Genomic DNA, 57,671 nt, shown 5'->3' with positions numbered 1-57,671 from the left:
CCACCGGCGAAGGGCAAATCGTCAGAGACGGTTGCTTCACCGAGCCGTGTAAGGTTCTTGCGAAGGCGTTGCAGGAAATGGCTGCCGCTTTCATCCGGCAACACGGCCAGTTGCTCCAGCGGCCAGGCGCTGAGCAGGTCAAAACGCCCACGTTCGGCACTCGGCCGGCCGCTGTCGAGCAGCACGGCACCAGGGGCATGACGAATCGCCGTGAAGTACTCGGCAGGGTTGGCGCGATAGGGCAGCGGGTGTACAGAACAGGTCAACATGGGCGGGGCAGATCAGCCAACGAGGCGGGGGAGCGATTGTAGTCCTCTGCAGGATTTGCTCCTAGAGGGGATGTCGGGGATTGGCAGGTTGAGAGCAGCTGCGCAAGACCTGTGGCGAGGGGGCTTGCCCCCGTTGGGTTGCGCAGCGACCCCACGTCATTCTCCCCCGGTGTATCAGATAACCCGCATTAGCCGGTTTTACGACTGCTGCGCAGCCGAACGGGGGCAAGCCTCCTCGCCACAGGTCAGCCCTCAACCGCCGGAATATGCCCAAACAATTCCTGAACGAACGCCACACGTTCCTGCGCCGTTTCGGTGATCCCGCGCGCCTTCAGCTCTTCGAGTCGCGCCTCGACCGCGTGGGTACGCAACGTCAGTCCGCAATCGTTGGCGATCTGAATGTTCAACCCAGGCCGGGCATTGAGCTCAAGAATCAGCGGCCCTTTCTCCTGGTCAAGCACCATGTCGACACCGATGTAGCCCAGCCCGCACAGCTCATAACAGCCGGCGGCCAGTTTCATGAAGCCGTCCCAGTAGGGCAGTTGCACGCCGTCTACCGCGTTGGTGGTGTCCGGGTGTTTGTTGATGATGTTGTTCAGCCAGGTGCCGCGCAATGTCAGGCCGGTGGCCAGGTCGACACCGACGCCGATGGCGCCCTGGTGCAGGTTGGCCTTGCCGCCGGACTGTCGGGTCGGCAGGCGCAGCATGGCCATCACCGGATAGCCCATCAGCACGATGATGCGGATGTCCGGCACACCTTCATAGCTGATGCTTTTGAAGATCTGGTCCGGGGTCACGCGGTATTCGATCAGTGCACGGTCGCGGTGCCCGCCCAGGGAGTACAGGCCGGTGAGGATGCTCGAGATATGGTGCTCGAGTTCCTCATGGGCGATGATTTTGCCGGACACTGTGCGATAGCGCCCCTCGAACCGGTCGGCAACCACAATGATGCCGTCGCCGCCGGCGCCCTGGGCCGGTTTGATCACGAAGTCGGTGCGCCCGCCGATGATCTCCTTGAGGTTATCGATTTCCTTCTCGGTGGAGATCACGCCGTACAGCTCCGGCACGTGGATGCCGGCGGCGATGGCGCGCTCCTTGGTGATGATCTTGTCATCGACGATCGGGTACAGGCTGCGCTTGTTGTACTTGAGCACGTAGTCGGCGTTACGCCGATTGATCCCCATGATGCCCCGGGCCTCCAGGGCTTTCCAGGTCTTCCAGAGACCGAACATCAGGCGTCAGCCTCCTTCAGGAAAGCCTTGAAACGCACCAGCTCGGTCAGGCGGTAGCCGCGATAGCGACCCATGGCCAGCATGAAACCCACCAGGATCAGCAGGACCGCCGGGAAGGTGAACACGAAGTACACCAGCTCCGGCACGCTCATGATCAGGTGCGCCAGGGAGGCGGCGAACAGCGTGCCGATCGCTACTTTCATGGCATGGCCGCCGCCGCGCTCTTCCCAGGTGATCGACAGGCGTTCGATGGTCATGGTCAGAATCACCATCGGGAACAGCGCCACCGACAACCCGCGCTCCAGGCCGAGTTTGTGGCTGAACAGACTGATGGCTGCGATCAGCACCACCACGAAGGTCAGCACCACCGACAATCTCGGCAGCATTTGCAGTTTCAAGTGTTCAAGGTAGGAGCGCAGCGACAGCCCCAGCGCCGTGATGATGGTAAATAGCACGATGCCGAAGCCGAGTTGGGTTTCCCGGAAGGCGAGGGCGATCAGCACCGGGGTAAAGGTGCCGAGTGTCTGGATGCCGATCAGGTTGCGCAGGATCAGGATCACGAGCACGCCGATCGGGATCATCACCATGATCATGAAGGTCTGCTGGGTTTCCAGCGGCAGGCCGTACAGCGAGTAATCGAGGAAATTGGCGTCGGAGTTCTCGTCGGTCAGCTTGGCCAGGCGAATGGCGTTCATTTCGCTGTTGTTCAGGCTGAAGGTGACGTTGGCTTTCTTGCCGCCATCGACGGTGATCAGGTTTTCATCGCCGGTCCACCACAGCAAGCGGTCGGTGGGCAGTCCCTGTTCGCCGGTTTCCGGGTTGAAGTACAGCCAGTCGGTGCCGTTGAAGCTGCGCAGCCAGAGTTCAGGCGTTTGCGGCTGATCGGCCACCAGGCGGATGGTATGGACCTTTTCCACCGGCACGTGGGCGATGGACAGAACCAGCTCGACGATTTTGGCTTTGTTCGCGGTGGACGGATCGCCGGCCAGCAGCAGTTTCACGTTGTCGTCGTTGAGGTTGTTGACACGCTTGATGGCTTCGCCGATGAAAGTTTCGACGTCAGCCGAATGCTGGCGGATCGGTGCGAGCAAGGCTTCGGCGGCGATTTTTTCCGGACCTTCGACGGCGATGCTGTCGCGGAAGGTCGCCCCTTTGACCTTGGATTTTTCGCCGGTGTAGCGCTTGGTCAGCACCAGGCGGTAATAAAGGGTCTGGTTGCCCTTGGCCCGACGCGCCGACCAGGTGACCTTGCGGTTGCCGTCGACACGGTTCACTGCCACACCGTAGTTATTGGAAATGAAACTCTCGTTAAGGCTCACGTAGTCGCGGCTCAGCGGCGGCACGAACATCTGGATCTTGATCGGGTCTTTGGCGTTGGCGACGAACTCGACCTTGGCGTCGATGTTCCACAAGTCATCGGTGGCGTCTTCAGTCACCGGAATACCGAGCACGAAAATCTGATAGGCCGTAACTGAAATGCCCAGCACCACCAGGATGGCGATCAGCAATTTCAGATGGAGGGTAAGAGAGCGCATTGGAATTACTCTGCGGTATGTGCGTCGGTGGCGCAGGCAGGTTTGCCAGCAGCGTATTTAAGACTTGGATCGACCAGCGCATCGAAACGCTTGAGTGCCTCGGAGCCGATCAAGAGCGGGTATTGGAAGGCACTGCGGTCAGTCAGGTTCACTTCAATACTGCGTAAAGCCGACCCCATGCAGATATCCAGCTCGATGACCGGACGGGCGGTGTACTTCTTGCCTTCTTCCGGGTCGTAGTCGCCGGCCCGGCGCTTGATCTTGCTGACACGGGCCAGCGGTCGTTCAATCGGGTGCGAATGCGCGGCGTCGATGGCCAGATAGAAGCGCACCCAGGATTCGCCATTGCGTTTGAACCGTTTGATGTCGCGGGCGCTCAGCGAGGCGGTTTTCGCCCCGGTGTCGAGTTTGGCAGCAACTTCCAGGTTGATGCCATCCAGCGACGCGTACTCATTGAGGCCGTACACAGTCTTTTCCCCTGCCGCGGCAAAACCTGACAGGCCAAGAAGACAAAGAAATGTGGTGAAGAGCTTGAGTCTCATAAATCCTGATGCGCAGCGGTCCGTTCTTCAATTCAAGGCCCTGGCATTGCTGCACAAGCTCCCTCGTATGCCTATCCTTTTTTTATGACAGGCAATGCAGATGACAAGCAAATGCGGGCGGCATTCTAGCACGGTGGTTTTACGGCGCCAGCGCTGGCGGACGGCTGTAACCGGGGGTGCTGCTTCTTTATGGTGCAAGCGGTTATTAGACGATTGTCGACAATGTCTATTTATCCTTTGACGTAACCGGCCTTATTCGCTAATTTTTGCGACATTGCTTTTAAAGGTGTCGACAATATGCTGGATCAACTCGATCCCCCGGTCACGGTTCAGGACGACTCGGAAACACTTTCCGAAAACGTCTTCCGACGCATTCAGGCGGCCATCGTCAAGGGTGAGATCGCCCCGGGCAGCAAGATCTCCGAGCCGGAGCTGGCGCGCACCTACGGCATCAGCCGCGGGCCGTTGCGTGAGGCGATCCACCGACTGGAAGGCCAACGCCTGCTGGTTCGCGTGCCGCACGTCGGGGCGCGGGTGGTGTCGTTGAGTCACGCCGAATTGCTGGAACTCTACGAAATCCGCGAATCCCTGGAAGGCATGGCGTGCCGTCTGGCGGCTGAACGCATGACCGTTGAAGAAATCGACGAACTGCGCCGGGTGCTGGAAACCCACGAGCGCGATGCGGCGTTTCAGGCAGGCGTCGGCTATTACCAGCAGGAAGGCGATTTCGACTTTCATTACCGGATCATCCAGGGCAGCGGCAACCGCACCCTGACCCAGATGCTCTGCGGCGAGCTCTATCAACTGGTGCGCATGTACCGCATCCAGTTTTCCACCACGCCCAATCGGCCACGCCAGGCGTTTGCCGAGCACCACCGAATTCTCGATGCCATCGCCGACCGTGACGGTGAGCTGGCCGAGTTGTTGATGCGCCGTCACATCGGCGCCTCCAAACGCAATATCGCCCGTCACTACCAGGACGGCGCTAACCCGACAGCCACTGAACGAGGTGAGTCATGAGTTCCAACAAGAGCACTCCAGGCCAGCGTTTCCGCGATGCGGTCGCCAGCGAGCATCCGCTGCAAGTGGTCGGCACGATCAACGCCAACCACGCGCTGCTGGCCAAGCGCGCCGGTTTCAAGGCTATCTACCTGTCGGGGGGCGGGGTGGCTGCCGGCTCCCTCGGCGTGCCGGACCTGGGCATTACCGGCCTGGATGACGTGCTGACCGATGTGCGCCGCATCACCGACGTTTGCGACCTGCCGCTGCTGGTGGACGTGGACACCGGTTTCGGTTCCTCGGCGTTCAACGTCGCCCGTACCGTCAAGTCGATGATCAAGTTCGGCGCGGCGGCAATTCACATCGAAGACCAAGTCGGCGCCAAGCGTTGCGGTCATCGTCCTAATAAAGAGATCGTCTCGCAGCAGGAAATGGTCGACCGCATCAAAGCGGCCGTCGATGCGCGCACCGACGATAGCTTCGTGATCATGGCCCGCACCGACGCCTTGGCGGTGGAAGGTCTGGAGTCTGCACTGGATCGCGCCGCTGCGTGCATCGAGGCCGGCGCCGACATGATCTTTCCGGAAGCCATCACTGAGCTTGAGATGTACAAATTGTTCGCCAGCCGCGTGAAAGCGCCGATCCTGGCCAACATCACCGAATTCGGCGCGACACCGCTGTACACCACTGAGCAACTCGCCGGTGCCGATGTGTCGCTGGTGCTGTACCCGCTGTCGGCGTTCCGCGCGATGAACAAGGCTGCCGAAAACGTCTACACCGCGATCCGCCGCGACGGCACGCAACAGAACGTCATCGACACCATGCAGACGCGCATGGAGCTTTACGATCGCATCGATTACCACACGTTCGAGCAGAAGCTCGATGCGTTGTTTGCGGCGAAGAAGTAAGGCGCAATCCCACACAACTTGCCGATTCCCTAACAAATTCAAGATTGGAGACAGCAATGGCCGAAGCAAAAGTACTCAGTGGCGCCGGGCTCCGTGGCCAGGTTGCCGGGCAAACCGCACTGTCCACCGTGGGCCAGTCGGGCGCCGGCCTGACCTATCGCGGTTACGACGTGCGCGAACTGGCGGCGGACGCACAGTTCGAAGAAGTGGCTTACCTGCTGCTGTACGGCGAACTGCCGACCCAGTTACAACTGGCCGGCTATACCGAGAAACTAAGCAAGCTGCGCGACCTGCCGCAAGCGCTGAAAGAAGTGCTGGAGCGCATCCCTGCCGACGCCCATCCGATGGATGTGATGCGCACCGGTTGCTCGTTCCTGGGCAACATCGAGCCGGAGAAGGATTTCTCCGAGCAGCACGACAAAACCGACCGCCTGCTGGCCGCGTTTCCGGCGATCATGTGCTACTGGTATCGCTTCAGCCACGACGGCAAGCGCATCAACTGCGTGACCGACGAAGCCTGCATCGGCGGCCATTTCCTGCACCTGTTGCACGACAAGAAGCCGAGCGAGTTGCACGTCAAGGTGATGAACGTTTCGCTGATCCTCTACGCGGAACACGAATTCAACGCCTCGACCTTCACCGCCCGGGTGTGTGCCTCGACGCTGTCGGATCTGTATTCCTGCATTACAGCCGCCATCGGTTCCCTGCGCGGCCCGCTGCACGGCGGGGCCAACGAAGCGGCGATGGAAATGATCGAGCGCTTCAGCTCGCCGGAAGAGGCGGTCGAGGGCACCCTCGGCATGCTGGCACGCAAGGACAAGATCATGGGCTTCGGCCACGCGATCTATAAGGACAACGATCCGCGCAATGAGGTGATCAAGGGCTGGTCGAAAAAACTCGCCGACGAAGTGGGCGACACGGTGTTGTTCCCGGTTTCAGAAGCCATCGACGCAACCATGTGGGAACAGAAGAAACTGTTCCCGAACGCCGATTTCTACCACGCCTCGACGTACCACTTCATGGGCATCCCGACCAAGTTGTTCACACCGATCTTCGTCTGCTCACGCCTGACCGGCTGGGCGGCGCATGTGTTCGAACAACGTGCCAACAACCGCATCATCCGCCCGAGCGCCGAGTACGTCGGCGTCGAACAGCGCAAGTTCGTGCCAATCGAACAACGCTGACCGGGGAGGGCGCCGGTACTGGTTACTGAAGGAACCGGGAACCCTGCAGGTCGGGGTTCAGCCCGGTGCCAGGCGCCTACCTATTGAAATTACCGTGACCGAGTCCTGACGATGAATACTGAATTCCGCAAACCGCTGCCCGGCAGCTCTCTGGATTATTTCGACGTCCGTGCGGCGGTCGATGCCATTGCACCCGGCGCCTACGACACCCTGCCGTACACCTCCCGCGTGCTGGCGGAAAACCTCGTGCGTCGCTGCGACCCGGCCACGCTCACCGATTCCCTGAAGCAACTGATCGAGCGCAAACGCGACCTCGACTTCCCGTGGTTTCCGGCCCGCGTGGTGTGCCACGACATTCTCGGCCAGACCGCCCTGGTGGACCTTGCCGGCTTGCGCGATGCCATCGCCCTGCAAGGCGGCGACCCAGCGCAAGTGAACCCGGTGGTGCCAACGCAATTGATCGTCGATCACTCGCTGGCCGTCGAGTCCGGCGGCTTCGATCCCAAGGCGTTCGAAAAGAACCGCGCCATCGAAGACCGTCGCAACGAAGACCGTTTCCACTTCATCAACTGGACCAAGAAAGCCTTCAAGAACGTCGACGTGATCCCGCCAGGCAACGGGATCATGCACCAGATCAACCTGGAGAAAATGTCGCCGGTGATCCAGGTGCGCGACGGCGTGGCTTTCCCCGATACCTGCGTCGGCACCGACAGTCATACCCCGCACGTTGATGCGCTGGGCGTGATCGCCATTGGCGTTGGTGGTCTGGAAGCGGAAAGCGTGATGCTCGGTCGCGCCTCGTGGATGCGTCTGCCGGAAAGCGTTGGCGTCGAACTCACCGGCAAGCTGCAACCGGGCATCACCGCCACCGACATGGTGCTGGCGCTGACCGAATACCTGCGCAAACAAAAAGTCGTTGGCGCATGGCTGGAGTTCTTTGGTGAAGGCGCGTCAAACCTCACCCTTGGCGACCGCGCGACCATTTCCAACATGGCCCCGGAATACGGCGCCACTGCGGCAATGTTCTACATCGACCAGCAGACCATTGACTACCTGAAACTCACCGGCCGTGAAGACGAGCAAGTGCAACTGGTCGAGAACTACGCCAAACAGACCGGCCTGTGGGCCGATAGCCTCAAAGGCGCGCAATACGAGCGCGGGTTGAGCTTCGATCTGTCCTCGGTGGTGCGCAACATGGCCGGCCCGAGCAACCCGCATGCGCGTGTTGCGACCTCGGATCTGGCTGCCAAAGGCATCTCCGGCCAGTGGGAAGATGTGCCCGGCCAGATGCCGGACGGCGCGGTGATCATCGCTGCCATCACCAGTTGCACCAACACCAGCAACCCGCGCAACGTCATTGCCGCCGGCCTGCTGGCGCGCAATGCCAACAAGCTTGGGCTGACCCGCAAGCCATGGGTCAAGTCGTCCTTGGCACCCGGTTCGAAAACCGTGGCGCTGTATCTGGATGAAGCCGGCCTGACCAAAGAGCTGGAGCAACTCGGTTTCGGCGTCGTGGCCTTCGCCTGCACCACCTGCAATGGCATGTCCGGCGCGCTGGATCCGGTGATCCAGCAAGAGATCATCGACCGCGACCTGTACGCCACCGCCGTACTCTCCGGCAACCGCAACTTCGACGGGCGGATTCACCCGTACGCCAAGCAGGCGTTCCTCGCATCGCCGCCATTGGTGGTGGCTTATGCCATCGCCGGCACCATCCGTTTCGACATCGAAAAAGATTTACTGGGCGTGGTCGATGGCAAGGAAATCCGCCTGAAAGACATCTGGCCGAGCGACGAAGAAATCGACGCGGTGGTCAAGGCCTCGGTCAAGCCGGAGCAGTTCCGCCAAGTGTACATTCCGATGTTCGCCATCCACGAAGATACCGGCCCGAAAGTCACGCCGCTGTACGACTGGCGCGAGATGAGCACCTACATCCGTCGTCCGCCGTACTGGGAAGGCGCGCTGGCCGGCGCGCGTCCGCTCAAGGGCATGCGCCCGCTGGCGGTGCTGCCGGACAACATCACCACCGATCACCTGTCGCCTTCGAACGCGATCATGCTCGACAGCGCGGCGGGTGAGTACCTGGCGAAAATGGGCCTGCCGGAAGAGGACTTCAACTCCTACGCCACGCACCGCGGCGACCACTTGACCGCGCAGCGCGCAACCTTCGCCAACCCGAAACTGTTCAATGAAATGGTGCAGGAAAACGGCAAGGTCAAGCAGGGTTCTCTTGCTCGCGTGGAGCCGGAAGGCAAAGTGATGCGCATGTGGGAAGCCATCGAAACCTACATGGAGCGCAAACAGCCGCTGATCATCATTGCCGGTGCCGACTATGGCCAGGGTTCGTCCCGGGACTGGGCGGCCAAAGGCGTGCGTCTGGCGGGGGTGGAAGCGATTGCCGCCGAAGGTTTCGAGCGCATTCACCGCACCAACCTGGTGGGCATGGGCGTGTTGCCGCTGGAGTTCCTGCCGGGTACCAATCGTAAAACCTTAGGGATAGATGGCAGCGAAACCTATGACGTGATTGGCGATCGCACCCCGCGCGCGACGTTGACGCTGGTGATCAACCGCAAGAACGGTGAACGCGTCGAAGTGCCGGTGACCTGCCGCCTCGACACCGCCGAAGAAGTGTCGATCTACGAGGCCGGCGGCGTGTTGCAGCGTTTCGCTCAGGACTTCCTCGAAGAGTCGGCGGTTGCCGTTTAACACGACGAGCCGCGCGGGATTTCAAGTCCCGCGCTGGCCATACAGGATCAATATGGCTCACGCATCTCAGATAAAAATCCCTGCCACCTACATGCGCGGCGGCACCAGCAAAGGCGTGTTCTTCAGCCTCAAGGATTTGCCCGAAGCGGCGCAGATGCCAGGCACCGCCCGCGATGCCTTGTTGCTGCGCGTGATCGGCAGCCCCGATCCGTACGAGAAGCAAATCGACGGCATGGGCGGCGCGACGTCCAGCACCAGCAAAACCGTGATCCTGTCGAAAAGCATCAAGGCCGATCACGACGTCGATTACCTGTTCGGTCAGGTCGCCATCGACAAGCCCTTCGTCGACTGGAGCGGCAACTGCGGCAACCTGTCGGCGGCGGTCGGTTCGTTCGCCGTCAGCAATGGCCTGGTGGATGCCAGCCGCATTCCGCACAACGGTGTGGCGGTGGTGCGCGTGTGGCAGGCCAACATCGGCAAGACCATCATCGCTCATGTGCCGATCACCAATGGCGAGGTGCAGGAAACCGGTGATTTCGAACTCGACGGCGTGACCTTTCCGGCCGCCGAAGTGCAGCTCGAATTCATGGATCCGGCGGCGGAAGAAGAGGGCGGCGGTGGCTCGATGTTCCCCACCGGCAATCTGGTGGACGACCTTGAAGTGCCGGGCGTCGGCACGCTTAAGGCAACCCTGATCAACGCTGGTATCCCGACCATATTCATCAACGCCGAAGACATCGGCTACACCGGCACCGAGTTGCAGGGCGCGATCAACAGTGACCTGGAGGCGTTGGCAATGTTCGAAACCATCCGCGCTTACGGTGCGCTGCGCATGGGGCTGATTGAACACCTGGATGAAGCCGCCAAGCGCCAGCACACGCCGAAGGTCGCGTTCGTCGCCAAGCCGGCGGATTACATCGCGTCCAGCGGCAAGAAAATCGCAGCCACCGACATCGACCTGCTGGTGCGCGCGCTGTCCATGGGCAAGCTGCACCACGCCATGATGGGCACGGCCGCGGTGGCGATCGGCACGGCGGCAGCGATTTCCGGCACGCTGGTCAATCTGGCGGCGGGCGGCATCGAACGCAACGCCGTGCGCTTCGGTCATCCGTCCGGCACCTTGCGCGTGGGCGCCGAGGCCGCTCAGGTCAACGGTGAGTGGACGGTGAAAAAAGCCATCATGAGCCGCAGTGCGCGGGTGTTGATGGAAGGATATGTCCGTGTGCCGGGGGATTGTTTCTAACCTCAATCCAGGCATACACAAATCCCTGCGGGAGCGCTGCTCCCACAGGTGATGCATTTCCAAAACAAGAGTGTTGTACCGACTGAGACTACCCTGAACCGAGGTCCCATCAACGAACCACTTCAAGAGTGAATCGAACATGAGCGCCAACGTCGACCTGAACACCCGCCCCGACTACGACACGGTTCTGCAGGACATCGCCGACTACGTCCTCAATTTCAACATCCAGTCGCCCGAGGCGCTTGATACTGCCCGCAATTGCCTGATGGACACCCTTGGCTGCGGCTTACTGGCGCTGCGTTTCCCCGAATGCACCAAACACCTGGGCCCTATCGTCGAAGGCACTGTCGTTCCCTGCGGCGCCCGCGTGCCCGGCACCAGCTATCGTCTCGACCCGGTCAAGGCCGCTTGGGACATCGGTTGCATCGTCCGCTGGCTCGATTACAACGACACCTGGCTCGCCGCCGAATGGGGCCATCCGTCCGATAACCTCGGCGGTATTCTCGCGGTGGCCGACCACCTGTCGCAAAAGCGCCTGGCCAATGGCGACGCCCCGTTGACCATTCGCGCTGTGCTGGAAGCCATGATCATGGCGCACGAGATTCAAGGCGTGATCGCCCTGGAAAATTCGTTCAACCGCGTCGGTCTCGATCACGTGATTCTGGTGAAAGTCGCCTCGACCGCCGTCACTGCCAAACTCATGGGCGCCAATCGCGAGCAACTGCTGTCGGCATTGTCCCATGCCTTTGCCGACGGCCAGGCGCTGCGCACTTACCGGCATGCGCCGAACGCCGGATCGCGTAAATCCTGGGCGGCCGGAGATGCGACCAGTCGGGGCGTGCGTCTGGCGGACATTGCGATGCGTGGTGAGATGGGCATCCCCGGCGTACTGACCGCCAAGCAATGGGGTTTCTACGATGTACTGTTCAGCCACACCAACAACGACCTGGGGCTCAAGCCTGAAGGCAAGCGCGCTTTCAGTTTTTCCCGGCCGTTCGGCAGCTATGTGATGGAAAACGTGCTGTTCAAGATCAGCTTTCCCGCCGAGTTCCACGCGCAAACGGCCTGCGAAGCAGCCGTCACCCTGCATCCATTGGTCAGGAATCGCCTGCATGAAATCGACAGGATCGTTATCACCACCCACGAATCGGCGATCCGCATCATCTCCAAGGTCGGCCCGCTGGCCAACGCCGCGGACCGCGATCACTGCCTCCAGTACATGACCGCCGTGCCTCTGGTATTCGGCAATCTGGTAGCTGAGCAGTACGAAGACGACTTCCACGCCGCGCACCCGATTATCGATGTGCTACGCGACAAGATGGTCATTGTCGAAGACCCGTGTTTCACCCGCGAATACCTGGAACCGGACAAACGCTCCATCGCCAATGCGCTGCAGGTGTTCTTCAAGGATGGTTCCAGCACCGATAACGTGGTGGTGGAGTACCCGATTGGTCATCGCCGGCGCCGTGCTGATGGCATTCCGTTGCTGGAAGAAAAATTCAAGGCCAATCTGGCAACACGTTTCACTGCTCAGCGAAGCGCCGGGATCCTTGCGCTGTGCAAGGACCCGGCAGCACTTGAGGCGACGCCGGTGAACCGGTTTGTGGATTTGTTTGTGATCTAGCTGGCCGCGTTATCGTTCTTCGCGGGCAAGCCTGGCTCCTACAGGTCACGTGATTCACACCGAACCCTGTAGGAGCAAGGCTTGCCCGCGAAGGCGGTGGAGCAGGCGCCGGGAAGCTACTTGAACCGCCGCTCCACACCTTTTTCCACCAGAATCTTCGCCGAAATCTCTTCCACGGAGAAATGCGTTGAATTGATGTGGGGAATGTTCTCGCGTCGGAACAGATTCTCCACCTCGCGCACTTCGAATTCGCACTGCGCGTAGCTCGAATAGCGGCTGTTGGGCTTGCGTTCGTTGCGGATTGCGGTGAGGCGGTCCGGATCGATGGTCAGGCCGAACAGCTTGTGCTGGTGGGCGCGCAGGGCGGTCGGCAGTTGCAGACGCTCCATGTCGTCTTCGGTCAGCGGATAGTTGGCTGCGCGGATGCCGAATTGCATGGCCATGTACAAACACGTCGGTGTTTTGCCGCATCGCGACACGCCTACTAGTATCAGGTCAGCTTTGTCGTAATAGTGCGTGCGGGCGCCATCGTCATTGTCGAGGGCGAAGTTCACCGCCTCGATGCGCTCCATGTAATTGGAGTTATGGCCGATGGAGTGGGATTTGCCGACGGTGTAGGAAGAATGCTCGGTCAGCTCCTGTTCAAGGGGCGCCAGGAAGGTCGAGAAAATGTCGATCATGAAACCATTCGACGTTGCGAGAATCTCACGAATGTCCTGATTGACAATGGTGTCGAAAATAATCGGACGAAAACCATCGTTTTCGGCGGCTTTGTTGATTTGTTGTACCATGGCCCGCGCTTTATCTACGTCGTCGATATACGGTCGTATGATTTTGCTGAAGGTAATGTTTTCGAACTGCGCCAGCAGGCTTTGGCCGAGGGTTTCGGCGGTAATGCCGGTGCCATCGGAGATAAAGAAAGCAGATCGTTTCATTTGCACCTTGGGCCTTAAGCTAGTGACGATTCTTGGATATAGTAGGCGCGATTTGTCGGCCACCGATGGCCCGCATTCTCACTTATTTTCCAGGTCCAGGCCATACAGCCGGCAAAGGCTCCCCCGAGTCGCCGGCTTCTGAGCTTTTCCAACACAGTTAGTGGAGAGATCACCTTGGTAGAGTACGTAGTTTCCCTCGATAAGCTCGGCGTCCATGATGTAGAGCATGTGGGGGGCAAGAACGCATCCCTGGGCGAGATGATCAGTAACCTTGCAGGCGCCGGTGTATCGGTGCCAGGTGGCTTTGCCACGACAGCTCAGGCTTATCGTGATTTTCTGGAACTGAGCGGCCTGAACGATCAGATCCACGCCGCCCTCGACGCCCTGGACGTCGATGATGTAAACGCCTTGGCCAAGACCGGCGCCCAGATCCGTCAATGGATCATGGAAGCCGAGTTCCCCGAGAAGCTCAACGCCGAGATCCGCACCGCGTTCGCCACGCTGTCGGCCGGCAACCCTGACATGGCCGTGGCCGTGCGCTCTTCCGCTACCGCCGAAGACCTGCCGGACGCTTCCTTCGCCGGTCAGCAGGAAACCTTCCTGAACATCCGTGGTGTCGAAAACGTCATTCGCGCCGCCAAAGAGGTGTTCGCTTCACTGTTCAACGATCGCGCCATTTCCTACCGCGTCCACCAGGGCTTCGACCACAAGCTGGTGGCCCTGTCGGCTGGCGTGCAGCGCATGGTCCGCTCCGAGACCGGCACTGCCGGCGTAATGTTCACCCTCGATACCGAATCGGGCTTCCGTGACGTGGTGTTCATCACCGGCGCCTACGGCCTGGGTGAAACCGTCGTACAAGGCGCGGTGAACCCGGATGAGTTCTACGTCCACAAAGGCACGCTGGAAGCCGGCCGCCCGGCCATCCTGCGTCGCAACCTGGGCAGCAAAGCCATCAAGATGATCTACGGCGACGAAGCCAAGGCCGGTCGTTCGGTCAAGACCGTCGATGTCGACAAGGCTGATCGCGCTCGTTTCTGCCTGACCGACGCCGAAGTCAGCGAACTGGCCAAGCAGGCGATGATCATCGAGAAGCACTACAAGTGCCCGATGGACATCGAATGGGCCAAAGACGGCGACGACGGCAAGCTCTACATCGTGCAGGCCCGTCCGGAAACCGTGAAGAGCCGCACCCAGGCCAACGTCATGGAACGTTACCTGTTGAAAGAAACCGGCACTGTGCTGGTGGAAGGTCGCGCCATCGGCCAGCGCATCGGCGCCGGCAAGGTGCGGATCATCAAGGACGTGTCCGAGATGGACAAAGTCCAGCCGGGCGACGTGCTGGTTTCCGACATGACCGACCCGGACTGGGAACCGGTCATGAAGCGCGCCAGCGCCATCGTCACCAACCGTGGCGGCCGTACCTGCCACGCGGCGATCATCGCTCGCGAGCTGGGCATCCCGGCCGTGGTCGGTTGCGGCAACGCCACCCAGCTGTTGAAAGACGGCCAGGGCGTGACCGTTTCCTGCGCTGAAGGCGACACCGGTTACATCTTCGAAGGCGAACTGGGCTTCGACATCAAGAAAAACTCCGTGGATGCCATGCCGGAGCTGCCGTTCAAGATCATGATGAACGTCGGCAACCCGGACCGCGCCTTCGACTTCGCGCAACTGCCGAACGCCGGTGTGGGCCTGGCCCGTCTGGAATTCATCATCAACCGCATGATCGGCGTGCACCCCAAGGCGCTGTTGAACTACGGCGGCCTGCCGCAGGAAATCAAGGACAGCGTCGACAAGCGCATTGCCGGTTACAACGACCCGGTCGGCTTCTATGTCGACAAACTGGTCGAAGGCATCAGCACCCTGGCGGCAGCGTTCTGGCCGAAAAAGGTCATCGTGCGTCTGTCGGACTTCAAGTCCAACGAATACGCGAACCTGATCGGCGGCAAACTCTACGAGCCGGAAGAAGAAAACCCGATGCTGGGCTTCCGTGGCGCTTCGCGTTACATCAGCGAATCGTTCCGTGACTGCTTCGAGCTCGAGTGCCGCGCCCTCAAGCGCGTGCGTAACGAGATGGGCCTGACCAACGTTGAGATCATGGTGCCGTTCGTCCGTACCCTGGGCGAAGCGAGCCAGGTGGTCGATCTGCTGGCTGAAAACGGTCTGGCCCGTGGCGACAACGGTCTGCGCGTGATCATGATGTGCGAACTGCCGTCCAACGCGATCCTGGCTGAAGAATTCCTCGAGTTCTTCGACGGTTTCTCCATCGGCTCCAACGACCTGACCCAGCTCACACTGGGCCTGGACCGTGACTCCGGGATCATCGCGCACCTGTTCGACGAGCGTAACCCTGCAGTCAAGAAACTGCTGGCCAACGCCATTGCCGCGTGCAACAAGGCCGGCAAGTACATCGGCATCTGCGGTCAGGGCCCTTCGGACCACCCGGACCTGGCCAAGTGGCTGATGGAGCAGGGCATCGAAAGCGTTTCGCTGAACCCCGATTCCGTACTGGAAACCTGGTTCTTCCTGGCTGAAGGTCAGGCTTCGGCTTGATGGTGTGAGTGAAAGGGCCGATCTGTGATCGGCCCTTTCAGAGATTCAAGTAGGGCGGGCTCCTCTGGATGCCGCCCTTTTTTGTGCAAGAGCATATGCAAAGTAGCAGCAACCTATTTCCTGTCGCCCTGATCAGCGCCGAGCGGCGCGGCGATCTGAGCGAAGACGTCTATCGTTTGAAACCCGGCAACAGCCCCGACGGCACCGTTGAGCTGGCTGTGACACGCCTGGGCCTGGCCGATGAGCCGGCGGTGCGTGGCGTGCCGGTGATTCTGCTGCACGGCAGCTTTTCCAATCGGCGGTTCTGGTTTTCTCCCAAAGGTTTGGGCCTGGGCGCTTACCTGACGCGTCTGGGATTCGATGTGTGGATTCCGGAAATGCGCGGTCACGGCCTGTCTCAGCGCAACCAGAACTATCGCCAGAACAGCGTCGCCGACTATGCGCGTTACGATTTGCCGGCCATTGGCGCGTTCGTGCGCGAGCAAAGCGGCCAGATCCCGCACTGGATCGGCCATTCGCTGGGCGGCATTACCCTCGCCGCGGCGTTGGGCGGCCAGTACCTGGGCGAGCCCGCCGTGGCTTCTGCGGCGTTTTTCGGCACGCAAGTCAGCCGTACTTACTGGCCGTTGAAGTTTCCACCAGTGGAGTGGAGCGGGCGCTTCATTCTCAAGCGTTTTGCCCAACTGTCGGGCTCACGGCTCAAACGCGGCCCGGAGGACGAGCCGATAGGCCTGGCCCTGGAAAGCATGCGTTGGTACGGGCTGTTCGGCCGCTTCGGCGATGCCGACAAAGACTGGTGGGCGGGGTTGGCCGAGGTGCAATTGCCGGTGCTGGCCGTGAGTGCCGCGGGCGATCATCAGGACCCGACCTGGGCCTGCCATAAGCTGTTCGATCAAGTCGGCTCCGAGCACAAGCAGTTCATCACCCTTGGCCGCGAGCACGGCTTTGGCGATAATTTCGGTCACGTGGAAATGCTGGTCAGCAAGGCTGCACAGGCTGAAGTCTGGCCGTTGGTAGCGCGCTGGCTGGCGGATCAACAGACGCCTTTACTGGGTGAAAAGCCGGATTTGGCCACAGCGATTTGAGCCTGATGCTCTAACAAGGGCATTTCTCTCTGGTCGGCTTGCGGCTAATATGTGACGCATTGAGTGGTTCTGGTCACTTTGAGTGACTGATGCGGTCGCTGGGTTCGTGCGAGCGGAGCGATTTGCAACCGTCCAGCCTTGGCCCGAGTATGCTGCATACTCGATTGTCTTCCTTGTTACAGGAGTTTCTCGATGAATCATTACCTCACGCCTGACCTGTGCGACGCCTATCCGGAGCTGGTGCAGGTGCTGGAACCGATGTTCAGCAATTTCGGCGGCCGTGATTCTTTCGGCGGCGAAATCGTGACCATCAAATGTTTCGAAGACAACTCGCGGGTCAAGGAGCAAGTCGAGCTCAAGGGCAACGGCAAGGTGCTGGTGGTCGACGGTGGCGGTTCCCTGCGCCGCGCGCTGTTGGGCGACATGCTGGCCGAGAAAGCCGCGAACAACGGTTGGGAAGGGCTGGTGATCTACGGTTGCATCCGCGACGTCGACGTCATCGCGCAAACTGATCTGGGGGTTCAGGCCCTGGCCAGTCACCCGATGAAAACCGACAGGCGCGGTGTTGGCGATCTCAACGTTGCCGTGACCTTCGCGGGCGTGACCTTTCACCCGGGCCACTACGTTTATGCGGACAACAACGGCGTGATCGTCTCGCCAAGCCCGCTGAAAATGCCTGAATAAGCGCTGCTGGCTTTTTGTTTCAAGAATAGGGGTGAGGATGTTCGAGGAAGAAAACGCGCAGTGGGGGCTGGTGCATGCCCTGGTGCTGGACGGTAAAGGCGGTGCGCGTTCGATAGCCCGGACTGAACTCGATGACTTGCAGCTGCAGGCCCATGAAAGCCTGTGGCTGCACTGGGATCGCAGTCACCCGCAAACCCAGACCTGGCTGCGCAAATCCAGCGGGCTGAGTGAATTTAGTTGCGATTTGTTGCTGGAAGAGAACACCCGACCGCGTCTTTTACCGCTGCCGGACTCTGAACTGCTGCTGTTTTTGCGTGGGGTCAACTTGAACCCGGGCGCGGAGCCGGAAGACATGGTCTCGGTGCGGATCTTCGGTTCGGCCCAACGGGTGATTTCCCTGCGTCTGCGACCGTTGCGCGCCACCGATGAGCTGCTGGTGCAACTGGCCGAGGGCAAGGGGCCTAGAACAGCTTCCGAACTGATCCTCTATATGGCGCAATACCTGACCAACAAGGTGCAGGATCTGGTCGCTTGCCTCTCCGAGGTGGTCGATGAGGAGGAAGAAAAGCTCGATGCCGACGAACGGTATACTCCCGAACATGGCGCCATTTTGCACATCCGCCGCAGAGCCGCTGGACTGAAGCGTTTTCTGGCGCCGCAGCGGGATATTTTCGGTCAGCTGACGCGGATAAAACTGCCGTGGTTCTGCGAAGACGATGGCGATTACTGGAACGAATTGAACAACAGCCTGACCCGGTATCTCGAGGAACTGGAGTTGACCCGGGAGCGCGTGGGGCTGGTCCTGGAGGCTGAAGACCGGCGTTTGAGCGTGCGCATGAACCGCACGATGTACCGCTTCGGGATCATCACCGGGATCTTTTTGCCGATGAGTTTTCTGACCGGTCTTTTGGGCATCAACGTCGGCGGTATTCCGTTCTCTGCCAGCCCCTACGGCTTCCTGATCGCCTGCCTGTTGATGATCTTGGTAGCGCTGGGGCAGTGGTGGTTATTCCGACGTTTGCGCTGGGTCTGACGATGAGCCATGTGACCCGACCAAATTTAACCGCGTCTTTGACAGACATCACGAGAGGTGCGTATGCACGATCCGTTTGAACAGTCTTTGCGTGACATGCTCAAAGCATCGCCGTCCAGCCGTGACGACGATGCCTGTCTGGGGCGTGTACTGAAAACCGCCAACCGCCAGGTCGGTGCCGGTGATCTGTTCAGCCTGCTGGGCCGTTGGCTGCCCGCGCTGATGATTGCCCTGAATAACGGATCGGCCCATGTCGCGCCGGTTTCTCGTCTGCGTAAACCTACCGCTCGCACTGCTGATAAGGCTGATTGAATATGGAACTTGATCTCTGGACTCAGAGCCTCGTCACTGCAATGACTGCGTTGTGGACCAAAGTTGCGAACTTCATTCCGAACCTGTTTGGCGCACTGGTTGTGCTGCTGCTGGGTTTTGTCGTGGCCAAGCTGCTGGACACGCTGCTCTCAAAATTGCTCGCCAAATTGGGCCTTGATCGCCTGATGGGCGGCACCGGACTGACCAAATTGCTGTCCCGCGCCGGCCTCCAGGTGCCTATTTCGACGCTGATCGGCAAAATTGTTTACTGGTTCGTCCTGCTGATTTTTCTCGTTTCTGCCGCAGAATCCCTTGGACTTGAACGAGTTTCGGCTACGCTGGACATGCTGGCGTTGTATGTTCCGAAAGTATTCGGCGCGGCGCTGGTGCTGCTGGTAGGTGTCTTGCTGGCGCAACTGGCCAATGGGTTGGTGCGTGGCGCGGCAGAAGGCGTAGGGCTGGATTACGCCGCGGGACTGGGGCGGATTGCCCAGGGCCTGGTGATCATCATCAGTATTTCGGTTGCGATCAGCCAGTTGGAGGTCAAGACAGACCTGCTCAACCACGTGATTGTGATCGTCTTGATTACCGTTGGTCTGGCGGTTGCGCTGGCCATGGGGTTGGGAAGCCGGGAAATTGCTGGTCAGATTCTTGCGGGAATCTATGTGCGTGAGTTGTATCAGGTTGGGCAACAAGTGCGTGTTGGCGAGGTCGAAGGGCAGATCGAAGAGATCGGCACGGTGAAAACCACGGTGCTGACCGACGAGGGTGAGCTAGTCTCTCTCTCGAATCGGATTCTCCTGGAGCAGCATGTGAGTAGCCGCTAACCCGGCAAATCCTGCTAATGTATGCCGCCGCAAATTGCCCTGAAGGGCAGCGGCGGACATTGACCTGACTGTCGGCCCGACTTGTTTTGAATAAAGCTCAATCGCTCTCCACGCGCTACGACCCCCGCGAGCTCTCTGATGAGGAGTTGGTCGCGCGCTCGCACTCCGAGCTGTTTCACGTAACGCGCGCCTATGAAGAACTGATGCGGCGTTACCAGCGAACATTATTTAACGTTTGTGCACGGTATCTGGGGAACGATCGTGATGCAGACGATGTCTGTCAGGAAGTGATGTTGAAGGTGCTGTACGGCCTGAAGAACTTCGAGGGCAAATCGAAGTTCAAAACGTGGCTCTACAGCATTACGTACAACGAGTGCATCACACAGTATCGGAAGGAACGGCGTAAGCGTCGCTTGATGGACGCTTTGAGTCTGGACCCCCTCGAGGAAGCGTCTGAAGAAAAGGCGCCGAAACCCGAGGAGAAGGGCGGACTTGATCGCTGGCTGGTGTATGTGAACCCGATTGACCGTGAAATTCTGGTGCTACGTTTTGTCGCAGAGCTGGAGTTTCAGGAGATCGCAGACATCATGCACATGGGTTTGAGTGCAACAAAAATGCGGTACAAACGCGCTCTAGACAAATTGCGTGAGAAATTTGCAGGCATTGCCGAAACTTAGTTTGGCGCAAATATCTCTTACGTGTAGGCAAGTTCTGATAGACTTGCCGCCGAGTTGTCCCCCGGTTTGCGGGACTGCTTCACAATCACCAGATGGGGATTTAACGGATGAAACTGAAAAACACCTTGGGCTTGGCCATTGGTTCTCTTATTGCCGCTACTTCGTTCGGCGCGCTGGCACAAGGCCAAGGCGCAGTTGAAATCGAAGGCTTCGCCAAGAAAGAACAGTACGACAGCGATCGTAACTTCAAGAACAACGGCAACCTGTTCGGCGGCTCGGTTGGTTACTTCCTGACCGACGACGTAGAACTGCGTCTGGCCTACGACGAAGTGCACAACGTACGTGCAGATGATGGTCGCAACGTAAAGGGCGCTGATACCGCTCTGGACGCTCTGTACCACTTCAACAACCCAGGCGACATGATCCGTCCATACGTTTCTGCCGGTTTCTCGGACCAGAGCATTGGCCAGAACGGTTCGGGTCGTAACCGCTCCACTTTCGCCAACGTTGGCGGCGGTGCCAAGCTGTACTTCACTGAAAACTTCTACGCCCGTGCTGGCGTTGAAGCTCAGTACAACATCGACCAGGGCGACACCGAGTGGGCTCCTAGCGTCGGTATCGGTGTGAACTTCGGTGGCGGCTCCAAGCCTGCTGCTGCTCCAGTTCCAGCACCGGCTGAAGTTTGCTCCGACAGCGACAACGATGGCGTTTGCGACAACGTTGACAAGTGCCCAGACACCCCAGCCAACGTAACTGTTGACGCTGATGGCTGCCCAGCAGTTGCTGAAGTTGTTCGTGTTGAGCTGGACGTGAAATTCGACTTCAACAAGTCGGTAGTCAAGCCTAACAGCTACGGCGACATCAAAAACCTGGCTGACTTCATGAAGCAGTACCCATCCACCACTACTGTTGTTGAAGGTCACACTGACTCCGTCGGTCCTGACGCTTACAACCAGAAACTGTCCGAGCGTCGTGCAAACGCCGTTAAGCAAGTTCTGACCAACCAGTACGGTGTTTCGCCGTCCCGCGTTCAGTCTGTTGGCTACGGCGAATCCCGCCCAGTTGCTGACAACGCCACTGAAGCTGGTCGCGCTGTAAACCGTCGCGTAGAAGCGAAGGTTGAAGCAGCAGCTAAGTAATTAGCTCGCAGCTCAAGAAAAGCCCGGCTTAGGCCGGGCTTTTCTTTGTCTGCGATTTGGTGAAGTGGGGGCGATAGGTAGGGTTCAGGCTGATTGATCGGCCGTCATCGCGGGCAACCCACGCTCCCACAGAGATGAAGTTGCACAGGCTGCCACGGCACCGATCACCAGGATCGCCGGGCTTTTCAACTGAAAGCTGAGGGCATCCTCTTCCATCGCTGTCAGGTCACTCCGACATTCCCGTTGGTACGGCAGCGAAGCGTTTTCAATCATTGCCACCGGTGTATCCGCTGCCATACCTCCGGCCAGCAGTTGCTCACGAATCTCGCTCAGTTTTGCGACACCCATGTAGATCACCAACGTGGTGCCGCCTTGAGCCAGGGCCTGCCAGTTCAGGCTACTGTCATCCTGAGTGTGGGCCGTGACCAGTGTCACGCCACGTGCTACGCCCCGCAGCGTCAGCGGAATATCGCATTGGGTCGCGCCGGCAAGGCCAGCGGTGATGCCATTGACCAGCTCAACCTTGACGCCACGTTCACGCAACCACTGCGCCTCTTCACCACCGCGCCCGAAGATGCACGGATCGCCACCCTTGAGCCGCACCACGCATTTGCCGTGGCGGGTATAACGCAGCATCAGGCGATGAATGAAGGCTTGAGGCGTGGAGCGACAGCCACCGCGCTTGCCCACAGGAATAATCCGGGCATTCGAGCAATGCTCCAACACCGCAGGATTGACCAGATCGTCGATCAACACCACGTCCGCTTCGCGCAACGCGCGAACCGCCTTGAGGGTCAGCAATTCCGGATCGCCGGGACCCGCACCCACCAGCCAGACTTTTGCGTTCATAGTGTTTTCCTCACGAGGTGACGGCGACTGGCTGCGCGGTGGCGGCCAGCAAACGCTTGATTTCCGGGACGCAGGAGCCGCATTGCGTGCCGCAGCCCAATTCTTGTTTCAAGCCCTGCAAGTCCAGGCCACGGCTGATGCCGGCGCAGACTGCGTTCTGGCTGACGTTCATGCAGTTGCACAGGGTTTTGCTGTCGGATGCCGGGGCGCCAGTGTTGCCTGGTGGCGCACTCAAGGGTGCCAGCAGCCAACGGCGCAGTTGTTCGTCGGCGCGACCTTCGAGCCACAGGCTTTGCAGCCAGTGCTGGGCGAGCGTTTCACCGGCCAGGCGAATCGCGGTGATCCGGCTGTTTTCGATACGAACCCGCTTACCGATCGAGCGCCGGGGATCGTCATAGGCCAACACCGGGCCATCGTTGAGCCCCAGGCATTGATCGATATCACGCAATAGCTGTGGCTCTGGCGCGGTGGCGCTGGCAGCGCGTATCAGCAGCGCAGGGCGTTCACGGCCGGCGAGGCTGAGGCTGGCGTAGGAAAACGCCTCACAGAGTGGTCGCAGTGTCTCCAGATGCTGTTGAACATCGCCTTCAATCAGGGCGAAAAGCTGCCAGGGCAAATTCACAGGCTCGAGTCGCACGCCGCTATGTTTGAGTTCCGGCTGTTTCGACAATGGATCGAAGGCGGGAAGGGTGAGGGTATTCACGCCGCCCTTGAGAAAACGGTCGCCCCAATGCATCGGCAGGAAGGCCTGGCCCGGACGTACGCTGTCGTCGCTGCTGACCGGCAGGATCACCGCGCCCCGGCGGCTTTTCAGATTGATCAGGTCGCCAGGTTGCAGGCGATGCCGACGCAACTCGTCCGGGTGCAGGCTCAGCACGGCTTCGCTGACATGGCCGAACAATTGCGCGGCGGTGCCGGTGCGGCTCATGCCGTGCCATTGGTCGCGCAGGCGGCCGGTGATCAGGGTCAGCGGGAAGCGTGCATCGCGTTGCTCCTTGGCGGCGCGATACGGGTCGGTCACAAACTGTGCACGCCCGCTGGCGGTCGGGAAAACCCCGTCGAGGTACAACCGCGCGGTGCCTTCGCGGGCTCCGGTGGGGAAAGGCCATTGCTGCGGACCGAGCTGGTCGATCAACTCATGACTGATCCCGGACAGGTCGAGGTCGCGGCCACGAGTCAGTTGTTTGTATTCGTCAAAAACCTGCGCCGGGGTTTCAAAGGCAAACAGACTAGTGGCTCCGGGACGCAGATGTTTTTCCAGGCGCTGTGCGAAATCCACCGTGATCGCCCAGTCGGACCGTGCTTCACCGGGTGCGCCGATGGCTCGACGGACGTGGGAAATGCGCCGCTCGGAGTTGGTGACCGTGCCGTCCTTTTCACCCCAACTGGCGGCGGGTAGCAGTAGGTCGGCGAACGCGGCGGTCTCGGTGGTGTGGAAGGCTTCCTGCAATACCACGAATGGACAGGCTTGCAGTGCCTCGCGCACGGCGGTCTGGTCCGGCATCGACTGCGCAGGGTTGGTGCAGGAGATCCACAGGGCTTTGATCTTGCCGCTGCGCATCTGCTCGAACAGTTCGATGGCTGTTAGCCCAGTGTTTTCGGGCAGTTGATCAACGCCCCAGTAGGCGGCCACTTGCGCGCGGTGCTCGGCATTGGCCGCTTCGCGATGGCCTGGCAGCAGGTTCGACAAACTGCCAGTTTCGCGGCCGCCCATGGCATTGGGCTGACCGGTTAGTGAGAAAGGTCCTGCGCCGGGCCGGCCGATTTGCCCGGTGGCCAGGTGCAGGTTGATCAGCGCACTGTTCTTCGCGCTGCCGGCGGTGGACTGATTCAGCCCCATGCACCACAGCGACAGAAAGCTCGGTGACGTGCCGACCCATTCCGCACATTGCTGCAGTTGCTCGACGCTGATGCCACAGAGTTGCGAAACCATTGTCGGGGTGTAATCGCGCACCAGTTTTTTCAGTTCGGCCAGGCCTTCGGTATGGGCCTTGATGAAGTCGCGGTCGATCCAGTCTTCCCACAGCAGCAGGTGCAAAATCCCATGGAACAACGCGACATCGGTACCGGGCAGAATCGCCAGGTGCAGGTCAGCCAGGTCGCAGGTGTCGGTGCGCCGTGGGTCGATGACGATGACTTTCATCTGCGGACGGCGGGATTTGGCTTCTTCCAGGCGACGAAACAGGATCGGGTGGGCGTAGGCCATGTTGCTGCCGACGATCATCACGCAGTCGCTCAGCTCCAGGTCTTCGTAGTTGCAGGGCGGAGCGTCGGCGCCGAGGCTGCGCTTGTAGCCGACCACCGCTGAAGACATGCACAGCCGTGAATTGCTGTCGATGTTGTTAGTGCCCACCAGCGCTCGCGCCAGTTTGTTGAAGGCGTAGTAATCCTCGGTCAGCAATTGCCCGGAGATATAGAACGCGACGCTGTCCGGGCCGTGCTCGGTGATGGTTTGCGCGAATACATTGGCAGCGTGATCGAGGGCGGTGTCCCAGTCGGTGCGGCTGCGGGCCAGGCCTTTGCCCAGGCGCAACTCAGGGTACAGGGCGCGCGCGGTCAGGTCGCCGGTCAGGTGCAAGGTCGAACCTTTACTGCACAATTTGCCGAAGTTGGCCGGGTGTGCCGGATCGCCGCTGACGCCGAGGATGCGTTCGCCATCGTGTTCGATCAGCACGCCGCAGCCGACCCCGCAGTAGCAGCAGGTGGAGGCGGTGATTTGGCGGTCCATCAGCTTGCTTCCCGCAGGGCCAGCAACACCCGGCCATTCTCGACCCGTGCCGAGTGATGGTGGGCGCAGCCGATATCGGGAGCCTGGGCCTCACCGGTTTCCAGATCGATCTGCCAATTGTGTAGTGGGCAGGCGACCCGTTTGCCGTAGATCAAGCCTTGGGACAGTGGTCCGCCCTTGTGTGGGCAGCGGTCGTCGAGGGCGAAAACCTCATCGTCGCTCGTACGAAAAATCGCAATGTCACCTTTCGGGCCGGCGATGATCCGCGAGCCAAGGGTGTTGATCTCTTCCAGTGCGCAGATATCCAGCCAGTTCATACCGACACCTCCAGGTTCTTCACGGGAATGACCTCGAATTCTTTTTTCAGCAGTGGTTGCTCGAGGCGTTCCTTCCACGGGTCCTGTTCGAACGACAGGGAGAATTGCAGGCGTTCGTTGAGTGCCTTGCGCCGTACCGGGTCTTCCAGCACGGCTTTCTTGATGTGTTCCATGCCGACCCGTTGCAGGTAATGCACGGTGCGCTCGAGGTAGAAAGCTTCTTCGCGGTACAGCTGCAGGAAAGCGCCGTTGTATTCGCGCACCTCTTCAGCGGTTTTCAACTTGACGAAGAATTCAGCGACTTCGGTCTTGATCCCGCCGTTGCCACCGATGTACATCTCCCAGCCGGAATCCACGCCGATAATTCCGACGTCCTTGATCCCCGCTTCCGAGCAGTTACGTGGGCAACCGGAGACAGCCAGTTTTACTTTGTGTGGCGACCACATGTTGAACAGGTCATGTTCGAGCTCGATGCCCAGTTGCGTGGAGTTTTGGGTGCCGAAGCGGCAGAACTCGCTGCCGACACAGGTTTTCACGGTGCGGATGGATTTGCCGTAGGCGTGTCCGGACGGCATGTCCAGGTCTTTCCAGACGCCCGGCAGGTCTTGCTTTTTGATCCCCAGCAAGTCGATGCGTTGGCCGCCGGTGACCTTGACCATCGGCACGTTGTACTTGTCGGCCACGTCGGCGATGCGCCGCAGTTCTGAAGGATTCGTCACACCGCCCCACATCCGCGGGACTACAGAGTAAGTGCCGTCTTTCTGAATGTTGGCGTGGGCACGTTCGTTGATCAGCCGCGATTGCGGATCGTCCTTGGCCTCGCCGGGCCAGGTGGAAATCAGGTAGTAGTTGAGCGCCGGGCGGCAGGTGGCGCAGCCGTTCGGCGTGCGCCAGTTCAGGTAGCTCATGGTGCCGGCGATGGTCAGCAGATGCTGGTCGCGGATGGCCTGGCGGATTTGCCCGTGGTTGAGGTCGCTGCACCCGCAGATGGCTTTTTCGCTTTTCGGTTTGACGTCTGCCGCACCGCCCACGGTGTTGATCAGGATCTGTTCGACGAGGCCGGCACAAGAGCCGCAGGAGCTGGCGGCCTTGGTGTGTTTCTTCACGTCGTCGACGCTGAACAGCCCATGTTCCTGAATGGCTTTGACGATGGTGCCTTTGCACACGCCGTTACAGCCGCAGACTTCGGCGGTGTCGGCCATGCTCATGGCTTTGTCCTGGCCTTGATGTCCTACATCGCCTAAAGCATTTTCGCCAAACATTAGGTGATCGCGGATCTCGCCGATGGCATGGTTCTCACGGATCTGCCGGAAATACCAACCGCCGTCTGCCGTATCGCCGTACAGACAGGCGCCGACCAGCACGTCATCCTTGATCACCAGTTTCTTGTAGACCCCGCCGATCGGGTCGGAGAGGGTGATGGTCTCGGTGCCTTCGCCGCCCATGAAGTCGCCGGCGGAGAACAGGTCGATGCCGGTGACTTTCAATTTGGTCGACGTCACCGAGCCCTTGTAAGTGGCGAAGCCCAGTTGGGCGAGGTGGTTGGCGCACACCTTGGCTTGTTCGAACAGCGGTGCGACCAAGCCGTAGGCGGTGCCGCGGTGGCTGGCGCATTCACCGATGGCGTACACCCGAGGGTCGTAGGTTTGCATTGTGTCGTTGACCAGAATCCCGCGGCTGCAAGGGATGCCGGCTTTTTCCGCCAGTTCGGTGTTGGGGCGAATGCCGGCGGCCATCACCACCAGATCGGCGGGGATGATGTCGCCGTTCTTGAACTGCACTGAGCCGACCCGGCCATTGCCGGCGTCGTGCAGGGCCTGGGTCTGTTCGCACAGGCGGAAATGCAGGCCACGGGCTTCCAGGGCGGTTTGCAGGAGTTGGCCGCTGGTTTTGTCCAGTTGGCGCTCCAGCAGCCATTCGCCGATGTGCACCACGGTGACGTGCATGCCCCGCAGCATCAGGCCGTTGGCGGCTTCAAGGCCCAGCAGGCCGCCACCGATGACCACGGCGTGCTTGTGGGTCTTGGCGGTGTCGATCATCACCTGGGTGTCGGCGATGTCGCGGTAGCCGATCACGCCCTGCAAGGTATTGCCGGGGATCGGCAGGATGAACGGGGTCGAGCCGGTGGCAATCAGCAGGCGGTCGTATTCAGCCTCAGTGCCGTCTTCGGCGATGACCCGGCGTTTGACCCGGTCGATCTCCACCACTTTGCGGTTGAGCAGCAGCTTGATGTTGTTTTCCAGGTACCAGTCCAGATCGTTGAGCACGATCTCTTCGAACGTCTGTTCGCCGGCCAGTACGGGGGACAGCAGGATACGGTTGTAGTTGGTATGCGGTTCGGCGCCGAAGACCGTGATGTCGTACAGCTCATTACTCAGCTTGAGCAGTTCTTCCAGGGTACGAACCCCGGCCATGCCGTTGCCGATCATCACCAGTTTTAGTTTTTTCATCAGGTTCTCCGGGGAGCTCGGGCCTGCCTCATCAGGGCATTCAGGCCTTGCTCGACAAAATTTTGCGCAAACAAAAAAAGGCGTCCCGCTAGCTAACTAGCGAGGACGCCTTTGTCCTTGTCCCGTTCTCTCGGGCAGCGCAGCCTTCTACGTTGAAGGCCGGGCTTTATGTATGTTGGGAAAGGTAATGCAGTGGTTGTGCCAAGTCGGACATATGCCGAATTTATCGGCTCTCAGCGTGGGAGAAGGGTGTTTTCGTGCACCGGTTCAATGCGCTATGCCCGGTTTTGAAGCAAAAAAGTCAAAAGATCGCAGCCTACGGCAGCTCCCGCAGGAGATCGTGGGCACCCGAAGGAGCTGCCGCAGGCTGCGATCTTTTGATCTTTTAACCGTGAAACAGCAAAAACATCAGCACCAGGTTCACCAGCAACGACACCAGTGCCAACGTCCGCCAAACCTTCAACGGCTCGCGCTCCAGCAACGGTCTGGGTCGCACGCTCAAACTGCGTCGTTCCCCTTGTTCCAACACCAGCAACCATTCTTCTGCCGTTTCAAAGCGCTGATCCGGGGCTACCGCCACCGCGCGCTCCAGACTCTGCGCGATCCATTCCGGCAGGTCGGGTCGGTAGCGACTGGCGCTGACCGGTACACCAAACCGTGGACGCTGGAATGCTTCGATTTCGCCGTAGGGATAATGCCCGGTGAGCAGGTAATACAAGGTCACGCCGACTGCATACAAATCCTGTTGGGGTGTCGGCGGGTCGCCGCGAAACGCTTCCGGCGCGATATAGCTGGGCGTTCCGGGCAGGGCGAAGGCTTGATCTTCGGACAGCCCCGGACAGTAGGCGAGGCCGAAATCCAGCAGGCGCAACTCGCCGTCGTCCCCCAGCAGCAGGTTCTCCGGTTTGATATCGCGATGCAGGATCTGCCGTCGATGCAGGATGCCGACAGCCCGCAACAAGCGTTCGGCCAAGTCCTGCCATTGCGCCAGGGGCAGCGATGTGACGCGTTCATGCAACTCAGCCAGGGTCGACCCGGAGTATTCACGCATCACGTAGTACAAATGCTGACGCTGACTGGCGGCATGGACTTCAGGGAAGTGTCGACCGGCTACACGCTTGAGAAACCATTCCTCCGACAACAATGCCTGCCCGGCCTGGTGATCGTCACGTAGAGCACCGGGCAAGGTTTTCAGCAACCAGCGCTGTTGTTGTGCATCGCGCACCCGGTAGAGCAGCGATTGCTGGCTCTGGCCGAGAATCCCTTCGACCTGCCAGCCTTCGAAGGTCTGGCCCGGTTTCAGTGCAGGCGGGAGAGGCCATTGCTGCAGATGAATCAGTGCATCGCCAATGCTGGTTTCGCCAAGGGCATCGACCCGCACCAGCAGGGCGCTGGCATTGTCCTGGCTGCCGGCCAGGTGCGCGGCGCTGACCAAGGTCTGCGCGGCACTGTTGAGGTCAGGTTGATCGCGCAGAATCGCCGCGATGGCGGTGTCGCCCAGCACGGCCCAGATGCCGTCGCTGAGCAGCACGAAACTCTCGTTCAGGCGCAATTCGCCGTCCAGAAAGTCCAGCACCAGATGTTGATCCAGCCCCAAGGCCCGCTTGAGCACATGCTGCATGCCCGGCTGGTCCCAGACGTGATCCTCGCTCACCCGTTGCAAGGTGTCGGCGTGCCAGCGGTAAACCCGGCAATCGCCGACATGCGCCAAAGTGAAACGCCTGCCGCGCATCACCAAGGCACTGACCGTGGTCAGCAGCGGTTGCCCGCCGCCGTTGGCCTGCAACCAGCGGTTTTGCGCCAGCAGCAGGCGATCCAGCGCCTGGGCGACACCCCAGGTTTCCGGTGTGGCGTAATAATCCAGCGCCAAAGCCTGCAAGGTCGAACGGGCCGCGAGACCGCCATCGGCGCATTGGCTGACGCCGTCGGCGATGGCGAACAGGTAACCCTTGCTCGCCGCCAGTGCCGGGGCCGGAGTAACCAGGCGCAGAGCGTCCTGGTTCTCTTCGCGAGGCCCGATGGCGCTGGCTTCGGCAAAACTCAGTTGCAGGCTCATTCAGCCCTCACACTCGAGCTGCGGTGACGGCTGCCGAACCCCAAGTGGTTCTCCAGCGACGTTTCACCCCGTGCAGACCGAACCAGGCGAGTACGCCGAGGCTGGCGAACAACCACAAGGCCATTTGGTAGCTGCCGGTACTTTGCTTGATCGCGCCCATGCCGGCCGCCAGTGCGAAGCCACCGATGCCGCCGGCCATGCCGATCAAACCGGTCATCACACCAATCTCCCGACGAAAACGCTGCGGCACCAACTGGAACACGGCACCGTTACCTGCACCTAAACCGAGCATAGTGCAGACGAAAAGCGCCAACGCTGCGTAGGAACTCGGCAGATTGAAACCCACTGTCGCAATGCAGATCGCTGCCACGGTGTACATCGCCAACAGGGTGCGAATCCCGCCGAAGCGATCCGCCAGCGCGCCGCCCAGCGGACGCATCAGGCTGCCACCGAACACGCAAGCAGCGGTGTAGTAACCGGCGGTCACCGGGCTAAGGCCGTACTGGTCGTTGAAGTAGCCGGGCAGGGCGCTGGCCAGGCCGATGAAGCCGCCGAAGGTCACGCTGTAGAAAAACATGAACCACCAGCTGTCGCGGTCACCCAGGGCCTTGAGGTAGTCGGCCATGGACTTGGCTTTCGGCCGCTCAGGGGCATTCTTGGCCAGCCAGGCGAAGACGATCAGGGTCAGGATCAGCGGGATCAGGGCGAAGCCGAACACGTTGCTCCAGCCATACGCGGCGGCCAGCACCGGGGCGATCAGGGCGGCCAGCACGGTGCCCGAGTTACCGGCACCGGCGATGCCCATGGCTTTGCCTTGGTGCTGCGGCGGATACCATTGCGAGGCCAGCGGCAGGGCGACGGCGAAGGACGCACCGGCCATGCCGAGGAACAGGCCCAGCAACAGCGCTTGCTCGTAACTGTGGATGCCGACTTTCCAGGCAACGAGCAGGGCGCTGATAACGATTATCTGGCCGATGATCCCGGCGGTTTTTGGCGACAGGCGATCAGCCAGCAGGCCCATCGCAAAGCGCAATACGGCGCCGGCCAGAATCGGCGTGGCCACTACCAGCCCGCGCTGTTGGGTGGTCAGGTGCAGGTCAGCGGCGATCTGCACCGCCAGAGGGCCGAGCAGGTACCAGACCATGAAGCTCAGATCGAAATAGAGGAAGGCTGCGAACAGTGTCGGGGTATGGCCGGATTTCCAGAAGCTTGAATTCATCGCGCACCTCAGCTGTCAGGCGTATCAAGAAGGAGTCATGAGCTTGCAGGTGGGGCGCCGCAACGGCCGCACCACCAGCCCCGGTCTCTGGGGCCAAAACGGAAAAACGCCGCTACCTGATTCGCAAAAGGGGGCGAATGAGGTGAGCGACGTCTTTGTCGTAGGTGGGGCAACCGCCGTTGGTTACCTTGCAGGGATTACTTAGCGAGATCTGTGCCAACACGTGAGATCGAGGCTTGCCCGCGATAGCGTCCTTCAGCCAAGCAACTCACTCATGGCAATGATTTGCTCCGCCACCTGTATCAGTTTTTGCTGGCGGCTCATGGCCTGGCGGCGCATCAGGGTGTAGGCCTCTTCTTCGTTGCAGTCCTTCATCTTCATCAGCAGCCCCTTGGCCAGCTCAATGCGCTTGCGCTCGGCCAGTTGCTGGTCGCGGGCGTGCAGTTGGGCGCGCAGGGCCTGGTCGCTTTCAAAGCGCGCCATGGCCACATCGAGAATCGGCTGCAAGCGTTGTGCGTGAATACCTTCAACGATGTAGGCACTGACGCCGGACTTGATTGCCTGGCGCATTACGCCGGGGTCGTGCTCGTCGGTGAACATCACGATTGGCCGTGGTTGGTCGCGGGTCACCAGCACCACTTGCTCCATCACATCGCGGCTCGGTGACTCGGTATCGATCAGGATCACGTCCGGACGCACCGTTTCGACGCGCGCGGGCAGGTCGATGGTCAGGCCAGACTCGTCGATGACCTCGAACCCGGCTTCGGTCAGAGCCGCCTTCAGACGCCCGACTTTTTTTGCGGTGTCATTGATCAGCAGGATACGCAACATATTCGTAGGCTCCTGTCAGCGGCTGGCGAGAAGGGGAGCGCTGTCGCTCATGGCGTGCAGCGTAAAACTGCGGGCATAGCCGGCCGGGTCCGAACCGTCCCAGATCTTGCCGTCGATCAGTTGGCTGCTGCGCATTTCCTGAGTCCGGGCGGGCACGCCGACAGCGGTGGTGGCCTCACGGTATAAGTCTAGTTGCTGGACTTGGCGGGCCACGCCGAGGTAATCCGGGTCGTCACGCAGCAAACCCCAGCGACGGAACTGGGTCATGAACCACATGCCGTCGGACAAGTACGGCAGATTGACCTCGCCGCCACCGTGGAAACGCATCGCGTGCGGGTCTTGCCAGCGATTGCCCAAGCCGTCGGCGTAGTCACCGAGCAAGCGCGGTTCGATGCAATCGAGCGGGGCATCCAGGTATTCGGGGGCGCTCAACAGTTGCGCGGTGCTGCGGCGATTTTCGCGGCTGGCTTCGATGAAGCGGCTGGCCTCGAGGATCGCCATCACCAAGGCCCGGGCGGTATTGGGGTATTGCTCGACGAAGGCGCGGGTGCAGCCGAGGACTTTTTCCGGGTGGTCGGGCCAGATGGTCTGGGTGGTGGCCATGGTGAAACCGAGATTCTGTTGCACCGCACTGGCAGCCCACGGTTCGCCGACGCAGAAACCGTCGATGCGCCCGGCTTGCAGGTGCGCGATCATTTGCGGCGGGGGGACGACCACGCTGTCGACATCCTGCAACGGATGAATGCCCTGGCTCGCCAGCCAGTAATACAGCCACATGGCGTGGGTGCCCGTGGGAAATGTCTGGGCGAAGGTCAGTTTTGGGCGACTTTGGTGCACGTGATGGTCCAGTGCTTCAGGACTGGTCACGCCCAGGGCCTGCAAGCCGTGGGAGAGGTTGATGCTCTGGCCGTTCTGGTTCAGGCCCATGAGCACGGCCATATCGGTGGAGGCTACGCCGCCGATGCCCAGATGCACGGCGTAAATCAGGCCGTACAGGCTGTGGGCGGCGTCGAGTTCGCCGCTGACCAGTTTGTCTCGCAGGTTGGCCCAGGACGACTGGCGCTTGAGGTTCAGGGTCAGGCCGTAAGGCTGGGCGAAGCCCTGGGTGGCGGCGACCACCACTGAGGCGCAGTCGCTCAGAGCCATGAAGCCAAGGTTGATTTCGGTTTTTTCCGGGGCATCGCTGCCGTTGACCCAGGCCAGTGGGCCGGCTGATGGTTCATTCATCGATTTGCACCTTCCAAAAAAAACGTCGCCCCATGGCCTCTGCGCGAGCAGAGCCGGTGACGACGCCATTGTCCTGCCACTCATTCCGTCGTTGGCATGAGTGCTGATGACCATGTTGGTGCAAGGCATATGCCATCGCTGGCTGATTTTGTCGTGCGCCTCGCCTGTGGACTCGATGCGCGGCTATAATCGCCGCCTCTCATCGCCACCCGAGTCAAGCCTGCCCATGTACACCCTGGCCCGTCAGCTGCTGTTCAAACTTTCCCCGGAAACCTCCCACGATCTGTCCCTGGACCTGATCGGCGCGGGCGGACGTTTGGGCCTCAACGGCTTGCTGTGCAAGGCACCGGCGAAAATGCCGGTGACGGTCATGGGCCTGGAGTTCCCGAACCCGGTGGGTCTGGCGGCCGGTCTGGACAAGAACGGCGCGGCGATCGACGGATTTGCCCAACTGGGTTTCGGTTTCGTCGAAATCGGCACCATCACCCCGCGCCCGCAACCGGGTAATCCGAAACCACGGATTTTCCGCTTGCCGCAAGCCGAGGCGATCATCAACCGCATGGGTTTCAACAACCTTGGCGTCGATCACTTGCTCGCTCGCGTGGCCGCGGCCAAGTACAAGGGCGTGCTGGGTATCAACATCGGCAAGAACTTCGATACGCCGGTTGAACGTGCGGTCGACGATTACCTGATCTGCCTGGACAAGGTTTACGCCCACGCCAGCTACGTGACCGTCAACGTCAGCTCACCGAATACGCCGGGCCTGCGCAGCCTGCAATTCGGCGACTCGCTCAAGCAATTGCTCGCCGACCTGGCCACGCGCCGGGCGGAATTGGCCCTGCGCCACGGCAAACATGTGCCGCTGGCGATCAAGATCGCACCGGACATGAGCGATGAAGAAACCGCGCAGGTGGCCCAGGCACTGATCGAAACCGGGATGGATGCGGTGATCGCCACCAACACCACCCTGAGCCGCGTCGGCGTCGAAGGCCTGGAGCACGGTGACGAGGCGGGCGGGTTGTCCGGCGCACCGGTTCGCGACAAGAGCACCCACACCGTGAAGGTGCTGGCGGCGGAACTGGCCGGTCGCTTGCCGATCATCGCCGTGGGCGGTATCACCGAAGGCAAGCACGCAGCTGAGAAAATCACCGCGGGTGCGAGCCTGGTGCAGATTTACTCCGGCTTCATCTACAAAGGCCCGGCGTTGATTCGTGAGTCGGTAGACGCCATCGCCGCGCTGCGCTGAAGGCAGTGTAGGGACCTTGTGCTGAGGGCTTTTGTGGCGAGGGGGCTTGCCCCCGTTCGGCTGCGAAGCAGTCGTAAACCCTGTGTCCGTGTTCTCTCTGATTCACCGCGTTGCCTGGTTTTGGGGCCGCTTCGCAGCCCAACGGGGGCAAGCCCCCTCGCCACAATGGTTTCTTCGCTGAATTTGGAGCAGGCATAAAAAAGGGCTCCCCGAAGGAGCCCCTGGGCCGAAGCCCGCCGTCCGGATAGGACGTGCGTGGTTAAGTCGTAGCGTAATCAGATTGTCGTGTCGGAGTGTGTGCCCTGTATTAGCCGACGGCGTGAAGTTCGTTGAGTCTGTGGATTCCCGCAGTGCCGGTCATACCGTCCCAATTGTCGCCGCGTCCTTCTCGCCAGCCATTGATCCAGGCTTGGCGTACCGACGGTAGAGTAAAAGGGCAAAGCTCACGGGATTTACCACCAACGCCATATTGATATCCGCGCAAAAATGCTCTTTCCAACGGATCACGCTTAAGTCTTCTCATAGGGTGTTTCCCTCACTTGTTGACTGTATGTATCGCGTCGACCTCAATCGAGGTCAGGCAGAAAAATTCTGCCGTTGGTGGCTCGCTGCCGGCGTCGCGAGCCAAGGTGTTGACGCCGTTGCGACGTCAACCTGAGTTGAGTTCTAACCAATGCGTCACATCGAGGGAATGACCGTTTTGTCATAAGAACGTAACCATAAAGATGCTATGGCCATAAGTAACACGATATTTGTGCCGTGTTGATTGGCCAAAGCCCGGTATGATCGGCCCTCCGCTGGATGCTGGGGGTTGTGCCTTAACGAGAATGACACCCGTTGCTCTTGGGTATTATTCGACGAAGGGTCGACTTATGACATTTTGTTTCATCAACTTTTTTATCTGCCCTGGCATCTAAGCTCTTTTAACCCGAGCAGTCAGGGTGGGACGGCACACCTTCGTGCCACGCGGGCGTTCTGTTAGAAAAACGCCTGATTGAAAACCGGATCGGCAACGCGTTGCCGGTTCACTTAGCTAAAGGCTCTGGAATTACCATGTCCGATCGTTTCGAACTCTTCCTCACTTGCCCCAAAGGCCTTGAAGGTCTGCTCATCGAGGAAGCCGTCGGGCTTGGCCTTGAGGAAGCACGCGAGCACACCTCGGCTGTGCGCGGCATGGCCACCATGGAAACCGCTTATCGCTTGTGCCTGTGGTCGCGTCTGGCGAACCGGGTGCTGTTGGTGCTCAAGCGCTTCCCGATGAAGGACGCCGAAGACCTCTATCACGGCGTGCTGGATATCGATTGGCAAGACCACATGCTCAACGACGGCACCCTGGCCGTCGAATTCAGCGGTCACGGCTCTGGCATCGACAACACGCACTTTGGCGCCTTGAAGGTCAAGGATGCCATCGTCGACAAACTGCGCACCCCGCAAGGCGATCGTCCGTCCATCGACAAGCTCAACCCGGACCTGCGCGTTCACCTGCGTCTGGACCGTGGCGAAGCCATCCTGTCCCTCGACCTGTCCGGGCACAGCCTGCACCAGCGCGGTTATCGCTTGCAGCAAGGCGCGGCGCCGTTGAAGGAAAACCTCGCGGCAGCGATTCTGATCCGTGCCGGCTGGCCGCGCATTGCCGCCGATGGTGGCGCGCTGGCTGACCCGATGTGCGGTGTCGGCACGTTCCTGGTGGAAGCCGCCATGATCGCCGCCGACATGGCGCCGAACCTGCGTCGCGAGCAGTGGGGCTTCACCGCCTGGCTCGGGCACGTGCCGGCGCTGTGGAAAAAGCTCCACGAAGAGGCCACCGAACGCGCCGCGGCCGGCCTGGCCAAGCCACCGCTGTGGATTCGTGGTTACGAAGCCGACCCACGCCTGATTCAACCGGGCCGCAACAACGTCGAGCGTGCCGGCCTGAGCGAGTGGATCAAGATCTACCAGGGCGAAGTGGCAACGTTCGAGCCGCGTCCGGACCAGAACCAGAAAGGCCTGGTGATCTGCAACCCTCCGTATGGCGAGCGTCTGGGCGATGAGGCGAGCCTGCTCTACCTCTACCAGAACCTCGGCGAGCGTCTGCGTCAGGCGTGCTTGAACTGGGAGGCGGCGGTGTTCACCGGCGCCCCGGACCTGGGCAAGCGCATGGGCATCCGCAGCCACAAACAGTATTCGTTCTGGAACGGCGCATTGCCGTGCAAATTGCTGCTGATCAAGGTCACGCCAGACCAGTTTGTCACCGGCGAGCGTCGCACCCCGGAACAGCGTCAGGCCGAGCGTGAACAGGCGGCCTATGATGAAGCACCGAGTGAGCCGCAAGAGCGCAAGTACAACAAGAACGGCAATCCGATCAAACCGGCTCCGGCACCCGCCCCGGTGATCGAGCAGCCGCGCCTGAGTGAAGGCGGGCAGATGTTTGCCAACCGTCTGCAAAAGAACGTCAAGGCGCTGGGCAAGTGGGTCAAGCGTGAAGGCATCGACTGCTACCGCGTCTACGATGCCGACATGCCGGAATATTCCATGGCCATCGACCTGTATCACGACTGGGTCCACGTTCAGGAATACGCCGCGCCGAAATCCATCGATCCGGAAAAAGCCTCGGCGCGGATGTTCGATGCCCTGGCGGCAATCCCGCAGGCGTTGAACATCGACAAGAGCCGCGTGGTGGTCAAGCGTCGCGAACGTCAGAGCGGCACCAAGCAGTACGAACGCCAGAGCGCCCAGGGCAAGTTCAACGAGGTCAACGAAGGCGGCGTGAAGCTGCTGGTGAACCTCACTGACTACCTCGATACCGGGCTGTTCCTCGACCACCGGCCGATGCGCATGCGGATTCAGAAAGAGGCGGCCGGCAAACGCTTCCTCAACCTGTATTGCTACACCGCGACTGCCAGCGTGCATGCGGCCAAGGGCGGTGCGCGCAGCACCACCAGCGTCGACCTGTCGAAAACCTACCTGGATTGGGCGCGTCGCAACCTGTCGCTGAACGGTTTCTCTGACAAGAACCGTCTGGAGCAGGGCGATGTGATGGCTTGGCTCGACGCCTGCCGTGACGAGTACGACTTGATCTTCATCGATCCGCCGACCTTCTCCAACTCCAAGCGCATGGAAGGGATCTTCGACGTGCAGCGTGATCAGGTGCAGTTGATCGACCTGGCGATGGCGCGTCTCGCGCCGGGCGGGGTGTTGTACTTCTCCAACAACTTCCGCAAGTTCCAGCTCGAGGAAAACCTCACCGAGCGTTATGCCGTTGAAGAAATCACGGCCCAGACCATCGATCCGGATTTCGCCCGTAATGGCAAGATCCACCGTGCCTGGAAGATCACTGCTCGCTGACACTTGAGCCTGATTGGATCCACAGAGCCTTGATTTTTAAAGGCTCTTTGGTTCTTTCAGTGCTGGTCAAATTAGTGGCTAATAGCTATAACTCAACTCATGGCCAATGGGCTTTCCGGCACCTGGCGTTATGAGTTGCGTTTATGTCGTTACACGCCGTGCGCCCCAAGATCCTGGGTTTTATCAGCGAAGATGTCTCGGCCTGGCTGGTCGCGCTGCTGGTATTGCTCGTCGGCGGGATTCTTACGGGGTTACTGGCCTGGGCCACGCTCAATCAGTTTCATCAGCAAATGCGGCAACGTTTCCAACTGCTCGCCAGTGAACGCTACAGCCGTATCGAAGAACGTTTCGAAGATCAGGAGCAGCGCCTCGATGGCCTGCGCCGGTTCTTTGCCAATTCCGAGTCGGTGTCCCGCGAGGAATTCGACGGTTACGCCAAACCTCTTCTGCGGCGCACCCAAGCCTATTCCTGGGCACCACGGGTTTCCCGCGCCGAACGCCCCTTGCTTGAACGCTTCGTGCATGACGAAGGCTTGAGCAATTTCACCTTTCGCGAACTCACCGCCGACGGCCAGTTGCAACCGGCCGCGGAACGGGACGAGTACGTGCCGGTGCTCTATACCCAAACCCAGAGCCGACTGCCCACGCCGCTGGGTTACGACCTGCTGGCTCAGCCCCTGCGCCGTTCGACCCTGGAGCGTGCCGATCGAACTGGCCGCATGGCTGTCTCGCAACCATTGCATCTGGTAGGCATTGAGCCTGCCTATTCACGGGGGGTGTTGCTGGTGGCCCCCGTCAGCCGTCAGCACCTGCCGGACACCACGCCCGTCGGGTATGTGATGGCGGTGATCAGCATGCGCCAGCTGCTGGCGGACGGGCTGCCGGAAGAGAATCATGATTCTCTCTCGGTGCGCATTCTCGACTTGTCCACCGATGACCAACACGAAGTGCTGTACGAGTCGACCAACCCGGCGGGGGCCAGTGACTTGTCCTCCACGCGCTTGCTGCGCCTGGCCGACCACGATTATCAAGTGGATATGCGCCCCAGTGCTGCGTTCCTGCAAGCCAACCATTCCTCAGTGACCAGCCAGGTGGTGCTGGGTGGTTTACTCAGCTTGTTGCTCAGTGTGTTTCTCTATGTGTTGGTCAGCCAGCGGCAACGGGCGCTGAAAATGGTCGAGCAACGGACCGAGGAACTGCACGCCCGTGAGCAAGAGCTGCGCGGCACGCATGGCCAATTGCGCGGCGTGCTGGATGCTGCGACTCAGGTGGCGATTATCGCCACCGACCTGCGCGGGATCGTCAGCACTTTCAACGCCGGTGCCGAGCACATGCTCGGTTACTCCAGTGCGCAGGCCGTGGGCCACATGACCCTGGAAAACCTGCACCTGCCCCGGGAGCTCGAGGCGCGGTCGGCGGAGTTGAGCGCGCGCTATGGCAAGCCGATTCCGACCTGTCAGGCCATGTTGGTCGAAGGCGGGGAAGAGGGCGGTCACGAGGCCCGGGAGTGGACGCTGGTGCGCCGCGACGGCAGCCATTTGACGGTGAACATGCTGGCGACCCCGGTTCTCGACGAGCAGGGTTTGTGGGTCGGGCACTTGGCGATCTGTATCGACATCACCGAGCGCAAGCGCGTCCACGAGGCCCTGGCGGCGCGGGACTTGTTGTTGAAGAAACTCAGCGCCCATGTGCCCGGCGGGATTTACCAGTTCAAGATGGAGTTCGATGGGCGCTTCAGCGTGATCTATGCCAGCGACGGGATGCGCGAGATCTACGAACTCGAACTGGAGGTACTGTTGAGCAATGCCGAAGCGGTGTTCTCGCGGATTCATCCTCAGGACTCGCGCCGGGTCCGCGCATCGATCCAGGTGTCGGCGGACAACCTCAGCCCCTGGCGCGAAGAGTATCGCGTGCTATTGCCCGAGCGTGGCCTGCGCTGGGTCCGCGGCGAAGCGACGCCGGAGGAGCTGCCCGGTGGCGGTGTGCTGTGGCATGGCTACATTTCGGACATTTCCGACCTCAAGCGGGTGGAAGAGGAGTTGCGCGCACTGTCGGTGACCGACTCCCTGACCGGGATCCACAACCGCCGCTACTTTCAGGAGCGCCTGACCACAGAAATGGCCCGGGTCGAGCGCGGTGGTGGCGAGTTGTCGGTGATCATGCTCGACATCGACCACTTCAAACGCATCAATGACCAGCACGGCCATGCCGTGGGCGATCGGGTATTGCAGGCGGTGTGTGAGCGTATTGGCCGTCGCCTGCGGCGCACCGATGTGTTCTGTCGCCTGGGGGGCGAAGAGTTCATGGTGCTCTGTCCGGACATCGACGGCGAGCAGGCTCATGTGCTGGCCTTGGAACTGTGGCAAGGGTTGCGCAGTTCGCCGATCGACGAGGTGGGGATCGTTACCGCGAGTTTCGGGATTGCCAGCTGGCGGGCCGGGGAAGGCGCGGATGCGTTGCTGTTGCGGGCGGATTCGGGGGTTTACGCGGCGAAGCAGGCGGGACGGGATCGGGTTGAGGGGCAGATGAGCTAGGTCTGCATACAGACCCTGTTGGAGATTCTATGTTGCAGGGTTGCCCTGCAACATAGAATCTCCAACATTGGATCTGAGGTGTTCTATGGATCCGGTTACAACACCGATGCCGTGGTCGGCAGTTTCGGCTGGCGATACAGGTCCAGCAGCACCTGATCCAGCACCGAAGACGCGCCAAACGGAGCCTTGTCGTTAAGAATCGCCACCACCGCCCAGGTATTGCCATTGACATCGCGGCTGAAGCCGGAGATGGCACGCACGGTGTTCAGGGTGCCAGTCTTGACGTGGGCTTCACCGGTCATGGCCGTGTGTTTCAGGCGTTTGCGCATGGTGCCGTCGGTGCCGGCAATCGGCATCGAGCTGATGAACTCGGCGGCGTACGGGCTGCGCCAGGCGGCTTGCAGCATTGCGGCCATTTCACGTGCGCTTACCCGTTCGGCGCGGGATAGGCCGGAACCGTTCTCCATCACCAGGTGCGGTGATGTGATGCCTTTCTGCGCCAGCCACTGACGCACCACACGCTGGGCCGCTTTCGCGTCATCACTGTCGGCGTCGGTGCGGAATTTCTGGCCCAGGCTCAGGAACAACTGCTGAGCCATGGTGTTGTTACTGTATTTGTTGATGTCGCGAATGATTTCCGCCAGGTCTGGCGAGTAGGCCCGGGCCAGCACCTTGGCGCTGCTCGGCGTCGGTGCCAGACGATCCTGGCCCTGGATGCTGCCGCCCAATTCCTTCCAGATCGCGCGCACGGCGCCGGCGGTGTAGGTCGCGTGGTCGAGTAGCGACAAATAGGTCTGGGAGCTGCAACCTTCGCCCAACTGGCCGCCGACGGTCACGGTGACGCTGCCATCAGCCTGGGTCACCGGGTTGTAGCGCACGCCCCCGGTGCATTGCTTGGAGTTGAGTGCCTTGACCTGATTGTCGATGCGGATGCTGGCAATCGGCGGCTCGACCGACACCAGGACCTTGCCCGAGTCGTTGCGGGCCACGAAACGCAGGGCCTTAAGGTTGACCAGCAGTGCGTCGGGCTTGACCAGGAACGGTTTGTTCTCGTCATTGCCGTCGTCGTTGAACTCGGGCAGTTGCGGTTGCACGAAGAAGCCGCGGTCGAGCACCAGGTCGCCGGTGACCTGGGTCACGCCATTGGCGCGCAAGTCGCGCATCAGCAGCCAGAGTTTTTCCATGTTCAGCTTCGGATCGCCGCCACCCTTGAGGTAGAGGTTACCGTTGAGGATGCCACCGCTGAGGGTGCCGTCGGTGTAGAACTCGGTTTTCCACTGATGGTTCGGGCCTAGCATTTCCAGCGCCGCATAGGTGGTGACCAGTTTCATGGTCGAGGCCGGGTTGACCGAAACGTCAGCGTTATAAACGGTTGGGGTGCCCGGGCCGTTAAGCGGGATCATCACCAGCGACAAGGCGCTGTCCGGCAATTTGCTGGCCTTGAGGGCCTTTTCAACGTTGGGCGACAGGGCGGTGTTGATCGGCGCGGCGGAAATGGGGAGAGCCAGGGGCAGAAGAAGGCTGGCCAGCAGCAATGGACGCAAAGATTTGATCATCTGAAATAAAACCCTACAGCCGAGGGGGAAAAAGACGAGGGCATGGTGATAAATTCCCTCAGCGGTCATGAAAGTGTCGGCATTATGCCCCAAGGTGCAAGGGCTTGTGCCGCACCTTGGTCGACTAATCCGCTATTTTTTTACCGACGGTAGACGTCGCGCCGTTCTGAGGCGGGTAATCGGCGCCTTAAACTGCTAAAGTGCCGCCCGTTATTACTTATGAGGATTGTTCCAATGGCGACTAACCGTTCCCAGCGTCTGCGCAAAAAACTGTGCGTCGATGAATTTCAAGAGCTGGGTTTCGAACTGAACCTGGATTTCAAAGAAGATTTGGCTGATGAAGCCATTGATGCTTTCCTCGACGCGTTCCTGAAAGAAGCCATGGAAGCCAACGGTCTGGGTTATGTGGGCGGCGATGACTTCGGTCTGGTTTGCCTGCAGAAGCGTGGCTCGGTGACCGAAGCACAGCGTGCCGCTGTTGAAGCCTGGCTCAAGGGCCGTAGTGAATTGACCAGCGCTGAAGTCAGCCCGCTGATCGACGTCTGGTACCCGGAAAAGCCGATCAATCCGGTAGCCTGATGTTCAAAAAAAACGGCGACCCCAAGGGTCGCCGTTTTTTTTATACCTGCTTTTTATAGGCGCATGGCTTGCCCGCGAAGGGGCCCTCAGGCCTTGCGCCAATTCAGAATCACCAGCGTCAACACCCCCGCGACAATCCCCCAGAACGCCGAGCCGATGGAAAACAGCGTCAGCCCCGATGCCGTCACCATAAAGGTAATCAGCGCCGCTTCGCGTTCCTGCACTTGCGCCATGGCAATGCTCAGACCGTTGATGATCGAGCCGAACAGCGCCAGCGCGGCAATCGACAGCACCAATTCTTTAGGCAACGCGGCAAACAACGCCGCCAGTGTCGCGCCGAACACTCCGGCAATCCCGTAGAAAATCCCGCACCAGACCGCTGCCGTGTAGCGCTTGTTGCGATCCTCATGGGCGTGCGGCCCGGTGCAGATCGCTGCGCTGATGGCGGCCAGGTTGATCCCGTGGGAGCCGAACGGCGCCAACAGCAACGAGGCGATGCCGGTGGTGGTGATCAGCGGCGAGGCCGGCACGTTGTAGCCGTCGGCGCGCAAAACGGCGATGCCCGGCATGTTCTGCGAGGTCATCGCCACCACGAACAGCGGGATGCCGATGCTGATGGTCGCGGCCAGGGAGAAATGCGGCGTGGTCCAGACCGGCGTCGCGACTTCCAGGTGAAAGCCACTGAAATCCAGCAACCCCATGAAACCGGCCAGCGCGGTGCCAATCAGCAGTGCCGCGAGCACGGCGTAGCGTGGCGACAGGCGCTTGACCAGCAGATACGTGAAGAACATCCCCAGGACCAGCGCGGTGCGGTGCTGGGCGGCGACGAAAATCTCGCTGCCGATCTTGAACAGAATCCCCGCCAGCAACGCCGCCGCCAACGAGGCCGGAATCTTTTTCACCAGCCGTTCGAAACTGCCCGTCAGGCCGCACACGGTCACCAACACTGCGCAAGTAATGTAGGCGCCGATGGCCTCGCCGTAGCTGACACCGCCCAGGCTGGTGATCAGCAACGCCGCGCCGGGGGTCGACCAGGCAATGGTAATCGGGGTGCGGTAGCGCAAGGACAGGCCGATCGAGCACACCGCCATGCCGATGGAGATCGCCCAGATCCACGACGAAATCTGCCCGCTGCTCAGGCCCGCCGCTTGCCCGGCCTGGAACATCAGCACCAGGGAGCTGGTGTAACCGGTCATCATGGCGATGAACCCGGCGACAATGGCCGAGGGCGACGTGTCGGTCAGGGGACGAAGCTGCGTGTGCGTGGCGTCGGTCATGACAGCGGTGTTCCTTGTTCTGATAAAGATGTCCGTAGCCGCTGAACCTGTAGGAGCGAGGCTTGCCCGCGAAGGCGTCGTGTCATTCAACATTGATATCGACTGACACGACGCCTTCGCGGGCAAGCCTTGCTCCTGTAGGGATTGTGTTCAGGCTGCGAATTCTGCGTTCAAGCCTAAACTGAAACGTAACCGGTCGTTGCAATACAGCAAAGGCGACAAACAGCCGTACAGTCGTGTTGCCACCCGCCATTGTGTACAATTGCAGTGTTTTTTACGCGATACTTGCCAGCGACCCACTGTGCCGTATTACAGTCACGGTCAATTCGCCGCAGTTCTCCCGACTCGAGTGCCCATGAACGAACAGTTGCAACCCCTCAAGAAACAACCGCGAGCAGGCAAAGCCGGCCGCAGCGGTACCCAGGACGATATTGTCTACGCGCATATCTTCGAGGCCATCCTCGAACAGCGTCTGGCGCCCGGCACCAAGTTGAGCGAAGAAGCGCTGGGGGAAATTTTCGGGGTCAGTCGCACCATCATTCGCCGCGCGCTGTCGCGTCTGGCCCATGAAGGCGTGGTGTTGCTGCGTCCGAATCGCGGCGCTGTCGTTGCCAGTCCGAGTGTCGAAGAGGCACGTCAGGTGTTCATGGCGCGGCGGCTGGTGGAGCGGGCGATCACTGAGTTGGCGGTGCAGCACGCCACTGCCGAGCAGATTGCCGACTTGCGGCAGATGGTCAACGACGAGCGCGACAGCTTCTCCCGCGGCGATCGCGGTGCCGGTATTCGTCTGTCGGGCGAGTTCCACTTGAAACTGGCCGAAGCGGCGAAGAACGCGCCGCTGATCAGCTTCCAGCGCAGCCTGGTGTCCCAGACATCGCTGATCATCGCCCAGTATGAGAGCGGCAACCGTTCCCACTGTTCCTACGATGAACACACCCAGCTGATCGACGCCATCGAAGCGCGGGACGCGACGCTGGCGGTGGACTTGATGATGCATCACATGGACCACATCGACAGCAAACTCAACCTCGACGAAGAAAGCGCGTCGGATGATTTGCATGCGGTGTTCTCGCATCTGTTGCAGACCAAGAAACCGGGGCGTTCGACTGCCAAGCTATAAATCGGGCCGAGTCGCGATAGCGGTCTGACAGGCGACAAAAAAATCCCCCGCAATCAATGAATGCGGGGGATTTTTTATGCCTGAAAGACTTTAGCGCTGATGCACCAGACTCCCCGCCGCATACGTCTGCAGCACAGTCCGATCATCCCCCAGCGTCATCAACACAAACAACGTCTCGGCAATGTTGTTCGCCTGCTTTATGCGATAGCTCAGCAGCGGCGTGGCGTTGTAGTCCAGCACCAGGAAGTCCGCGTCGGTGCCCGGTTGCAGGGTGCCGATCTTGTCTTCCAGCCGCAGCGCGCGGGCGCCGCCGAGGGTGGCGAGGTACAGCGACTTGAACGGGCTCAGCCGCGCACCTTGCAGCTGCATAACCTTGTAGGCTTCGTTCAGGGTTTGCAGCAGCGAGAAACTGGTGCCGCCACCGACGTCCGTGCCCAGGCCGACATTCAGTTTGTGCTTCTCGGCCATCGGCAGGTTGAACAAGCCGCTGCCAAGGAAGAAGTTCGAGGTCGGGCAGAACGCAATCGCCGATCCGGTCTGTGCCAGGCGCGCGCATTCGTCGTCGCACAGATGCACGCCGTGGGCGAACACCGAGCGCTCGCCGAGCAGTTGGTAGTGATCGTAGACGTCCAGGTAGCCCTTGCGCTCCGGGAACAGTTCCTTGACCCACTCGACTTCCTTGAGGTTTTCGCTGATGTGGGTCTGCATGTACAGATCCGGGTGTTCGCTGAGCAACTGCCCCGCCAGTGCAAGCTGTTCCGGGGTGCTGGTCGGGGCGAAGCGCGGCGTGACTGCGTAATGCAGGCGGCCCTTGCCATGCCAGCGCTCGATCAGCGCCTTGCTTTCGACATAGCTCGACTCGGCGGTGTCGGTCAGGTAGTCCGGCGCGTTGCGATCCATCATCACCTTGCCGGCGATCATCCGCAGATCCAGTTGCTCGGCAGCCTCGAAAAACGAGTTCACCGATTGCGGGTGCACGCTGCCGAAGACCAGGGCGGTGGTGGTGCCGTTGCGCAGCAGTTCCTTGATGAAAATATCCGCCACTTCGTCAGCGTGAGTCTTGTCGGCGAACTGGCTTTCGCACGGAAAGGTGTAGGTGTTCAGCCAGTCCAGCAGTTGCTCACCGTAGGCGCCGACCATGCCGGTTTGCGGCAGGTGAATGTGGGTATCGATGAAGCCGGGGGTGATCAGTGCGTCCTGATAATGGGTGATCTCGATGTCGGCCGGCAGCGCTGGCAGCAATTCGCTGGCGTGGCCGATGGCGTTGATCTGGCCGTTCTCGACCACCAGCAGGCCGTCTTCGAAATACTCATACGAGGCTTCGATACCCACTTCGGCAGGGTCGGCGATGCTGTGCAAAATGGCGGCGCGGTAGGCTTTGCGAGTCATTGGCATGGGTGTTCTCAATTAGTTCGGAGCTTTTCAGTTCGAGGCTTTTCAGTTCGAAGCTCTTCAGTTAGAAGCTTGGCTGCGGCGTGAAGCAGGCAGCAGTTTGGCGATCGATGATCCGGCGCTGGCGGTGTGCTGGCCAAAATTCGCGTTGTAAGTGGCGATGATTTCGCCGGCGATGGAGATGGCGATTTCCACAGGCAACTTGCCTTTGACTTCGCCCAGCCCCATTGGGCAGCGCATGCGTTGCAGCACGGCGCTGTCGAAACCACGATCACGCAGGCGGTGTTCGAACTTCACCCGTTTGGTCTTCGAACCGATCAGGCCGAAGTAGGCGAAGTCATTGCGCTTGAGGATCGCGGCGGTGAGTTCGAGGTCGAGCTGGTGGTTGTGAGTCATGACAATGCAGTAGCTGCCAGCGGGCAGGTCATCGACTTCATCCAGCGGTTCTTCGGTGACGATTTTGCGCACGCCATGGGGGATCTGTTCGGGGAATTCGGCTTCCCGCGAATCGATCCAGCGCACCCGGCAGGGCAGGCTGGCGAGCAGCGGCACCAGCGCCCGACCGACGTGGCCGGCGCCGAATACAGCAATCTGCGCTTGCACCTGGCCCATCGGCTCGAACAACAACACGGTCACGCCGCCGCAGCACTGGCCCAGGCTGGCGCCGAGGCTGAAGCGCTCCAGATGGGTGTCCTGCCGGCCGCTGGCAAGCATCTCGCGGCCGACCTGCATGGCCTTGTATTCCAGATGCCCGCCACCAATCGTGTCGAATGTTTGCGTGGCGCTGATGACCATCTTCGAGCCGGCATTGCGCGGCGTTGAGCCGAGCTCTTCGATGATGGTCACCAACACACAGGGTTCACCCCGGTTTTGCAGGTCGGCGAGGGCGTCGATCCAGTTGTACATGTTCACCTCTCAAGATCGTTCCCACGCTCGGCGTGGGAATGCATCTCTGGACGCTCCGCGTCCGCTGTTCACAATGCGACGCAGAGCGTCGCGGGCTGCATTCCCACGCAGAGCGTGGGAACCATCAAACCACTACTTCCGACTCAGTTTCGACGGCCTTCACCGCCTTCAACTGACGCATCTGCTCACAGCCCCACAACACCCGCTCCGGCGTCGCCGGCGCGTCGATTTTCGGTTGATGCCGGTAGTTGCCCAAACTCGCCACGGCGTCCTTGATCGCGCACCAGACGGCGATGCCAAGCATGAACGGCGGCTCACCCACAGCCTTGGAATGGAACACCGTGTCTTCCGGGTTCTTGCGGTTTTCCACCAGCTTCACCCGCAGGTCCAACGGCATGTCCGCCACGGCCGGGATCTTGTAGCTGGCCGGGCCGTTGGTCATCAGTTTGCCTTTGTCGTTCCACACCAGTTCTTCCATGGTCAGCCAGCCCATGCCCTGGATGAAACCGCCCTCGACCTGACCGATGTCGATGGCCGGGTTCAACGAGGCGCCGACGTCGTGGAGGATGTCGGTGCGCAGCATCTTGTACTCGCCCGTCAGGGTGTCGACGATCACCTCGGCGCAGGCCGCGCCGAAGGCGTAGTAGTAGAACGGCCGGCCGCGAGCCTGGCTGCGGTCGTAGTAGATTTTCGGGGTCTTATAGAAGCCAGTGCTCGACAGCGATACCTGGGCGAAATACGCCTGCTGGATCAGCGCTTCGAACGTCAGGATGTGATCGCGAACCCGCACATGCCCGTTGTGGAATTCCACGTCTTCTTCGCTGACCTTGTATTGCCGCGCAGCAAATTCCACCAGGCGTTTCTTGATGATTTCCGCGGCGTTCTGTGCAGCTTTACCGTTGAGGTCGGCGCCGCTGGAAGCGGCGGTTGGCGAGGTGTTCGGCACTTTGTCGGTGTTGGTCGCGGTGATCTGCACCCGGTCCATTTCCACCTGGAATACTTCAGCCACCACTTGCGCAACTTTGGTGTTCAACCCCTGGCCCATTTCGGTGCCGCCGTGGTTCAGGTGGATGCTGCCGTCGGTGTAGACATGCACCAACGCACCCGCCTGGTTGAGGAAACTGGCGGTGAAGGAAATGCCGAATTTGACCGGGGTCAGCGCCAGGCCTTTTTTCAGGACCGGGCTGTTGGCATTGTAGCGACGGATCGCTTCGCGGCGCTCGGCGTACTGGCTGCTGGCTTCCAGTTCGGCGGTCATTTCCTCGAGCATGTTGTGCTCGACGGTCTGGTAGTAATGGGTGACGTTGCGCTCAGTCTTGCCGTAGTAGTTGGTCTTGCGCACCGCCAGCGGATCGAGGCCCAGATAACGGGCGATGGCGTCCATCACTTCTTCGATCGCAACCATGCCTTGCGGGCCACCGAAGCCACGGTAAGCGGTGTTCGACGCGGTATTGGTCTTGCAGCGGTGACCATTGATGGTCGCATCGCCCAAGTAGTACGAGTTGTCGGCGTGGAACATCGCGCGGTCGACAATCGACGCCGACAAGTCCGGTGAGCAACCGCAGTTACCGGCCAGCTCCAGGGCGATGCCGTGCAGGCGGCCGGTACTGTCGAAGCCCACGTCGTACTCGACGTAGAACGGGTGACGCTTACCGGTCATCAGCATGTCTTCAACACGCGGCAGGCGCATTTTGGTGGGTTGACCGGTCAGGTGCGCGATCACCGCGCACAGGCACGCCGGGCTTGCCGCCTGGGTTTCCTTGCCGCCGAAACCACCGCCCATGCGGCGCATGTCGACGACGATCTTGTTCATCGACACGTCCAGCACTTCCGCCACCAGTTTCTGCACTTCGGTGGGGTTCTGGGTCGAGCAGTAAACGATCATCCCGCCGTCTTCAGTCGGCATCACCGAAGAGATCTGGGTTTCCAGATAAAAGTGTTCCTGGCCGCCGATGTGCAGCGTGCCCTGGATGCGATGCTCGGCAGTGGCCAAGGCATTGGCCGAATCGCCACGCTGGTGGGTGTGGCTGTCGAGCACGAAATGGCGTTTGCGCAGGGCTTCGACCACGTCCAGAACCGGTTCGAGGTCTTCGTATACGATGATCGCTGCCATCGCGGCTTTGCGCGCGGTTTCCAGGTCTTTCGCGGCGACGGCGAGCACCGGTTGACCGACGAACTGCACGTCATCGATGGCCAGCAGCGGATCCCCCGGCAGCAGCGGGCCGATGTCTTTCAGGCCTGGCACGTCTTCGTGGGTGATGGCGATGCGCACGCCTTCGAATGCGTAGCAGGGCTTGGTGTCGATGCTGATGATTTTCGCGTGGGCGCGGTCCGACAGCCGTGCATAAACGTGCAGCTGATTGGGGAATTCCAGCCGATCGTCGATGTACTGTGCTTCACCGGACACATGCTTGGCGGCGCTGTCGTGCTTGACGCTGCGGCCGACTCCGGTGGTCAGGTCCTTGGCGAACAATTCAGCCAGTTCGGCTTGGGTCTTCTCTACAGCGTGATGATTAGACATAAGCGGTCACCCGAGTCTCGATGTGCGGTGTTTGCAGTTCGATGAAGTATTTGCGCAGGAGGTTCTGCGCGCTGAGCAGGCGGTATTCCTTGCTGGCGCGGAAGTCCGAGAGCGGTGTGAAATCTTCGGCCAGTGCGGCGCAGGCGCGTTCAATGGTGGCGTTGTTGAACGGTGCGCCAACCAGCGCGGCTTCGCAGTTTTTCGCGCGTTTGGGGATGGCCGCCATGCCGCCGAAAGCAACGCGGGCGTCGGCGACTACGCCATTGTCGATGCGGAGGTTGAAGGCTGCGCAGACCGCGGAAATGTCATCGTCCAGACGCTTCGATACCTTGTAGGCGCGGAACAGTTGTTCAGCGCTGGCGCGGGGCACGATGATCTTCTCGATGAACTCGCTTTCCTGGCGCGCGGTGACCCGGTAATCGATGAAGTAATCTTCCAAGGCCAGGGTGCGGCGAGTCTCGCCTTTGCACAGCACGATCTGCGCGCCAAGGGCGATCAGCAGCGGTGGCGAGTCACCGATCGGCGAGGCGTTGCCGATGTTGCCGCCGAGGGTGCCCTGGTTGCGAATCTGCAACGAAGCGAAGCGCTGCAGCAATTCGCCGAAGTCCGGGTACTCGGCTTTCAAAGCGTCGTAACAGTCGGAGAGGGCGGTGGCGGCGCCGATTTCCAGGCGATCGTCGAAGCGCTCGATGCGCTTCATTTCGGCGACGTTGCCGACGTAGATCATCACCGGCAAGGTGCGGTGGAATTGCGTGACTTCCAGCGCCAGGTCGGTACCGCCGGCCAGCAGGCGGGCCTGTGGATAAGCGTCGTAGAGGTCGGCCAGATCGGCCACGGTCAACGGCACCAGGCAGCGTTTGTCGCCACTGTTGAGTTCACCGATGTCGGTGGGGGCGATGGCTTTCAGGCGAGCGATGGTGTCCGCTTCGCGAGCATCGAACTGGTCGGGTTGTTTGCCGCAGCAGGATTGCTCGGCAGCGGCCAGGATCGGCCGATAGCCGGTGCAGCGGCAGAGGTTGCCGGCCAGGGCTTCATGGGCCTTGTGGGCGTCCGGTTGATCGCTGTTCTTTTGCAGTGCGAACAGCGACATGACGAAGCCAGGGGTGCAGAAGCCGCACTGCGAGCCGTGGCACTCAACCATGGCTTTTTGCACGCTGTGCAACTCGCCCTTGTGCTTGAGGTCTTCGACGCTGATCAGTTGCTTGCCGTGCAGCGACGAAACAAAGGTCAGGCAGGAGTTGAGGCTGCGATAGCGAATGTGTTCGCGGCCATCGTCATCCGTCTGCAACTCGCCGACCACCACGGTGCAGGCGCCACAGTCACCGCTGGCGCAGCCTTCTTTGGTGCCGGGTTTGCCCACATGTTCGCGCAAGTAATTGAGCACGGTCAGGTTCGGGTCCAGGGCGTGCTCGCTACGGAGTTCCTGGTTTAATAAAAACTGGATCACGGATGGCCTCGCAAACTCATTATTGTTGTTAACCGACATGAGCCGAATTTATCAGGTCTGACTTTTCGGTCAATGATTTTCTGACTTAAAGGTCAGGAAATGGCATTTTGTCGATCAACGACTCGTTCCTTCATTATTGACCCTCACGGGATAGCCTGCTTTTTGCTTGAATCGTGCCAAAAACCGCTGGGTGGGCACTCCGCCATGACCCATCAATTGCGCTACACTGCGCCGCTTGTGCAGATCGAAGAGTTTGAAGGACAACCATGACGTTCAAGGCGCCGGACAGCCTCGCCGAGCAAATCGCTCACCACCTCGCCGAACGTATCATTCGCGGCGAAATGAAGCCGGGGGAGCGCATTCAGGAACAGAAGGTCACGCTGGCGCTCAATGTCAGCCGCGGTTCAGTCCGTGAGGCCTTGCTGATTCTCGAGCGCCGCCACCTGATCGCGATTTTGCCGCGACGTGGCGCCCATGTGACCGAACTCACGGCGCACAAGGTGCAGAGCCTGTGCACGCTGATGAGCGAGTTGTACATCTTGCTCGGCAACGCCGTGGCTAGCGGCTGGCAAGTCCAGGCCGACATGGCGCCGTTCCTGCAGATCCAGCAGCGCCTGACCGACAGCTACGAACGCCAGGACATCCGCACGTTCGTCGACGACAGCTTCAGCGTGATGCGCGCCGCGTATCCGTTCGCCAACAACCCGTACCTGCAGGAAACCGTCGAGAATCTGCAGCCGGCCATGAGCCGTGCGTATTTCCTTGCCCTGGAGCAGCGCAAGGCCTCGATGAGCGAGTTCCTTGAACTGTTCGAACGCCTGCTGGCCGCCGTGCTGGCCCGTGACTTTGCGCAGATCCGCGTGGTGCTGACGGCGTATGCCCAGCGCAGTTGCGATCTGGTGGTTTCTGCCTTGACGGTCGCTTAAGCGTGCGGCTCAAGTGCATCAAACTGGCGGGGTTCAAATCCTTCGTCGACCCGACCACGGTGAACTTCCCCAGTAACATGGCGGCGGTGGTCGGGCCCAATGGTTGTGGCAAGTCGAACATCATCGACGCCGTGCGTTGGGTGATGGGCGAGAGCTCGGCCAAGAACTTGCGCGGCGAGTCGATGACCGACGTCATCTTCAACGGCTCCACCAGCCGTAAACCGGTGAGCCAGGCGAGCATCGAGCTGGTGTTCGATAACTCCGATGGCACCTTGATCGGCGAATACGCCGCCTACGCGGAAATTTCCATCCGCCGCAAAGTGACCCGCGACAGCCAGAACAGTTATTTCCTCAACGGCGCCAAATGCCGTCGTCGTGACATCACTGACATTTTCCTCGGCACCGGTCTCGGCCCGCGCAGCTATTCGATCATCGAGCAGGGGATGATCTCCAAGCTGATCGAAGCCAAGCCGGAAGACCTGCGCAACTTTATCGAAGAAGCGGCGGGCATCTCCAAGTACAAGGAGCGCCGGCGCGAAACCGAAAACCGCATCCGCCGCACCCACGAAAACCTGGCCCGCCTGACCGACCTGCGCGAAGAGCTCGAGCGTCAGCTTGAACGCTTGCACCGCCAGGCCGAGGCCGCCAAGAAGTATCAGGAATACAAAGGCGAAGAGCGTCAGCTCAAGGCCCAGCTGTCTGCCTTGCGCTGGCAGGCGCTGAACGAGCAGGTCGGCCAGCGCGAAGCGATCATCGGCACCCAGGAAATCACCTTTGAAGCCCTGGTGGCCGAGCAGCGCAACGCCGACGCGGCCATCGAACGCCTGCGTGACGGGCATCACGATCTGTCCGAGCGCTTCAATCTGGTGCAGGGGCGCTTCTATTCGGTCGGCGGCGACATCGCCCGGGTCGAGCAGAGCATCCAGCACGGCCAGCAGCGCTTGCGTCAATTGCAGGACGATCTGAAAGAAGCCGAGCGCGCGCGTCTGGAAACCGAATCGCACTTGGGCCATGACCGCACTTTGCTGCTGACCTTGGGCGAAGAGCTGGACATGCTCACGCCGGAGCAGGAAGTTACCAGCGCCGCCGCCGAAGAGGCCGCCGCCGCACTGGAAGAATCCGAAACCACCATGCATGGCTGGCAGGAGCAGTGGGACACCTTCAACCTCACCGCCGCCGAGCCCCGTCGCCAGGCTGAAGTTCAGCAGTCGCGGATCCAGCAGCTGGAAACCAGCATGGAGCGATTGGCCGATCGCCAGAAGCGTCTGGCCGAAGAGCGCGCGCTGCTTTCGGCGGACCCGGAAGACGCGGCGATCATGGAACTCAGCGAGCAGTTGGCCGCGTCCGAGGCGACGCTGGAAGACTTGCAGGCCAGTGAAGAGGCGCAAGTCGAACGTCTTGAGCAACTGCGTCAGGAGTTGCAGCAAGCGCTGTCGGCGCAGCAGCAAGCCCAAGGTGATTTGCAGCGGCTCAACGGTCGGTTGGCATCGTTGGAAGCCTTGCAGCAAGCCGCGCTCGATCCGGGCACCGGCACCGCCGAATGGCTGCGCGAACAGCATCTGGCGGATCGTCCGCGTTTGGCCGAAGGCCTGAAAGTTGAAGCGGGTTGGGAGCTGGCGGTGGAAACCGTGCTCGGCGCCGACCTGCAAGCGGTATTGGTGGATGACTTCGGTGATTTCGATCTGGCCGGGTTTGCCCAAGGCGATTTGCGCCTGCTCAGCCCGGCCAGCGATGGCGTGCGCATGCCCGGCAGTTTGCTCGACAAGGTCGAGGCGCAGATCGATCTGTCGCCATGGCTGGGGCAGGTCAAGCCGGTCGACAGTCTTGAGCAGGCCTTGGCCTTGCGCGGGCAATTGGCCGCCGGCCAAAGCCTGATCAGCCGCGACGGTTACTGGGTTGGCAGGCACTTTTTACGCGTGCGTCGGGCCAGTGAAGCGGAAAGTGGCGTGCTCGCCCGTGGCCAGGAAATCCAGCGGCTGGGGCTTGAGCGCGAAGAGCGCGAAGCCACGGTTGAAACTCTGGAAACCCAACTTCAGAATCTAAGGGCGCAACAGCGTCAGCAGGAAAACGGCCGCGAACATTTGCGCCGTCTGCTGCAAGACGAAGCGCGTCAGCAGGGCGAATTGAAAGCCCAGTTGTCGGCCGGTAAAGCCAAGGTCGAACAATTGACCCTGCGCCGTAGCCGTCTCGATGAAGAACTCACCGAGCTCAGCGAACAGCGCGCCCTGGAACACGAAAACATCGGCGAAGCGCGCCTGCAGTTGCAGGAAGCCCTCGACAGCATGGCGGTGGATACCGAGCAGCGCGAGTTGCTGCTGGCCCAGCGCGACAGCCTGCGCGAACGCCTCGACCGGGTGCGCCAGGAAGCCCGGCAGCACAAGGACCATGCGCATCAATTGGCGGTGCGCCTGGGGTCCCTGAAGGCGCAACACGATTCCACCCGTCAGGCTCTTGAGCGGCTGGAAATGCAGGCAGAGCGCCTGACCGAGAAGCGCGAACAGCTGAGCCTCAATCTGGAAGAGGGCGAGGCACCTCTGGAAGAGCTGCGGCTGAAACTCGAAGAGTTGCTCGACAAACGCATGACCGTCGACGAAGAGCTCAAGACCGCGCAAATCGCCATGGAAGACGCCGACCGTGAACTGCGCGATGCGGAAAAGCGTCGGACTCAGGCCGAGCAGCAATCCCAGTTGATTCGCAGCCAGCTCGAACAGCAACGCATGGAATGGCAAGCGTTGACGGTGCGGCGCAAGACCTTGCAGGATCAATTGCTCGAAGATGGCTACGACCTCAATGGCGTGCTCGCCACACTGGTGACCGGTGCCAGCGAGAAAGACGCCGAAGAAGAGCTCGAGCGTATTGCCGCACGGATTCAGCGCCTCGGCGCGATCAACCTCGCGGCCATCGACGAATACCAGCAACAATCCGAGCGTAAACGTTATCTGGATGCTCAGAACGACGATCTGGTGGAAGCACTGGACACTCTCGAGAACGTGATTCGCAAGATCGACAAGGAAACCCGGAACCGCTTCAAAGATACCTTTGATCAGATCAATGGCGGTTTACAGGCCCTTTTCCCAAAAGTTTTCGGTGGAGGCAGCGCCTATTTGGAACTGACGGGCGAAGATCTACTCGATACAGGGGTGACGATCATGGCGCGGCCGCCAGGAAAGAAGAACAGCACCATCCATTTGCTCTCCGGTGGCGAAAAAGCCCTGACCGCATTGGCCCTGGTATTTGCCATCTTCAAGTTGAATCCGGCGCCGTTCTGCATGCTCGATGAAGTTGACGCGCCATTGGATGACGCTAACGTTGGACGCTACGCACGGCTGGTCAAAGAGATGTCGCAGACGGTGCAGTTCATCTATATCACCCACAACAAGATCGCCATGGAAATGGCCGATCAATTGATGGGGGTGACGATGCACGAACCGGGTTGCTCGCGTCTGGTGGCAGTGGATGTGGAGGAGGCGATGGCCATGGTGGACGCCTGAGTCATTGGGTGTAGGGCAAGTAATTTTGAGCTGTAGGGCTTTTTTACCTGCCTTGATTTGATGGCTAATCGACATATTCGCGCCAGCCAATGTGACAGACGGTGTAAAGTTATCTTTGGTCGTGCTAGTTTAATGTCAATTTTTCGTATACGTGGGCAAAACGCCTGTCAGAACATAGAGTTGGCGCCACGTTTTAAAGCGGTTTACACAATGTAAACCCCTTATTTTTCAGCATTTTTTATAGAGGCACGGGATTACATGGAAATCGGTCTGCGCGAGTGGCTGATCGTCATCGGCATTATTGTCATTGCCGGTATTCTTTTCGATGGCTGGCGTCGCATGCGCGGCGGCAAGGGAAAACTGAAATTCCGTCTTGACCGAAGTCTGTCCAACCTGCCGGACGAGGACACCAGCGCCGAGCTGTTGGGCCCGCCTCGCGTGCTGGACACCCAGAAAGAACCGCAGCTGGACGAGCACGACTTGCCGTCGGTGAGCATGCCTGCCCGTGAACCGCGCGAATCGGGTTCCAAGCGTGGCAAGCGTGGCCATGGCGAGCCGTCGCAAGGCGATATGAACCTCAGCCTGGACCTGGACGGCGGCCCGAGCTTCAGCAGCCGTGACAACGATTTCCCGGATGACACCAAGTCCGCCAGCTCACCTGAAAAAGATCAGCCACAAGCCGAAGAAGTGCTGGTGATCAGTGTGATCTGCCGCGACCCGGCCGGCTTCAAGGGCCCGGCGCTGTTGCAGAACATTCTGGAAAGCGGTCTGCGTTTCGGCGAGATGGATATTTTCCACCGCCACGAAAGCATGGCCGGTAACGGTGAAGTGCTGTTCTCGATGGCCAACGCGGTCAAACCGGGCGTTTTCGATCTGGATGATATCGACCACTTCAGCACCCCGGCGGTGAGCTTCTTCCTCGGCCTGCCAGGCCCGCGTCATCCGAAGCAAGCCTTCGACGTGATGGTGGCGGCGGCACGCAAGCTGTCCCAGGAGCTGAACGGCGAACTGAAGGACGACCAGCGCAGCGTGCTGACCGCCCAGACGATTGAGCACTACCGTCAGCGCATCGTCGAATTCGAACGTCGCGCATTGACCCAGAAGCGTTGATCTGTAGGAGCCAGGTTTGCCGTACCGCTGGCTCCTGCAATGATTTGTACAGCATCAACAGATTGAGCAGCCTCGGCTGCTCTTTTGCTTTATGAGAGAACACCCATGACTGCCGCCGAAACCCGCATTCTAGAGCTGCGCGCCGAGCTCGATCAGCACAACTATCGCTACCATGTGCTGGATGAGCCGAGCATTCCGGACGCCGAATACGATCGCTTGTTCCATGAACTCAAGGCGCTCGAAGCGGCCCATCCCGAACTGATCACCAGCGACTCGCCGACCCAGCGCGTCGGCAGTGCGGCGCTGTCGGCGTTCACTCAGGTGCGTCATGAAGTGCCGATGCTCAGCCTTGGCAACGCCTTCGAAGAAACCGACATGCGCGAATTCGATCGCCGGGTGACGGAAGGTCTGGACTTGCCGGTCGGCGACCTGTTCGGTGGCGGCGCAGCGGTGGAGTACAGCTGCGAACCCAAGCTCGATGGCCTGGCGGTCAGTCTGCTGTATCAGGACGGTATGCTGGTGCGCGGCGCTACTCGCGGCGATGGCACCACCGGCGAAGACATCAGCGTCAACGTGCGCACCGTGCGCAATATCCCGCTCAAGCTGCACGGCAGCGGCTGGCCGGCGACCCTGGAAGTGCGCGGCGAAGTGTTCATGTCCAAGGCCGGTTTCGAGCGGCTCAACGCCACGCAACTGGAAGTCGGCGGCAAGACCTTCGCCAACCCGCGGAACGCGGCGGCAGGTAGCTTGCGGCAGCTGGATTCAAAGATCACCGCCAACCGACCGCTGGAATTCTGCTGCTACGGCATCGGCCAGGTTTCCGCCGATATCGCCGACACGCACATTGGCAATCTGCAGCAACTCAAAGCCTGGGGTATGCCGATCAGTCATGAATTGAAATCGGCTCGTGGCATCGATGAGTGCCTGGATTACTACCGCGACATCGGCGAACGCCGCAATGCGCTGCCCTATGAAATCGACGGCGTGGTGTTCAAGGTCAACAGCATTGCCTCCCAGCGCGAGTTGGGTTTTCGTGCTCGCGAACCGCGTTGGGCTATCGCGCATAAATTCCCGGCGATGG

The 57,671-nt window shown here is 60.4% G+C and carries 43 protein-coding genes (2 of these 43 only partly in view); 23 read left to right on the top strand and 20 right to left on the bottom strand.

What is annotated here, in order from left to right; all coding sequences use genetic code 11:
- The 4 genes from pabB to rloA all read right to left on the bottom strand — a co-directional run.
- Positions 1–269, bottom strand: the 5' end (the start) of a protein-coding gene (pabB, locus tag AC1RL4_RS07865) for an aminodeoxychorismate synthase component I (RefSeq protein ID WP_028941076.1). 1,069 nt of this gene lie to the left of the window's left edge; 269 of the gene's 1,338 nt are visible here — the first part of the coding sequence; it begins with the start codon at positions 267–269; the stop codon falls past the left edge of the window.
- Between the two features lie 245 nt (positions 270–514).
- Complete coding sequence (locus tag AC1RL4_RS07860) at positions 515–1,501, bottom strand: alpha-L-glutamate ligase-like protein (protein WP_019579742.1); 987 nt, start codon at positions 1,499–1,501, stop codon at positions 515–517.
- The gene (rloB, locus tag AC1RL4_RS07855) at positions 1,501–3,036 is read right to left on the bottom strand and encodes an osmotic stress tolerance membrane protein RloB (RefSeq protein WP_019579743.1); all 1,536 of its coding nucleotides are present in this window, start codon (positions 3,034–3,036) and stop codon (positions 1,501–1,503) included. The genes AC1RL4_RS07860 and rloB overlap by 1 nt, the downstream gene beginning before the upstream one ends.
- 5 nt (positions 3,037–3,041) lie before the next feature.
- A complete protein-coding gene (gene rloA, locus AC1RL4_RS07850; RefSeq protein ID WP_019579744.1) occupies positions 3,042–3,578 on the bottom strand; it encodes a retropepsin-like aspartic peptidase RloA in 537 nt (178 codons plus the stop codon).
- Positions 3,579–3,875: 297 nt separating this feature from the next.
- Between rloA and AC1RL4_RS07845 the strand changes: the two genes are divergently transcribed.
- From AC1RL4_RS07845 to prpD, 6 genes are all read left to right on the top strand, one after another.
- The gene (locus AC1RL4_RS07845) at positions 3,876–4,598 is read left to right on the top strand and encodes a GntR family transcriptional regulator (RefSeq protein WP_007902102.1); all 723 of its coding nucleotides are present in this window, start codon (positions 3,876–3,878) and stop codon (positions 4,596–4,598) included.
- Entirely contained in the window at positions 4,595–5,485 is an 891-nt protein-coding gene (gene prpB / locus AC1RL4_RS07840; RefSeq protein ID WP_018925250.1) for a methylisocitrate lyase, read from the top strand. Before AC1RL4_RS07845 ends, prpB begins: the two co-directional genes overlap by 4 nt.
- 56 nt (positions 5,486–5,541) lie before the next feature.
- Positions 5,542–6,669: a bifunctional 2-methylcitrate synthase/citrate synthase gene (gene prpC / locus AC1RL4_RS07835; protein ID WP_018925251.1), complete on the top strand. Its 1,128-nt coding sequence runs from the start codon at positions 5,542–5,544 to the stop codon at positions 6,667–6,669.
- Between the two features lie 111 nt (positions 6,670–6,780).
- Positions 6,781–9,375 carry a Fe/S-dependent 2-methylisocitrate dehydratase AcnD gene (gene acnD / locus AC1RL4_RS07830; protein ID WP_493119407.1) on the top strand — a complete coding sequence of 865 codons (2,595 nt, stop codon included), beginning with the start codon at positions 6,781–6,783 and terminating at the stop codon, positions 9,373–9,375.
- 52 nt (positions 9,376–9,427) lie between these two features.
- Entirely contained in the window at positions 9,428–10,618 is a 1,191-nt protein-coding gene (gene prpF, locus AC1RL4_RS07825; protein ID WP_019579747.1) for a 2-methylaconitate cis-trans isomerase PrpF, read from the top strand.
- Between the two features lie 139 nt (positions 10,619–10,757).
- The gene (gene prpD / locus AC1RL4_RS07820; RefSeq protein WP_230174192.1) at positions 10,758–12,242 is read left to right on the top strand and encodes a 2-methylcitrate dehydratase; all 1,485 of its coding nucleotides are present in this window, start codon (positions 10,758–10,760) and stop codon (positions 12,240–12,242) included.
- Positions 12,243–12,358: 116 nt separating this feature from the next.
- Here the strand turns inward: prpD and ppsR are convergent, their stop codons facing one another.
- Positions 12,359–13,177: a posphoenolpyruvate synthetase regulatory kinase/phosphorylase PpsR gene (ppsR, locus tag AC1RL4_RS07815; protein WP_007940629.1), complete on the bottom strand. Its 819-nt coding sequence runs from the start codon at positions 13,175–13,177 to the stop codon at positions 12,359–12,361.
- A 174-nt stretch (positions 13,178–13,351) separates the two neighbouring features.
- Between ppsR and ppsA the strand changes: the two genes are divergently transcribed.
- From ppsA to AC1RL4_RS07775, 8 genes are all read left to right on the top strand, one after another.
- Positions 13,352–15,727 (top strand): phosphoenolpyruvate synthase, encoded by a 2,376-nt coding sequence (gene ppsA / locus AC1RL4_RS07810; RefSeq protein WP_019579749.1) that lies wholly within the window; start codon positions 13,352–13,354, stop codon positions 15,725–15,727.
- 95 nt (positions 15,728–15,822) lie between these two features.
- Positions 15,823–16,812 (top strand): alpha/beta fold hydrolase, encoded by a 990-nt coding sequence (locus AC1RL4_RS07805; protein ID WP_019579750.1) that lies wholly within the window; start codon positions 15,823–15,825, stop codon positions 16,810–16,812.
- A gap of 192 nt (positions 16,813–17,004) precedes the next feature.
- Entirely contained in the window at positions 17,005–17,496 is a 492-nt protein-coding gene (gene rraA, locus AC1RL4_RS07800) for a ribonuclease E activity regulator RraA (RefSeq protein WP_019579751.1), read from the top strand.
- Positions 17,497–17,533: 37 nt separating this feature from the next.
- Positions 17,534–18,529 carry a zinc transporter ZntB gene (locus AC1RL4_RS07795; RefSeq protein WP_019579752.1) on the top strand — a complete coding sequence of 332 codons (996 nt, stop codon included), beginning with the start codon at positions 17,534–17,536 and terminating at the stop codon, positions 18,527–18,529.
- Positions 18,530–18,592: 63 nt separating this feature from the next.
- A complete protein-coding gene (locus AC1RL4_RS07790) occupies positions 18,593–18,841 on the top strand; it encodes a hypothetical protein (RefSeq protein WP_007940635.1) in 249 nt (82 codons plus the stop codon).
- A 2-nt stretch (positions 18,842–18,843) separates the two neighbouring features.
- Complete coding sequence (locus AC1RL4_RS07785; protein ID WP_007940637.1) at positions 18,844–19,668, top strand: mechanosensitive ion channel family protein; 825 nt, start codon at positions 18,844–18,846, stop codon at positions 19,666–19,668.
- 86 nt (positions 19,669–19,754) lie between these two features.
- On the top strand, positions 19,755–20,345 hold the full coding sequence (gene sigX, locus AC1RL4_RS07780) for an RNA polymerase sigma factor SigX (protein WP_026331741.1): 591 nt from the start codon (positions 19,755–19,757) through the stop codon (positions 20,343–20,345).
- 107 nt (positions 20,346–20,452) lie between these two features.
- Positions 20,453–21,484 (top strand): OmpA family protein, encoded by a 1,032-nt coding sequence (locus tag AC1RL4_RS07775; protein WP_019579753.1) that lies wholly within the window; start codon positions 20,453–20,455, stop codon positions 21,482–21,484.
- 84 nt (positions 21,485–21,568) lie between these two features.
- On the opposite strand, the gene cobA is transcribed toward AC1RL4_RS07775, so the two are convergent.
- From cobA to AC1RL4_RS07735, 8 genes are all read right to left on the bottom strand, one after another.
- Complete coding sequence (gene cobA, locus AC1RL4_RS07770) at positions 21,569–22,333, bottom strand: uroporphyrinogen-III C-methyltransferase (RefSeq protein WP_019579754.1); 765 nt, start codon at positions 22,331–22,333, stop codon at positions 21,569–21,571.
- Positions 22,334–22,343: 10 nt separating this feature from the next.
- Positions 22,344–25,061: a nitrate reductase gene (locus AC1RL4_RS07765; protein WP_230174190.1), complete on the bottom strand. Its 2,718-nt coding sequence runs from the start codon at positions 25,059–25,061 to the stop codon at positions 22,344–22,346.
- Positions 25,061–25,378: a nitrite reductase small subunit NirD gene (gene nirD / locus AC1RL4_RS07760; protein ID WP_007902067.1), complete on the bottom strand. Its 318-nt coding sequence runs from the start codon at positions 25,376–25,378 to the stop codon at positions 25,061–25,063. Before nirD ends, AC1RL4_RS07765 begins: the two co-directional genes overlap by 1 nt.
- The gene (gene nirB / locus AC1RL4_RS07755) at positions 25,375–27,828 is read right to left on the bottom strand and encodes a nitrite reductase large subunit NirB (RefSeq protein WP_007940642.1); all 2,454 of its coding nucleotides are present in this window, start codon (positions 27,826–27,828) and stop codon (positions 25,375–25,377) included. The genes nirD and nirB overlap by 4 nt, the downstream gene beginning before the upstream one ends.
- A gap of 385 nt (positions 27,829–28,213) precedes the next feature.
- Positions 28,214–29,884, bottom strand: coding sequence for a bifunctional protein-serine/threonine kinase/phosphatase (locus tag AC1RL4_RS07750; protein WP_230174188.1), 1,671 nt, complete (start codon positions 29,882–29,884; stop codon positions 28,214–28,216).
- A gap of 7 nt (positions 29,885–29,891) precedes the next feature.
- Complete coding sequence (locus AC1RL4_RS07745; protein ID WP_018925267.1) at positions 29,892–31,103, bottom strand: nitrate/nitrite transporter; 1,212 nt, start codon at positions 31,101–31,103, stop codon at positions 29,892–29,894.
- A 255-nt stretch (positions 31,104–31,358) separates the two neighbouring features.
- Positions 31,359–31,934 (bottom strand): ANTAR domain-containing response regulator, encoded by a 576-nt coding sequence (locus tag AC1RL4_RS07740; RefSeq protein ID WP_018925269.1) that lies wholly within the window; start codon positions 31,932–31,934, stop codon positions 31,359–31,361.
- Positions 31,935–31,949: 15 nt separating this feature from the next.
- Positions 31,950–33,161 (bottom strand): CmpA/NrtA family ABC transporter substrate-binding protein, encoded by a 1,212-nt coding sequence (locus AC1RL4_RS07735; RefSeq protein WP_230174186.1) that lies wholly within the window; start codon positions 33,159–33,161, stop codon positions 31,950–31,952.
- A 226-nt stretch (positions 33,162–33,387) separates the two neighbouring features.
- Here AC1RL4_RS07735 and AC1RL4_RS07730 point away from each other — a divergent pair, with 226 nt between their 5' ends.
- A complete protein-coding gene (locus AC1RL4_RS07730; RefSeq protein WP_026331742.1) occupies positions 33,388–34,407 on the top strand; it encodes a quinone-dependent dihydroorotate dehydrogenase in 1,020 nt (339 codons plus the stop codon).
- A 307-nt stretch (positions 34,408–34,714) separates the two neighbouring features.
- Here the strand turns inward: AC1RL4_RS07730 and rmf are convergent, their stop codons facing one another.
- Positions 34,715–34,930, bottom strand: coding sequence for a ribosome modulation factor (gene rmf / locus AC1RL4_RS07725; RefSeq protein WP_003223300.1), 216 nt, complete (start codon positions 34,928–34,930; stop codon positions 34,715–34,717).
- 530 nt (positions 34,931–35,460) lie between these two features.
- On the opposite strand from rmf, the gene rlmKL reads away from it, so the two are divergent.
- Both rlmKL and AC1RL4_RS07715 read left to right on the top strand, forming a co-directional pair.
- Positions 35,461–37,731 (top strand): bifunctional 23S rRNA (guanine(2069)-N(7))-methyltransferase RlmK/23S rRNA (guanine(2445)-N(2))-methyltransferase RlmL, encoded by a 2,271-nt coding sequence (gene rlmKL / locus AC1RL4_RS07720; protein WP_019579762.1) that lies wholly within the window; start codon positions 35,461–35,463, stop codon positions 37,729–37,731.
- A gap of 143 nt (positions 37,732–37,874) precedes the next feature.
- A complete protein-coding gene (locus AC1RL4_RS07715; protein ID WP_028941087.1) occupies positions 37,875–40,265 on the top strand; it encodes a sensor domain-containing diguanylate cyclase in 2,391 nt (796 codons plus the stop codon).
- A gap of 95 nt (positions 40,266–40,360) precedes the next feature.
- Here the strand turns inward: AC1RL4_RS07715 and dacB are convergent, their stop codons facing one another.
- On the bottom strand, positions 40,361–41,821 hold the full coding sequence (gene dacB / locus AC1RL4_RS07710; RefSeq protein ID WP_028941088.1) for a D-alanyl-D-alanine carboxypeptidase/D-alanyl-D-alanine endopeptidase: 1,461 nt from the start codon (positions 41,819–41,821) through the stop codon (positions 40,361–40,363).
- A gap of 234 nt (positions 41,822–42,055) precedes the next feature.
- Between dacB and AC1RL4_RS07705 the strand changes: the two genes are divergently transcribed.
- A complete protein-coding gene (locus AC1RL4_RS07705) occupies positions 42,056–42,400 on the top strand; it encodes a YggL family protein (protein WP_018925275.1) in 345 nt (114 codons plus the stop codon).
- 86 nt (positions 42,401–42,486) lie between these two features.
- On the opposite strand, the gene AC1RL4_RS07700 is transcribed toward AC1RL4_RS07705, so the two are convergent.
- Positions 42,487–43,677 carry a benzoate/H(+) symporter BenE family transporter gene (locus AC1RL4_RS07700; RefSeq protein ID WP_018925276.1) on the bottom strand — a complete coding sequence of 397 codons (1,191 nt, stop codon included), beginning with the start codon at positions 43,675–43,677 and terminating at the stop codon, positions 42,487–42,489.
- 355 nt (positions 43,678–44,032) lie between these two features.
- Between AC1RL4_RS07700 and AC1RL4_RS07695 the strand changes: the two genes are divergently transcribed.
- Positions 44,033–44,797: a GntR family transcriptional regulator gene (locus tag AC1RL4_RS07695; protein WP_007941070.1), complete on the top strand. Its 765-nt coding sequence runs from the start codon at positions 44,033–44,035 to the stop codon at positions 44,795–44,797.
- 90 nt (positions 44,798–44,887) lie between these two features.
- Here the strand turns inward: AC1RL4_RS07695 and guaD are convergent, their stop codons facing one another.
- The 4 genes from guaD to xdhA form a co-directional block, all read right to left on the bottom strand.
- The gene (gene guaD, locus AC1RL4_RS07690; RefSeq protein WP_230174234.1) at positions 44,888–46,186 is read right to left on the bottom strand and encodes a guanine deaminase; all 1,299 of its coding nucleotides are present in this window, start codon (positions 46,184–46,186) and stop codon (positions 44,888–44,890) included.
- 63 nt (positions 46,187–46,249) lie between these two features.
- Positions 46,250–47,095: a xanthine dehydrogenase accessory protein XdhC gene (gene xdhC / locus AC1RL4_RS07685; protein ID WP_230174184.1), complete on the bottom strand. Its 846-nt coding sequence runs from the start codon at positions 47,093–47,095 to the stop codon at positions 46,250–46,252.
- Positions 47,096–47,219: 124 nt separating this feature from the next.
- Complete coding sequence (gene xdhB / locus AC1RL4_RS07680) at positions 47,220–49,616, bottom strand: xanthine dehydrogenase molybdopterin binding subunit (RefSeq protein ID WP_230174182.1); 2,397 nt, start codon at positions 49,614–49,616, stop codon at positions 47,220–47,222.
- Entirely contained in the window at positions 49,609–51,063 is a 1,455-nt protein-coding gene (gene xdhA / locus AC1RL4_RS07675) for a xanthine dehydrogenase small subunit (RefSeq protein WP_461771618.1), read from the bottom strand. Before xdhA ends, xdhB begins: the two co-directional genes overlap by 8 nt.
- Before the next feature lie 266 nt (positions 51,064–51,329).
- Here xdhA and AC1RL4_RS07670 point away from each other — a divergent pair, with 266 nt between their 5' ends.
- From AC1RL4_RS07670 to ligA, 4 genes are all read left to right on the top strand, one after another.
- Entirely contained in the window at positions 51,330–51,989 is a 660-nt protein-coding gene (locus AC1RL4_RS07670; RefSeq protein WP_018925281.1) for a GntR family transcriptional regulator, read from the top strand.
- A gap of 2 nt (positions 51,990–51,991) precedes the next feature.
- Entirely contained in the window at positions 51,992–55,480 is a 3,489-nt protein-coding gene (smc, locus tag AC1RL4_RS07665) for a chromosome segregation protein SMC (RefSeq protein ID WP_230174178.1), read from the top strand.
- A gap of 258 nt (positions 55,481–55,738) precedes the next feature.
- Positions 55,739–56,590, top strand: coding sequence for a cell division protein ZipA (zipA, locus tag AC1RL4_RS07660; protein ID WP_230174176.1), 852 nt, complete (start codon positions 55,739–55,741; stop codon positions 56,588–56,590).
- A 105-nt stretch (positions 56,591–56,695) separates the two neighbouring features.
- A protein-coding gene (gene ligA / locus AC1RL4_RS07655) for an NAD-dependent DNA ligase LigA (protein WP_019579887.1) crosses the window boundary here: on the top strand, positions 56,696–57,671 show its start. Its footprint extends 1,382 nt past the window's final position; the window shows 976 of its 2,358 coding nt (coding positions 1–976); its start codon is at positions 56,696–56,698; the stop codon falls past the right edge of the window.

It is taken from the genome of Pseudomonas sp. GW822-FHT07A10, assembly GCF_058798795.1.
The sequence above is the reverse complement of the archived record's forward strand: the minus strand, read 5'-3'. Positions and strand labels throughout refer to the sequence as shown.

What these genes read in the sequence shown, in the direction of transcription:
- AC1RL4_RS07860 (WP_019579742.1), bottom strand. Translation starts at nt 1,501, where the DNA reads ATGTTCGGTCTCTGGAAGACCTGGAAAGCCCTGGAGGCCCGGGGCATC.
- rloB (WP_019579743.1), bottom strand. Translation starts at nt 3,036, where the DNA reads ATGCGCTCTCTTACCCTCCATCTGAAATTGCTGATCGCCATCCTGGTG.
- rloA (WP_019579744.1), bottom strand. Translation starts at nt 3,578, where the DNA reads ATGAGACTCAAGCTCTTCACCACATTTCTTTGTCTTCTTGGCCTGTCA.
- AC1RL4_RS07845 (WP_007902102.1), top strand. Translation starts at nt 3,876, where the DNA reads ATGCTGGATCAACTCGATCCCCCGGTCACGGTTCAGGACGACTCGGAA.
- prpB (WP_018925250.1), top strand. Translation starts at nt 4,595, where the DNA reads ATGAGTTCCAACAAGAGCACTCCAGGCCAGCGTTTCCGCGATGCGGTC.
- prpC (WP_018925251.1), top strand. Translation starts at nt 5,542, where the DNA reads ATGGCCGAAGCAAAAGTACTCAGTGGCGCCGGGCTCCGTGGCCAGGTT.
- acnD (WP_493119407.1), top strand. Translation starts at nt 6,781, where the DNA reads ATGAATACTGAATTCCGCAAACCGCTGCCCGGCAGCTCTCTGGATTAT.
- prpF (WP_019579747.1), top strand. Translation starts at nt 9,428, where the DNA reads ATGGCTCACGCATCTCAGATAAAAATCCCTGCCACCTACATGCGCGGC.
- prpD (WP_230174192.1), top strand. Translation starts at nt 10,758, where the DNA reads ATGAGCGCCAACGTCGACCTGAACACCCGCCCCGACTACGACACGGTT.
- ppsR (WP_007940629.1), bottom strand. Translation starts at nt 13,177, where the DNA reads ATGAAACGATCTGCTTTCTTTATCTCCGATGGCACCGGCATTACCGCC.
- AC1RL4_RS07805 (WP_019579750.1), top strand. Translation starts at nt 15,823, where the DNA reads ATGCAAAGTAGCAGCAACCTATTTCCTGTCGCCCTGATCAGCGCCGAG.
- rraA (WP_019579751.1), top strand. Translation starts at nt 17,005, where the DNA reads ATGAATCATTACCTCACGCCTGACCTGTGCGACGCCTATCCGGAGCTG.
- AC1RL4_RS07795 (WP_019579752.1), top strand. Translation starts at nt 17,534, where the DNA reads ATGTTCGAGGAAGAAAACGCGCAGTGGGGGCTGGTGCATGCCCTGGTG.
- AC1RL4_RS07790 (WP_007940635.1), top strand. Translation starts at nt 18,593, where the DNA reads ATGCACGATCCGTTTGAACAGTCTTTGCGTGACATGCTCAAAGCATCG.
- AC1RL4_RS07785 (WP_007940637.1), top strand. Translation starts at nt 18,844, where the DNA reads ATGGAACTTGATCTCTGGACTCAGAGCCTCGTCACTGCAATGACTGCG.
- AC1RL4_RS07775 (WP_019579753.1), top strand. Translation starts at nt 20,453, where the DNA reads ATGAAACTGAAAAACACCTTGGGCTTGGCCATTGGTTCTCTTATTGCC.
- cobA (WP_019579754.1), bottom strand. Translation starts at nt 22,333, where the DNA reads ATGAACGCAAAAGTCTGGCTGGTGGGTGCGGGTCCCGGCGATCCGGAA.
- AC1RL4_RS07765 (WP_230174190.1), bottom strand. Translation starts at nt 25,061, where the DNA reads ATGGACCGCCAAATCACCGCCTCCACCTGCTGCTACTGCGGGGTCGGC.
- nirD (WP_007902067.1), bottom strand. Translation starts at nt 25,378, where the DNA reads ATGAACTGGCTGGATATCTGCGCACTGGAAGAGATCAACACCCTTGGC.
- nirB (WP_007940642.1), bottom strand. Translation starts at nt 27,828, where the DNA reads ATGAAAAAACTAAAACTGGTGATGATCGGCAACGGCATGGCCGGGGTT.
- AC1RL4_RS07750 (WP_230174188.1), bottom strand. Translation starts at nt 29,884, where the DNA reads ATGAGCCTGCAACTGAGTTTTGCCGAAGCCAGCGCCATCGGGCCTCGC.
- AC1RL4_RS07745 (WP_018925267.1), bottom strand. Translation starts at nt 31,103, where the DNA reads ATGAATTCAAGCTTCTGGAAATCCGGCCATACCCCGACACTGTTCGCA.
- AC1RL4_RS07740 (WP_018925269.1), bottom strand. Translation starts at nt 31,934, where the DNA reads ATGTTGCGTATCCTGCTGATCAATGACACCGCAAAAAAAGTCGGGCGT.
- AC1RL4_RS07735 (WP_230174186.1), bottom strand. Translation starts at nt 33,161, where the DNA reads ATGAATGAACCATCAGCCGGCCCACTGGCCTGGGTCAACGGCAGCGAT.
- AC1RL4_RS07730 (WP_026331742.1), top strand. Translation starts at nt 33,388, where the DNA reads ATGTACACCCTGGCCCGTCAGCTGCTGTTCAAACTTTCCCCGGAAACC.
- rmf (WP_003223300.1), bottom strand. Translation starts at nt 34,930, where the DNA reads ATGAGAAGACTTAAGCGTGATCCGTTGGAAAGAGCATTTTTGCGCGGA.
- rlmKL (WP_019579762.1), top strand. Translation starts at nt 35,461, where the DNA reads ATGTCCGATCGTTTCGAACTCTTCCTCACTTGCCCCAAAGGCCTTGAA.
- AC1RL4_RS07715 (WP_028941087.1), top strand. Translation starts at nt 37,875, where the DNA reads ATGTCGTTACACGCCGTGCGCCCCAAGATCCTGGGTTTTATCAGCGAA.
- dacB (WP_028941088.1), bottom strand. Translation starts at nt 41,821, where the DNA reads ATGATCAAATCTTTGCGTCCATTGCTGCTGGCCAGCCTTCTTCTGCCC.
- AC1RL4_RS07705 (WP_018925275.1), top strand. Translation starts at nt 42,056, where the DNA reads ATGGCGACTAACCGTTCCCAGCGTCTGCGCAAAAAACTGTGCGTCGAT.
- AC1RL4_RS07700 (WP_018925276.1), bottom strand. Translation starts at nt 43,677, where the DNA reads ATGACCGACGCCACGCACACGCAGCTTCGTCCCCTGACCGACACGTCG.
- AC1RL4_RS07695 (WP_007941070.1), top strand. Translation starts at nt 44,033, where the DNA reads ATGAACGAACAGTTGCAACCCCTCAAGAAACAACCGCGAGCAGGCAAA.
- guaD (WP_230174234.1), bottom strand. Translation starts at nt 46,186, where the DNA reads ATGACTCGCAAAGCCTACCGCGCCGCCATTTTGCACAGCATCGCCGAC.
- xdhC (WP_230174184.1), bottom strand. Translation starts at nt 47,095, where the DNA reads ATGTACAACTGGATCGACGCCCTCGCCGACCTGCAAAACCGGGGTGAA.
- xdhB (WP_230174182.1), bottom strand. Translation starts at nt 49,616, where the DNA reads ATGTCTAATCATCACGCTGTAGAGAAGACCCAAGCCGAACTGGCTGAA.
- AC1RL4_RS07670 (WP_018925281.1), top strand. Translation starts at nt 51,330, where the DNA reads ATGACGTTCAAGGCGCCGGACAGCCTCGCCGAGCAAATCGCTCACCAC.
- zipA (WP_230174176.1), top strand. Translation starts at nt 55,739, where the DNA reads ATGGAAATCGGTCTGCGCGAGTGGCTGATCGTCATCGGCATTATTGTC.